Genomic DNA, 56,505 nt, shown 5'->3' on the forward strand with positions numbered 1-56,505 from the left:
GCGGTGGTTCCAGCTCGGGCGGTGGCTCGGGTGACGGCGGCGGCACCGGCGGTGGTTCCAGCTCGGGCGGTGGCTCGGGTGACGGCGGCGGTACTGGCGACGGCGGTGGCTCGGGTGGTGGTTCCGGTGACGGCGGCGGCACTGGCGACGGCGGTGGCTCAGGTGGCGGCACTGGTGACGTTGGCGCCACCGGCACAACAAACGACCCTGCCCCGAACAACAACGTTTGATACAGATTCGAAAAACACCAGCTGCGTTAGTCGCGGCTGGTGTTCTCTATTTCACAAAAAAAATCAAAAGCGTTTAGCTGCTTCCGAATACGCCCACCCAACGACGGGGTTGTTTGGGATCCTGCATGCGAAGGAATAGATACCGTGTCGATGCCCAGGGCTTGATGCTGTTTGTCAGGTTATCCAAAACCAGGTCGCCGCTGTCAGAACGATAAACCAGCACCGCATGTGCGTTGCGGCGTGTATCCAACACCGTTGCGATCAGCAGCTTTCTGGGGTCAATGCCTGCAGCAATCAGATCGCGCTTTTTCAACAGAGCAAAATCTTCGCAATCACCGCCACGAGACGTGGGAAGCGCCCAGCGTTCACGGGTTTTGTATTGCGATTGATCCGTCACCTCGCGAATGGTCGCGTTTACATGACGGTTTACACGCTGAACGATCTGCATTTCCTGCTGGCTAGTCAACCTACCAGACCGCTTGGTGGCACAAGCCCAGTCATACTGACGGCACAGCTGTCGCGCCCCGGAAGGCGGAGGAGAGGCTGAAACGATTGTGATAAACGCACCCTCGGACGCCTGAGCCGCTGGCGCGGCCCCCAATGTGCCAAGCAAGAGAGCGGCAGCACATATGAGGTGTCCCGACCCTGGGGTAGCGCGCCCCAAGACAGGCATGAGTTTAGTGCCGATCAATTTCATTCCTGATCCCCAATCCGTGTTCAACCATGCGATTGCAGTCAAACCGGACACTGCCCTGTTTTTAGAAAATATCCGTAAACATGGCCCGCGATGCAATCTAGGACGAACTTGACTGGGAAAAAGGGCGGAAATTCGTCACTTACCATGACAAAGTTGGGCAAGAATTTGGGTCAGATTGCCACAATTATAACGGGAATTCTGAATCTCAACCTTAGGTAATTGAGATAACTCTATGTAATTAAATATATTTACTCAAAAAGTGATGATCGGCGCTGAGAGTCTCAGTTTCATCCTTCGCGCCTTGGCCGATTTTCGCTTACAAACCGCGAACTTGCGCAAAAAAGATCGCGCAAGATGATTCTCACTCTGTGATTTCGACGACAACCAGCTCGCGCTCACTTGCTCGGCGCGCATGATTCAAGGCTGTCTGGTAGTCGTCTGAGTTATAACACTCAACCGCAGCTTCGACCGAAGGAAAGCGCGCAACCACGTTTCGTGGGCGCTCTTTTCCTTCCAGTTGAACATACCGGGCTGCACGCGCGATGAACTCACCGCCATGCTTTGCAATCGCGGGCCCTGCCAGTTCTGCATATTTCCCATAGGCGTCCGCGTCAGTCACAGTCACATGTGCAATCCAAAGTGCAGCCATCTTACCCTCCCAATACCTGCTCGGCGGCCTTGATCGCAGCGTCTGAGCTCGTGGTATCCTTACCACCGCCTTGCGCCATGTCCGGGCGTCCGCCGCCGCCCTTGCCACCCAATTCGACAACGGCTGCTTTGACCAGGTCCACCGCAGAGACTTTACCGGTCAGATCAGCGGTAACACCGGCCGCCACAGCCGCCTTACCGCCGGTATCCGCTATCAGCAAAACCGCGCCCGAACCAAGACGCGCTTTGTGTTCGTCGATCAAAGCCGGCAGGTCCTTGCCCGATACGCCGCTGAGAACCTGCGCCAGAAAGCTTACCCCGTTCACATCACGGGCCTCGGCCCCACCTCCCTGCCCTGCGCCACCAGCCATAGCCAGATCGCGGCGCAGCTGCGCAACTTCATTTTGCAACGCCTTCCGCTCATCCAGCAAGGATCTCACACGCCCGACGACATCATCCGGCTGCGCCTTCAACTCCAGAGAAATTTGTGAAAGCCTTTGATCCTGCCCGGACAGATATCGGAACGCTTCATCTCCGGTCAGGGCTTCGATACGGCGGACACCCGCACTGCTGGCACTGTCCCCAAGTACCACAAAAGTTCCGATATCACCGGTCTGGCGCACATGGGTGCCACCGCAAAGTTCAATCGACCATGTCTCACCATCCTGGCCCTTGCCGGTGGGAGCCTTGCCCATCGAAACGACGCGCACTTCGTCGCCGTATTTCTCGCCAAACAGGGCCTGCGCACCTAGATCGCGCGCGTCATCCGGTGTCATGATCCGGGTTTCAACGGTTGAGTTCTGGCGGATGAAGTCGTTCACCTCGCGCTCAACCTTTTGAATTTCCTCAGACGTCAACGCCTTTGAGTGGCTGAAATCGAACCGCAAGCGATCCGCTGCATTCAAGGACCCACGCTGCGCGACGTGATCACCCAGCGTTTCGCGCAAGGCTTCATGCAACAGGTGCGTCGCCGAGTGATTGGCTCGGATTGAGGACCGGCGCGCGTGATCAACCTCAAGCTCGACCGCATCGCCCTTGGACAGCACGCCGCGTTCAACGGTCACCTTGTGAGCATAGACTTTGCCATCCGCGAACTTCTTAGTGTCTTCGACGCGCGAAACATCATCGCGCTCTTCCAAACGGCGAATCTCACCCACATCTCCGACCTGACCCCCGGCCTCACCGTAGAACGGTGTCTGGTTCACGACGACCCAGCCGCTGCCACCCTGCTCGATTGTGTCAACCAACGCACCATCGACTATCAGCGCCGCGATCTGCCCTTCGGTCTTTTCCGTGTCATAGCCCAGGAAATCGGTCGCGCCAGCGGTATCGAGCACATCGAACCACACCGCCTGATCCGCTGCCTCACCTGAACCGGCCCAGGCTGCGCGCGCTTTGGCCTTTTGTTCGGCCATGGCTGCATCAAAGCCACCGGTATCTACCGTCCGGCCCTTTTCACGCAGCGCGTCCTGCGTCAGGTCCAGTGGGAAACCATAGGTGTCATACAGTTTGAACGCAGCATCGCCGGGCAAGGCCGCGCCTTCGGGCAGGCCCGCCACTTCGTCATCCAGCAGTTTCAGACCACGATCCAGTGTTTGCTTGAAACGAGTTTCTTCCAGAAACAGGGTTTCTTCGATCAGCGGCTGTGCCTGTCCCAACTCGGAATATTGCGCGCCCATCAACTGTACCAGTGTTGGCACCAAACGGTGCATCACCGGATCTTTCGCACCCAGCAGGTGCGCGTGGCGCATGGCCCGGCGCATGATCCGGCGCAGCACATAACCGCGCCCGTCATTGGATGGCATTACCCCGTCGGCGATCAGGAATGAGGTCGAACGCAGGTGATCCGCGATCACCCTATGATGCACATTCTGGTCGCCATACGGATCAACACCAGTTGCATCTGCCGACGCTTCGATCAGGGTCTTGAACAGGTCAGTGTCATAGTTGTCATGGCTGCCTTGCAGCAGCGCACCGATCCGTTCCAAACCCATGCCCGTATCAATCGACTGCATGTCAAGTTCGACCATCGAGCCGTCTTCGAACTGCTCGTTCTGCATGAAAACGATGTTCCAGATCTCGATGAATCGGTCGCCATCTTCCTCGGCAGATCCCGGAGGGCCGCCCCAAATGTGATCGCCGTGATCATAGAAAATCTCGGTGCACGGGCCGCAAGGGCCGGTTGGGCCCATCTGCCAGAAATTGTCATTAGTTGCGATACGGATGATCCGGTCTTCGGGCACGCCGACCTTTTTCCAGATCTCAAATGCTTCGTCGTCGGTATGATAAACCGTTGTCAGCAAACGGCTCTTGTCGATGCCAAATTCCTTGGTAATCAACTCCCAGGCAAAAGGGATCGCCTCGGGTTTGAAATAGTTACCGAACGAGAAGTTCCCCAGCATCTCAAAGAACGTGTGATGCCGCGCGGTGTAACCCACATTATCCAGATCGTTATGCTTGCCCCCGGCGCGAACGCATTTCTGCGCCGTTGTGGCGCGTTGATAGTCACGGGTTTCAACGCCAGTGAACAGGTTCTTGAACTGGACCATGCCCGAATTCACGAACATCAAAGTCGGATCATTGCGCGGCACCAAAGGGCTGGACGCCACCACTTCGTGCCCTTGCTTGGCGAAGTAGTTCAGAAAGGTCGATCGAATATCGTTCAGCGTGGGCATTTGGGCTCTCTCAGCGCGCAATCAGAATGGTTTGCGCAGGTTTACCGCCGCACCTAAGGAGTGTCCACAGCATAGGCTGCCCGAAAACGAAACAAGGCGGCCCGGATGGACCGCCCTGTTCCGAATATTCTCAGCACCTTCGGGATGCAGGGAGATTTCTGCGCCCCCCCAAGCGACCATTAAGCCTCGAGGATGTCGTCATCCTCGGCCGCGCTTGGTGCCATGTCGAAATCCAACCCATGTGCTGCTCGAATCTTATCTTCGATCTGCAGCGCGATCTGGCCGTTATCTCGCAAATATTGCTTGGCGTTTTCACGCCCCTGCCCGATCCGCTCATCGCCATAGCTGAACCAGGATCCCGATTTCTCGACCACACCGGCCTTCACACCCAGATCGAGCAGTTCACCCATCTTGCTGATGCCTTCGCCATACATGATGTCGAATTCCACCTGTTTGAAAGGCGGTGCCACCTTATTCTTAACGACTTTGACGCGGGTCTGGTTGCCCACCACCTCGTCACGATCCTTGATTGCGCCAATACGGCGGATGTCCAGCCGCACCGAGCTGTAGAATTTCAGCGCATTACCACCAGTTGTGGTTTCCGGGCTGCCAAACATTACGCCGATCTTCATCCGGATCTGGTTGATAAAGATGACCATACAGTTCGAACGGCTGATCGAACCGGTCAATTTACGCATCGCCTGGCTCATCAATCGAGCCTGAACGCCCACATTGCTGTCGCCCATATCGCCTTCAAGCTCAGACTTCGGCGTCAGAGCCGCCACCGAGTCGACTATGACCATATTCACAGCCCCCGACCGCACCAGAGTATCGGTAATTTCAAGCGCTTGCTCTCCGGTATCGGGCTGCGAGATCAGTAGCTCATCCAGATCAACACCCAGCTTGCGCGCATATTGCGGGTCCAGCGCGTGTTCCGCATCGACAAAGGCACAAACGCCGCCGCGTTTTTGCTGTTCTGCAATACAATGCAGCGTCAGCGTAGTTTTGCCGGAGCTTTCTGGCCCATAAATCTCGACGATACGACCCATTGGCAGACCGCCAATTCCCAGCGCAATATCCAGACCCAGAGATCCGGTCGAGCTGGCCTCTATATCCTGTTTGCTGTCTTCGCCCAGCTTCATGATCGAGCCTTTGCCGAACTGACGTTCGATCTGGGCCAGCGCGCTGTCGAGCGCCTTTTGCTTATCTGCGTTTTTCTTGTCGCTCATCGTCAGAAGATCCGCCATTGTCCTGTCGCTTTCCCTTTTGTCACACCCTTTGCCGGGCGGCAATCGCTGCTTTGTTCGCCTCTTGTTCCTTATGGGACCAAAAAGAGAACATTTCAACTAAAACTTACAGAGCTTACTCTTCGGCAATTGTGTTAAAGAGTGGTTTACGACAATCTGCAATCGTAACGGCTCAAGTCTCGGGATTGATAAATGCTTGTTTTCTATAAAGAACGCCTTGCGTTTTTATCTGTACCCAAGACAGGTAGCACCGCCTATCACACGGCGCTCGGATCACGCGCGGATCTAGTGATCACAGGCCCGCCCGAATTGAAACACTCCCCGGTGCGCCGGTTTGATCGTTTTTTTCAAAACATGTACCGAAAAATGTATGACACTGAGATGGAGATCATGGCCGTTGTGCGCGAACCCATCGACTGGCTGGGCAGCTGGTATCGCTTTCGCAGCCGCGATGACCGTATCGGGCATCCGCATTCAACCCGTGATCTGAGCTTTGATGAGTTTGTCCACGCCTATATGGAAAACCCGCGCCCGGAATTTGCGGATGTGGGCAGCCAAAGCCAGTTCTTTCGCACCCGCAACAACGGCGTCGGCGCCAGCTATGTATTCAAATATGAACATCAGGACAAAATCCTGAACTTCCTGCAAGATCGGCTGCAAATGGACATCACTCTGCCGCTCGAAAACGTCTCTCCGGCCCGAAATATGACTCTGACTTCTGATACCGAGACCATGTTTCGCAAGAAACACGCCGAAGAATTTGCGACCCATGACGCCGCGCTTTAGTCGCGTCAGTTGAGCTTTTCGAACACGGCTTCGGTCAGTTGGTTCAATGAAAACGGCTTAGGCAGGAAGGTCGAGTTGGCGATCTGCGGGCCGGATTCGCCGAACGCGCCTTCGGTGTAGCCAGACACGAAAACAACGCGCGCATCGGGCCGGGTTTCCAGGGCCTTGCTAACCCAGGTAGGACCATCCATTCCCGGCATCACCACATCGGTTACAAAAACATCTACGACCAATTCAGGGTCGCCCAATATGTTCAATGCATCCTCGGCAGACTCGGCCTCCAACACGGTATAGCCTTTCAGGCGCAAAGCGCGGGTTGCAAAGGCGCGGACCGGAGCCTCGTCCTCGACCAACAGCACCACACCTTCGCCCTGACGGGCGGTCTGCGGGCTATGCGATACATCTTCGATCACCTCTGGTTCAGAGACGGTTTTGCAAACCGGAAGCAACAGCGTGAAGTTCGTCCCGTGCCCAACAACGCTGTCGACAAAGATAAAGCCGCCTGTCTGTTTAACGATACCGTAGACGGTTGACAGGCCCAGACCAGTCCCCTCGCCCGTGCGCTTGGTCGTGTAAAACGGCTCGAACACTTTTTGTAACTTGTCGGCTGGTATCCCGAAGCCGCCATCCTTGACCTTGACGGTGACATATTCGCCAGGCTCGACCGTGGCTCTGTCCCGCATCAATGGGCTCGTGAGGGTCATAACCTCAGTTTCAATCCGAATTTCACCGCCTTCGGGCATGGCATCGCGGGCGTTGACCACCAGATTCATCAGGACTTGTTCAAGCTGTCGCTTATCGGCGCGAACAGGCTTGAGCACGGGGTCATGGCTCAGCGTCAGATGTACCTTTTCCCCGACCAGACGGTTCAGCAGATGGATCAGATCCGAGATCGTATCCCGCATATCCAGCACCTCGGGGCGCAGTGTCTGTTTGCGGGAAAAGGCCAGAAGTTGGCTGACCAGAGCCGCCGCCCGGTTGGCGTTCTGGTTAATCTGAACCAGATCGGCATAGTCGGGATCATTCTGATCGTGCCGCAACAACAGCAGGTCGCAATGGCCAGAAATAGCGGTTAGCAGGTTGTTGAAATCATGCGCAACACCGCCTGCCAACTGCCCGACAGCCTGCATCTTTTGCCCCTGCACAAACTGCGCCTCAAGCGTTTTTAGCTCGGTCGCATCGTTCAGCACGGCGATCAGACACACCTGACCATCTTTGTGAACACGGCTGAGTGTAACTTGTATGAATACCTCTTTGTCATCGCGGCTAAGCCGCAGAAACTCGGACCGATGCGATTCTTCTTCCGCTGCCATACGTTCCAGCCAGTCTAACACCGGGTGGTTCAGGCCTTGCATGATGGTGCTGATGTTAGTGTCGGTAAGTTCGCCGCCACCCAACAGCTTCAACGCCAGCCGATTGGCTTGCAGGATTGTCCCGTCAGGGGATAGGCACAAAAGCGGCACAGGAAGATCATCGAAATGCGTCCCAATCTCCTGTTTAGGAGAGGCGGCCAGCGGAACCAGCGCCAGATTGCGCCCTGTGCTTGAGCTTGACAACTCAGTCACAACCGCGGTTTGATCCCCGCCTTTGGTGCAGAGCGTCATGATACCGATTTGCTCATTGCCACCTTCAGGCAGTACCTGGTCGATGGTTTCTGGCAGAAAACCCAATAGACGTTCTGCGGCGCGGTTCAGTCGCAATACATCACCGTTTCGCCCTTCGGTCAGAACCGGCAGAGACACTGTGTCCCAGGGCCCGTTCTCTTCAAATCGAAAACGCCAACACAACAGCCCGTCACATAGCCGGAAGACCGATACCGGGACTGTAGTCTCAAGCGTCACCACATCCTCGTGCGCCCGGCCCTGCGATTGTGCCCGCGATTGCAGGCGCAGCAAGATCGCCGCGGGATTGGCAAAGATGGGGCGCAGACAGTGGGTCAGTGCCTCACCTGGCATCGCGCGCAACCTTTGATAGGAAGCCGCATTGGCAATCAGGATTTCGCCCTCGGCATTGGCAATCAGACAGGGGTATGTATCCTGCTGCGCAAAGGCTGCCATCACGGCGGTCGATCTCTGTAAAGATCGGTTGCTCAGCGCCACCCTGAGAACCGCAATCAGCGCAATCACTGCCAGCGATCCACCTGAAACCCAAAGCCCCATGGCCCAATCCGGGGATACAAGTTTGGTGCTGGGCGCCAAGACGAGCGCGAGTGCCAGCAGGGACAGCGTAGCAATACGTTGTATAGAAGGACCCGTATCAGAACGCGGTTGATAGGGTAAATCGGCAATGTCGGACATCAATGGCTCGGTCAAAAGGGCGTTGGGGCATCTGGAACTTAAATTGGTTAAAACCCGCTTAACGAATCCAGTCGCACGAGCCTCTACCTGAAGTTGCTAGATCCCGCCCTGCTACCGCGTCAAGTGTGCCGTAAAGAAACCATCCACACCGTGTGTTACCCGCCACGATTGGCACAAAGACTGCTGCCAGTCGGGGTTGGTCTCTAAAAACGCCTCGACAATGTCGCTGTTCTCACAGTCAAGCATCGAGCATGTGGCATAGGCCAGAACACCATCGCGCTGCACAAACCCCTGAATGTCATTCAATATTTGGGCTTGAATATCCGTCAATTCGTGTAAACGCGTCCCGGTCAAGGCCCATTTCCCCGCCGGAGCACGCCGCCAGGACCCGCTGCCAGAACACGGGGCATCGGCAAGCACAATGTCAAACGGCCCATGGTCTGCAAGGTCACCGGAGTTGAGCAAGGTGATATCAGCCCCCGCCCGCTCAGCTCGATTGGGCAAATCCCGCATTCGGCCTGCATTCACGTCATGAGCAAACACGGTGACATCTCTGTGCGCAGCAAAAGCCAGCGACTTACCCCCGCCGCCTGCGCAATAGTCCAGAACACGCATACCCGGCTGCACGTCCAGCGCCGCCACAACGGCTTGGCTCGCAGCGTCCTGCAATTCAACAAGCCCGTTCGTATAGGCACGGCTTTGTCCGATCTTGCGCGCACCGTCCGTGACCTCGAGCGCCGTTTCACAAATTGGATGCGGGACTGCGGTGATACCGTCCGCCGCCAAGGCCTCGGTCGCCAATGCAAGATTGGCTTTCAGAAGGTTCACTCGCAGATGCACACGCGCACGGCTCTGCAAAGCTTCTGCAGCGGCTTCCGCATCCGCCCCCAACGAGGCAGAAAACTGCGGCCACAGCCATTCAGGGATGTCCAATCTTTCCGCATCGCTTTCAAAAGCACGCGCGGTTTCGGAGGCACTTACAGGCGGCGGAGCATGCCTGTCGCCCGTAAACACGGAGCTTACATCACCACCCTGCGCCCGCACGGCCCCGATCATTAGGCCGCGCCCGGTACTTGCACCGCCAAGCGCGGCAAAAGATCGTTTGCGGCGTAACGCGTCAAACACATGATCCCGCACCGCTGCACGATCCTTGGACCCGGCAAACCGGCTGCGGCGCGCCCAGCCGGTCAGGGCCTTTTCAACGGGTGCTCTGCCCAGTATCTCATCCAGAATCTCGATCGAAGCCTGGACGCGCGCCGCAGGTGTCATGTCTTAACCTGCAACCTTACATCACCCGATAGTTCGGGCTTTCGCGGGTGATCTGCACGTCATGCACATGGCTTTCTTTCAGACCTGCCCCGGTGATTTTCACAAAGTTGCAGTTTTTGCGCATCTCTTCAACGGTTGCACAGCCGGTATAGCCCATCGCTGCGCGCAGGCCGCCCACCAACTGGTGCACAACAGCCCCGGCTGACCCTTTGTAGGGCACCTGCCCCTCAATCCCTTCGGGCACCAGCTTGTCATTGGCGGCATCCTTCTGGAAATAGCGATCCGCCGAGCCACGCGCCATGGCTCCCAAGCTGCCCATGCCGCGATAGGATTTAAAAGAACGGCCCTGATACAGGATCACCTCACCTGGGCTTTCATCGGTACCTGCGATCATCGAACCGACCATGGCGCAGGAGGCCCCTGCCGCAATGGCCTTGGCAAAATCGCCCGAGAACTTGATGCCACCATCGGCGATCACCGGAACATCACCAGCCGCTGTCGCGCAATCCATGATCGCTGTCAGCTGGGGTACGCCAACCCCGGCCACCATGCGCGTGGTGCAGATCGAGCCCGGCCCGATGCCAACCTTGATCGCATCTGCGCCTGCGTCGATCAGCGCTTTGGTGGCCTCGGACGTGGCAACGTTCCCTGCGATGATCTGAACCTCGTTCGACAGGGTCTTGGCGCGTTTCACCGCATCCAGAACGCCTTGTGAATGGCCATGCGCTGTATCCACAACGATGATGTCGACACCTGAATCGACCAGAAGTTCCGAGCGTTCAAATCCTGCATCGCCAACCGAGGTTGCAGCCGCCACACGCAGACGGCCAAGGCTGTCTTTACAGGCAGTCGGGTTCAGCACGGCCTGTTCGGTGTCTTTGAGGGTCAACAAACCAGTCAGCTTGCCCTCACCATCAACCACCAGCAGTTTTTCAATCCGGCGAGCACGCATCAGGCTTTTGGCTTCTTCCAGATCGGCAGGCTCTTGCAGCATCGCCAGATTGTCCGAAGTCATCATCGCGTGGATCGGCGTGTCATCCGAGGTGGCAAAACGCATGTCCCGATTGGTCACGATGCCCACGACGCGCCCCTGATCATCAACCACAGGAAATCCGGTGAAGTTGTAGCGCTGCACCAGCGCCTGCGCATCGGCCAGTGTCTGATCGGCGCGCAGCGTGACCGGGTTGTAGACGATCCCAGATTCGAAGCGTTTGACCCGGCGCACCTCGCGGGCCTGTTCTTCGATTGAAAGGTTCTTGTGGATCACGCCGATGCCCCCCGCCTGGGCCATGGCAATGGCCATGCGCGCCTCGGTCACGGTGTCCATGGCCGAGCTGAGCAGCGGGATGTTCATGGTAATCTGACGTGTCACACGTGTCGTGGTATCTGCCGTGGCCGGCAGCACCGTTGATGCCCCTGGCACCAAAAGAACATCATCAAAGGTAAGCGCCTCACGAATCTGCATCTGATCACCCCATGCAAAAGCCCGTTTGGCGGTGACCCTATTGCATGGATCAACCCCAAGGAAAAGCCCCTGAACCCAAGTTGTTGCCAAAAGCATCAGAACACCGTGCCTTAAAACGACGCTTGTTGTTAAAAACCTGCCGCTGAATGGCCTTTCCCTTTCTCAGGAAATTCATATCTTGCGCGGGACACGCGCGAATACAAAGGCAAGCCATTCATGACCACCGACCCTCTTGTCGTCTTCACCCCATCCGGCAAACGCGGGCATTTCCCTGTTGGCACGCCAATTCTGACTGCCGCACGGCAGTTGGGTGTGGATCTGGATTCGGTCTGCGGCGGGCGCGGTATCTGTTCGAAATGCCAGATCACGCCCAGCTATGGTGAGTTCCCCAAACACGGCGTCACGGTCAGCGACGGCGCGCTGAGTGAATGGAACGCGGTCGAGCAGCGCTATGACGACAAACGCGGGTTGAAGCCGGGTCGCCGTTTGGGCTGTCAGGCCACGGTGCAGGGCGATGTGGTGATCGACGTACCGCCTGAAAGTCAGGTGCACCGTCAGGTCGTGCGAAAGGCCGCCACTGCACGCGCGATCACCATGGATCCGGCAACGCGTTTGTATTTCGTCGTGGTTGAAGAGCCTGACATGCATTCACCGACCGGTGATCTGGAACGGCTGGAACGCGCCCTGCGCGAGCAGTGGAAAATCGACGCTATTACCGCCGACCTGTCCCTGATGTCCAAGCTGCAACCCGTTCTGCGCAAAGGGAAATGGGAGGTCACGGTCGCCGTTCACAAAGGCCACAAAGACACTGTCGCGCGGGTTGTCGAAATCTGGCCCGGCCTGCACGAAGGCGGGCTCTATGGTCTGGCCATCGACCTTGGCTCTACCACCATCGCGGCCCATTTGACCGATCTGGATACGGGCGAGGTCAAAGCCTCTTCCGGCCTGATGAACCCGCAGATCCGCTTTGGCGAAGACCTTATGAGCCGCGTGTCCTATGCCATGATGAACCCCGGCGGCGATCAGGAAATGACCAAAGCGGTGCGCGAAGCGATCAACGATCTGACCTTCTCAATCGCTGAGGAAGCCGGGATTGACGCCGCGCTGATCGTGGAAACGGTCTTTGTCTGCAACCCGGTCATGCACCACCTACTGCTGGGTCTGGACCCGGTCGAGTTGGGGCAAGCTCCGTTTGCGTTGGCCACATCCGAGTCGATATCCCTGCCTGCGCATGAGATGGACCTGACCAACATGAACCCACGCGCGCAGGTCTATATCCTGCCCTGTATCGCAGGCCATGTGGGTGCGGACTGCGCCGCTGTGGCCTTGTCGGAAGAGCCCGGCAAATCCGAAGATCTCGTGCTGATCGTCGACGTGGGTACCAACGCAGAAATCCTGCTGGGCAATACCAGCCGCGTACTGGCCTGTTCCTCGCCCACCGGCCCCGCCTTTGAAGGTGCACAGATCAGTTCGGGCCAGCGTGCCGCCCCCGGCGCCATTGAACGGATCGAGATCGATCCGGTTACCAAAGAGCCCCGCTTCCGTGTCATCGGGTCCGAGAAATGGTCGGATGAGGATGGGTTTGACGTCGATATCGCCACCACAGGCATCACTGGCATTTGCGGGTCGGGCATTATCGAAGCGGTTGCCGAAATGCGTATCGCGGGCCTGCTGGATGAAAGTGGCCTGATCGGCTCGGCCCAACAAACCGGCACGCCGCGCAGCGTGCCCGAGGGGCGCACCCATTCCTACCTGATCCACGATGCCAGCGCTGAGGGCGGCCCACGGATCACCGTGACACAAGGTGACATCCGCGCCATCCAACTGGCCAAATCCGCGCTTTATGCAGGCGCGCGGTTGTTGATGGATGAGATGGAGGTTGATCGCGTGGATCGCGTTGTCCTCGCAGGTGCGTTCGGTGCACATATCTCAACCAAACACGCGATGGTCCTGGGCATGATCCCGGATGCCCCGCTGGACAAAGTGTCCAGCGCCGGGAACGCCGCAGGTACAGGTGCCCGGATAGCGCTGTGCAACATCGGTGCACGGGCCGAAATCGAGCGCGTAGTTCGCGAAATCACCAAGGTCGAAACCGCCATCGAGCCGAAGTTCCAGGATCATTTCGTTGCCGCCAACGCGATCCCGCACAAGACGGACCCGTTCCCCGAACTGGCCCAGGTCGTCACACTACCCGCGCCTTCGTTCAATACAGGCGGTGGTGATTCCGACGCTGGCGGAGGTCGCCGCCGCCGCCGTAGGGGATAACTGGATCAGCATAGGACCTAGTTTTCCGGAGCTGAACACGGAAATCTGGAGCGGGTAGCGGGAATCGAACCCGCGCGTTCAGCTTGGGAAGCTGACAGGCTACCATTACATCATACCCGCCGCGCAGATGTGGATAGCACCCCCTTTGACCGAGGTTCAAGGGGGATCATGTGGGGTTAGGATCTACTTGGTCAGGTCCTGCGCCAGCATCAGAGCGTTGTTGTCCGGGTCGAAAAAGGTTGCGGTGCTGACCATGCCTTCGATGGTTTCAGTCTCGCCATCAAAACGAACGCCTGCGGATTCCAACGCCTTGCGGGCCTCTGAAATATCGGCGACGCCGAAAACGGGTACGCAGTTGCCTGGATTGGGCTCTGCCTGCTCGCCCAGACCCAGAGTCACGCCCTTGGTGTTGGTCTGCACCTCGCTCCAGCCTGCTTCGTCCATATGGTAGATTAGAGAGAAACCCAGGTTTTCCTGATACCACGTCGCGCTTGCGTGGCGGTCTCGTACGGACAGGGCAAGTGTGATCGTGTCATCAAGAGAAACGTGTGCCATTTGCTTTACCTTTTTCCATAATACTAGTAACTATACTTTATGGACATAAAGACACTTGTCAACCTGACATCACGTGCTTGGTCACTCAGCATTCTGGCGCTGTTGGATAATGGTACGCCGGGACGTCAGGCCCCCTTGCTGGCGGCGACCAACGCAAGCCGGACGTCCTTTCGTGCCAGCCTTGATCACCTGATCGCGCTGCGTCTTCTGGAAAGAAATCCGGGCCACGGCCATCCTTTGCGGCCCGAGTTTCGGCTGACACCAAAGGGTGTTGAGGCCGCGCAGATGGCCAGCAAGATTATTAAGGCCGTACCTGATGAAAGTGAATTTGCCCTGCTACGCAAAAGCTGGTCGGTCCCGGTTTTAGCGTTGACCAACTCGCCTCAGCGATTTTCAACCATGAAAACGGCTCTGACGACGATCACTGACAGGGCGTTGTCCGAGTCGTTGCATAGGCTCGAAGATCATCAACTTATTCAAAGGGATATCAACATCTCTGAACGCACGCCCTACCCGACTTACTGCGCGATCAATTCCGGTTTGGCAGTGAACCAGGCCATCGGCCTGGGTATCTGAGGCGGCACGCTTGTCTGACCTTTCTGAAAATGACAACAAAAAAGGCCGGGCAACTGCCCGGCCTGTGATCAAGTTGCGTTCAGCTTAGGCGCGGCGGCGGCGACCGCCTCCGCGACGTCCTCGCCCTTCGCCCTCGGCTCCGGGTGCCTCGGGGGCTTTGTTGAACCTGATCCACTCACCACCATGGGGGTCGTTGTTGGTGAGCAAATTGGCGGCGCGGATGGCCTCCATTTCTTTACCGGCGCGCGGCAGGGTCGAGCCCAGACCAAACATCTGCACGAAGGTTTCATCATCCATACCGTCGGGCAAGATGATGCCAGCAGCGGCTACGGCCTCTTTCTTCTCGGCAATCTTCTTTTGCGTCACCGGCAGGGCCACCGGGTTCATGATAGCCGAGGTCATGCCAGCACCCATCGCCATTGGCAGGAAGGCATTGTTGATGCCGTGACGGTTCGGCAGGCCAAATGAAACATTAGACGCACCGCATGTCGTATTCACGCCAAGCTCCTCGCGCAGACGACGGACCAGAGCGAACACTTGCTGACCGGCAGTTGCCATCGCGCCGATGGGCATCACCAGCGGGTCGACAACAATATCATGTGCGGGAATGCCGTAGTCAGCAGCGCGCTCAACAATCGTCTTCGCAACAGCAAAACGCACATCCGGGTCTTCGGAAATACCGGTATCGTCGTTCGAGATGGCAACGACCGGCACGTTGTATTTCTTCACCAGCGGCAAAACCAGCTCCAGACGCTCTTCCTCGCCGGTGACCGAGTTCAGCAGCGGGCGGCCTTCAGCCGCTTCAAGACCCGCTTCCAACGCGCCAGGAACCGAGCTGTCGACGCAGAGAGGTACATCGACCAAGCCCTGTACCAGCTCAACGATCTTACGCATCAGCGGCGGTTCTGTTTCATTCGGGTTGGGGTTCGAGTTGTAGACAACACCCGCGTTGATATCCAGAACGGTCGCGCCTGCAGCAACCTGCGCCAGCGCGTCTTTCTCAACGGTCGAAAAATCGCCCGCTTCCAGTTCAGCCGCCAGTTTCTTGCGGCCCGTGGGGTTGATCCGCTCGCCGATCACGCAGAACGGTTCGTCAAAGCCCAGAACGGCAGTTTTTGTTTTTGATTCTACGACTGTACGGGTCATGTCCGTTCCTTAGGAATTTGCGGGCTTTGCCGAAGCGCCGCCGTTATTGATCGCCCAGTTGGCGTTTGTCTTGATGCCGCCCAGCGGGAAGAAGTGGACGTTAGTGATGTTGAACTCGGGGTTGGCCGCCTTGTGATTGGCCAGTTCGGTGATCACGTCGGTCGGCTCATAAGGCAGCAGCAGCTTGGACACATCCATGGCGCGCTTCTGCAGGACCTTCAATGACGGACCAACGCCACAAGCGATGGCGAACTTGATCAGTGTCTGCAGCTTGGCCGGTCCGGCGATGCCGATGTGGACGGGAATGTCGATCCCCGCTTCTTTCAGGCTGTCCGCCCAGGCGATGATCGGCTTGGCGTCAAACGCAAATTGCGTGGCCAGCGCCATCTCGGCGTCTGTGGTTTCGCTGAACTTCTGTTTCCAACGCAGCGCGCCATCGACGTTTTTGGTCGAACCGTCGGGGTCAATATCCTTGTTGCCTTCTGGGTGACCCGCCACATGCAAGCGTTTGAAGCCTGCCTTGTCGAACAGGCCACTTTCCAGCAACTGCATCGAGCTTTCGAAATCCCCATGCGGCTTAGCTACGCCACCGGCCAGCAAAAGCGCCTGCTCAACGCCCGCCTCGCCCTGATACATCGAGATCCAGTTTTCCAGCGTAGCCGCGTCCTTGATGATCCGCGCCGGGAAGTGTGGCATCACCGGATAGCCATCATCAGCGAGGCGCTTGGCGGTCTTGACCATATCTTCGATGGGTGTGCCCTCGATATGGGCGATGTAGACGCGGGTGCCCTCGGGCAGCAGCGCGCGGAAATCGTCGACCTTCTCGGCGGTGCGGGGCATCACCTCGATCGAATAGCCCTGCAGAAAGGCTTCGACGGTCGGATTCACCGGCCCGTTTTCGACCGCATCACGTTTCTTGAAGTTCAGCAAAGCCATTGCGGCCTCCCATAGCTGTCTCGGGCTCATGCCCAACCGTCATTGGCGATCAGCGCTTTGATGCGGTCCTGATCGTATTCCGTTTCCAGACGCACGGCCTGTGCCTCGGCAATCTCGGACGGGTCGCCCTCAACCGCAAAAGGCGCGGCTTTGCGCCATTCGGCCAGGTAGGCATCACTGTCCTTGGCGTTCACCTTCATGGCGGCGCGGTCGATGGCTTGTTCGAACCGTTCTTCCAACTGCCGCTTGGCGCCACGACGGCCTTTGCCGACGATGACCTGAGCGGGAATGTCGCGCCAGTATACAATGGTGACGTCAGGCATTGCTGTGATTCCTCCTAACCCGATGGGGCGGTTCTAAACATCTATATGGGCCCGGGTCGGTCGGTTTTCGACACAAGTGGTATTTCAAGCGACTTTTTGGCCTACGGTTGTGTACTGGCGCTTGTAGCTGAGTTCCTGGCCAATCCGCATATCAAAATTCTCATTGTCACTATGAAGCTACTGCATGAAACAGAAAAACCCCGGACGCATTCAAGCGTCCGGGGCGGGTCTTCAACGGTCAGCGATATTAGCCGACCAGGCCACCGTCGTCACGGGTCACCGCGATGATAGCAGAGCGTGGAACCGCGTCGCCGCCTTCGGGCCAGTGGCTGTTCCCATCTTCGCCCGGATGCTGGATGCCCACGAACATGGTGCGGCGATCAGGCGACCAGCTGAGGCCAGTGACCTCACACTCGTTCGGACCTACCAAGAAACGGCGGATTTCGCCGGTGACCGGGTCGCCTGCCAGCATCTGGTTGTTACCTTGCCCTTCGAAATCGCCTTCGTTGCCATAGTTGCCGTCGGTCTGGATCCACAGCAGACCGTTGCTGTCGAATTTCAACCCGTCGGGCGAGTTGAACATGTTCTCGGCATTGACGTTGTCCGAGCCACCATAGGCGTCCTGATGCACATTCGGGTTACCAGCCAACACATACAGGTCCCAGGCAAAGCCCGAGGCGGTGTGGTCGCCACCCTCCGGACGCCAACGTACGATCTGGCCGTAATTGTTCGCTTCGCGCGGGTTCGGACCGTTGACCGAGGTGTCGTCGCCACCGGCATTCGGCTTGACGCCCCGGTTCTTGTTGTTGGTCAGACAGCAATAGACCTCGGCCACGTTCGGATTGGCGGCAACCCATTCCGGGCGGTCCATCGTTGTTCCACCCACGGCAGATGCGCCCTGACGGGTGTGGATGCTGACCTCGGCCTGCGAAGCCAAACCAGTTGTCTCGGGCGTCAGGTCTAGCCACTCACCGGTGCCGTCATCGTTGAATTTGGCAACAGACAGGGTTCCGTTTTCCAGCAGAGCGTTGGTATCGACACCAGCGGCATAGAAACCGTCCGAAACGAAACGATACAGGAACTCGCCCCGCTCATCATCGCCCATATAAACGACAACGCGACCGTCATTGTTCACAACCGATTCCGCGTTTTCGTGCTTGAACCGGCCCAAGGCGGTCAGCTTGCGCGGGGTCGAATTTGGATCGGTCGGGTCAATCTCAACCACATAGCCAGCACGGTTCGGTTCGTTGGGGTCTTTTGCAACGTCAAACCGGTCGTCAATCCTGGCCCAACCATAGCCCCAGTCGCTGGCTGATACGCCATAGCGCTTGAGTTCAGGGCTGACCTCGTGGTTCTCGTCAGCTGCCGAGAAATACCCGTTGAAGTTCTCTTCACAGGCCAGGTACGTACCCCATGGGGTCTTACCGTTACCGCAGTTGTTCCACGTGCCCTTCGAGGTCGTACCGGTCGGGTCAGCAGACGTTTTCATCAGATCATGACCTGCGGCGGGCCCAGTGATTGTCATATCCGTCTGCGGGGTGATGCGGCGGTTATACGGGCTGTCTTTGATAATGCCCCATGTGCCATCGGTATTGGCGATCTCAACTACTGTCACGCCATGAGCCATCATGCCCTTGGCCACATCGTCGTCCGAAGCCGCCTTGGCATCCGGATTGTTGCCCCACAGGATATCGCGGTTGGTGTATTCGTTGTTCACAACCAGCAGAACATGACCGTCATGGAAGAACACGTCCTGTCCATCGGTATTGTCGCCAAAAGCGCGTTCCTGACTGGCAGCGGTGCCACGGGTCGCGTGATCAAACTCGGGTGCATCGGACCACAGCGGGTCGCCCCAACGCACCATGACCTCGGCCTTGTAGCCAGGAGGTACAATTACGTCGTCTGCAGTCGATACAGGAATCGCCTCGAACGAGAACCGGTCCGCCGCCGCACGTGCGCCCGAAGGAATCAGCGCACCGCCAACGGCCGTGAAGCTGCCCATTGCAAGAACGCCGCCCAGGAATCCGCGACGTGACAAGGCGCGTTCGACCACACGATCAAATTCGCATTCTTCAGGACGTGGGTTTACGACCTCATCATATTCATCGAATGAAAGGGTGCGTTCGTCTTTCATGGCAATCTCCGTATCTGGCTGAAAGCTGGTAGAGAATCCCGAACCGGGGATCCCGCGTGGGGATCGCATTCCAGTATGAACGCTGTGTGACACTCACGTTAAATTCAAAATTGAAATCACTTGCGCGTCGGCGATCCCCCGCCTAGGGTCAAACTAACTCGAAAATCGGAGGGCGTGACGAATGGCGCCCAAGCGTCCCAAAGGTGCGGGCGCGTTCCCGAAGGCGGTCGAAAGCCCCGCGCCGGCAAGACCCGATCCAGATGCGCTCTATGCGGCGCTGGATCTGGGGACAAATAGTTGCCGCATGTTGATCGCCCAGCCCAAGGGCAGCGGGTTCCATGTGGTCGATAGTTTCTCCAAATCCGTGCAATTGGGCGCGGGTCTGGAACGGACGGGGCGGCTGTCTCGGGCCTCTATGTCGCGTACGGTTCAGGCCCTGCGCATCTGTCAGCAAAAGCTGAAACGCAACAAGGTCAAACGGATGCGTCTGGTCGCAACCGAGGCGTGCCGCCGCGCCAAGAACGCGCGCGACTTCATCCGTCAGGTGAAGCGCGAAACCGGCCTGACGCTAGAGATCATCCAGCCCGAGGAAGAGGCACGTCTAGCCGTTATCTCCTGTGCGCCCCTGGTCTCCACCAAGACCGAACAGTTACTGGTCGTTGATATCGGCGGCGGTTCAACCGAACTGGTTTGGATCGACATATCTTCGATACCCCGCCGCGATCGCCCGGCCGCAATCATGCGGCTGCACAACGGCTTTCACACAGCAGACAGCCCCTTTCCAGCCGCAAAGGTTGTGGATTGGATCAGTGTGCCCCTTGGCGTCGCGACCCTGCGCGATCAATTCCACGATGTCGAAGACGATGCCGCCCGATTTGCCCTCATGAGCTGGTTTTTCGAAGAAAATCTGGCCGATTTCGCACCCTACAAGGACGAACAGACCCGCGAAGGGTTTCAGATCGTCGGCACCAGCGGCACGGTCACGACTGTTGCGGCTTCGCACTTAGGTCTCAAGCGCTATGACCGAACCAAAGTGGACGGTCTGCGCATGACCAGCGATCAGATTGACAAAGTCATCCGCGGGTATTTAGAACTCGGCCCTCACGGGCGCCGCCGCGACCCCCGGATTGGGGATGACCGGCAGGCCCTGATCATGTCCGGCTCGGCCATTTTGCAGGCCCTTTTGCGTTGCTGGCCCACCGATCGCCTTTCCGTGGCAGACCGGGGGCTGCGTGAAGGACTGCTTTATGCACAGATGAGTGCGGACGGCGTATTGGAAGACGGACCGTTCTGATGGCGAAGACACCGAGTGGAAAGAACACCTCAGGCCGTGGGCAACGCGACCTGAAGGTCAAGGTGAAGACGGCGCGTGGGCGTAAGCTAAGCTCAACGCGTTGGCTCGAGCGGCAGCTGAACGATCCCTATGTGAAACGCGCAAATGCCGAAGGGTATCGCGGGCGTGCGGCGTTCAAGATATTGGAACTGGACGAGAAATTCCGTTTCCTAGTACCCGGCGCGCGCGTTGTGGATCTGGGCTGCGCCCCTGGTGGCTGGCTGCAAGTCGCGGTGAAACGCGTCAATGCGCTGGGCGAGAAGAGCGGCAAGCGCACTGGCACTGTTCTGGGCATCGATTTGCAAGAGGTCGAACCAGTGGCGGGTGCTACCGCTCATGTGCTGGATTTCATGGAAGATGACGCCGACGCGAAGGTCAAAGACTGGCTAGGCGGCAAGGCGGATGTGGTGATGTCGGACATGGCTGCCGCGTCATCGGGCCACAAACAGACCGACCATTTGCGAATTATGGCTTTGTGTGAGACCGCCGCTTACTTCGCCTTTGACGTGTTGGAAGAAGGCGGCACGTTCGTCGCCAAGGTTCTGGCCGGAGGCGCCGAGGGTGATTTGCAAAAGCTGTTGAAACAGAAATTCGAAAAGGTCGCCAACGTCAAACCACCCGCATCCCGGTCGGGCAGTTCCGAGAAATTCGTTGTGGCGATAGGGTTTCGCGGCTGAAGTTAATCTCTTTCGCTAACTGCACTGCAAGCGGATGCTCCTAAAAGATAAGGTGGCACGTTCGTCGCGAAAGTTCTGGCAGGAGCAGCCGAGGGCGATTTACAGAAGCTGCTGAAACAGAAGTTCGAGAAGGTCGTCAACGTTAAAACACCCGCATCCCGGTCGGACAGTTCCGAGAAATTCATTGTAAAAAAAGAGGTTCGAGGCTGAAGTTAATCTTCTGTCGTCAACTGCACTGCAAGCGGATGCTCCTTAAAAGACGCGGCTGCAAGGTTCTGCATCTCAATAACCTCTGAATGGTTCAAATATACTGGCCTACGATCCCGCAATTGCGCGATACGCTGCTCCAATGACCCCTTCACTTCCCCTGCACAGGGCTGTTTTTGCATCGTTTCTGACATGTGCCACCTGCAAACAAACCTGAGGCTGATGCCCCTAAGGCTGTCTACATGTGAATTTTGCCGGGATCATGGCCCAATACTGGCAAGCACGTGCCGATCCACCTGCGCTTAGACCTGCGCGCCTGAATCGTCTTTCGATAGATCAATCAGCGCGCTGTTGTATTCGGCCCCCAAGATCACAATTGCAGCGCAAAGGTACAGAAAGATCAGCGCAGCCATGGCCCCGGCCAAACCCGCATAAGTGGCGCTGTAACTGGCGAATTGACCGATATAGATCGAAAAACCCCATCCCCCGCTCCCCAACAAGGCAAGTGTCAGAACCACGCCCGGCAGGATCTGTATCAGACTGTGACGCCGCGTGGGTAGAACAAGATGCGCCATCAGAATAGTCACAACAGGCACTGCCACCGCAAAGGTCCACCGCAGGCGGTCCGCGGACAACCAAGTTGCGATATCCACGTCTGTGCGCTCTGAAACCAGCGCCGTGTAGACGGGCAGACCCACCTCGACCGCTGCGACGATCAGGATGGCTGCACCACCCAGAATGACCAAAGCGATACACAGCAAACGCGTTTTCCAGAAGGGCCAGCTGTCATGGTCGTGGTAGGCGTGATTCATCGCTGTCCGCACCGCTGCAACCCCGTTTGAGGCAAAGTAGACAGCCAGCAAACCGCCAAGCGTAATTGCCCCAGACCCGGACCCATCCAGCACCGCCCGCAGCTCGGCCACGATCGGTCCGGCCACATCCTGTGGCCATGCGCCGAAGATCAGATCGACCAGTTCATCCGTCACATAGCCCTGCGACAGCGCCCCTGCCAGCGCGACGGTGAACAGCACAAAGGGAAACAGCGCCATCATCATCGACATGGCGACATGACTGCTCATGACAAAGCCGTTCTTGGCATTGAACCGCCGCAGCGCCAGAAACAGCGCCTTGGCCGGACGGGCAGAGAACAGAATCGAAGCACCAGACATGGTGCAACCCTAGCCCGCCGACGGCCAACGTAGAAGTCGCTCGATCACAAATCCGGAATTATAAACAGCTGACAGCATTGCATAAACCCATCGGGCTGTGCAGGATCGGGGCACGCATGCGCCCTGCCCCAAGTCAGGTTCTTTATGACATCCGATCCAAACACACCCACAACGCGTCGCCGCCTCAGCCTGTCTGCGGTGCGCGACAGCTGTATTGTCGCAGCTTTGGTGGTGCTGGGGCTTTATGCGGGTGCGACTTTTCTGATCCCATTGACGCTTGCCCTGCTTGTTAATGTTCTGATCATCGCCCTGAGCGACCGAGTCATCGCCCTGACCCGTTCGCCGGTTTGGCTGGCAAACTTGGCCGGAGTGACAGTTGTGTTGGCCGGTTTGTTTACCATAATGTACATATTGGGCAGCCAGGCGACCCAATTCGCACGCGGCATCACCACCTACGAGGCCCAATTCGACAACGCCATCAATCGCATCGCCGGACTGGTGGGCAGCGACGTGACAACGTTTATCCGGGACAACCTTGTCAGTATCGACATGTCCTATCTGGCGCGGCTGTTGCTGGGCAGCGCTACTTCGCTGCTGAATCAGTTCTTTCTGATCAGCCTCTATGTCTCGTTCCTAATGGTTGAACGCATGGCCTTTCGCAAAAAAATCCAGCTGGCCGCAGGAAGCCCAGAAACCGGGAAAGAGCTGTCGGCAATGCTGGATGCAATATCATTCAGCCTGCAGCGCTATGTCGGCGTCAAAACCCTAATCAGCCTGATCACGGCGGGTATCAGCTATAGTATCTTCCGCATGCTTGGCCTGGAATATGCCGAGACATGGGCAGTTCTGACCTTTGCCTTGAATTTCATCCCTTCGATTGGGTCGATCATTGCCGTGGTGTTTCCGGCCATGATCGCTTTGGTCCAGTTCGAAAGCATCGGCCCGTTTCTGATAGTGGTTCTGGGCTGCGGCACGATCCAGTTCCTGATCGGCAATTTCCTGGACCCTGCGATGCTGGGCCGATCGCTCAACATGTCCACATTCCTAGTCATACTGGCGCTGACTTTCTGGACGACGGTCTGGGGTTTGATCGGAGCCTTTCTGAGTGTGCCCCTTACGGTCTGCATCCTGATCGTTTTCAGCCATATCCCGGCGCTGCGCCCAGTCGCGATCTTGATGTCTTTGGATGGGCGACTAGGGGACGACCCTAAATGAAGAAGAAGAACGCAGTACCGTTCGCCTATCGCCCCTAAAGCAAAGCAAACAGACGGAGCCTCGAAAACAAATGTGGACAGTGTTAGTATCTGCAGCCGTTTTTGTGCTTTATGTCACAGCAGCTATCTTCTCACTCAGGGCAGCGCAGACAGCCAGAACACCGCAGGGTGCGGTTGGATGGGTTGTCTTTCTTATTGCGGCCCCGTTCTTTGCCGTACCGATGTATCTGTTTCTGGGTCACCACCGTTTTCACGGCTATCGTATCGCCCGCCAAGAAAGTGAGCGCGTGGTCGAAGGCATCAAAACCTTTGCCGATCACTCCAAACCTGATCCCGATAAGATGTCGATCAATCCACGACCGTTCGAATTTCTGGCCCATCTTCCCGTTTCGCGTGGCAACGGGGTAGAGTTGCTGATTGATGGCAACGCCACATTCGATGCGATTCTTGACGCCATCGATGCCGCAAAGAACTACATCCTGATCCAATTCTACATCGTACGCGCCGACGAACTGGGGTTGAAGCTGCAGGAACGACTCATTGCTGCCTCGGATCGGGGTGTGCACGTGCGGTTCATGACCGACGCGGTGGGCAGCTATGGCTTGTCGTCCGACTTTCTTGAAACGATGCAGAACGCAGGCATTGATGTCGCCGACCCGAAAGAACAGCGCGGCCCGAATTTTCGCTTTCAGTTGAACTACCGCAACCATCGGAAAACCGTGGTGATCGACGGGGAGACCGGCTTTATCGGCGGGCACAATGTTGGCATTGAATATCTAGGTCAGGGCGAAAAGTTCGGCCACTGGCGTGATACCCATGTAAAGATCACCGGCCATATCGTTCGCCAGCTACAGTTGATTTTCACCGAAGATTGGCACTGGGCTCGCGGTGAGGACCTTATCGATGATCTAGACTGGGCTGGCAGCGAATCTGATCAGGATATGAACGCGCTTCTGGTCGCAACTGGGCCTGGCGATGATACCGAAACCGGCGCCATGATGTTCTTTTCGGCCATCGCCGAGGCAAAGGAGCGTTTCTGGATCGCCTCACCTTACTTCGTGCCCGATATCGACGTCATGACCGCGCTACAACATGCGGCGATGCGTGGCGTGGATGTGCGTATCCTTGTGCCCGAGGTGATCGATCACCGCCTGCCCTGGCTGGCCGCCTTTGCCTATTTTGATGAGGTTCGAAACTGCGGCGCGCGGGTGTTTCGATACACCGATGGGTTCATGCATCAAAAGGTGTTTGTGGTCGATGATACTCTGGCCGCGGTCGGGACAACAAATCTGGACAACCGATCATTCCGGCTGAATTTTGAAGCAATGGCACTGTTTTTCAACGCCAAGGCGGCGCAGGCAGTTGAACGGATGCTTCTGGCCGATTTCGATAACAGCTATGAGCTGACGCGATCCTTGTTCCAGCAACCGGCCTATATTCGGTTTGGTGCACCCCTGGCCCGTTTGTTTGCGCCTATTCTTTAGGGGATTGGCCTAAGGAAAAGAGCCGTTCCTGAAACACTCGTGTCATCAGCGCAACCATATAGGCCGTTGAAAGTCCGAAGGCTAAAAGCCCGGTCACAGAGGCAAAAGACCCAAAAATCCGAAGTGCCTCACCCAGAACGATATCGCCATAACCCAGCGTGGTGAACGTCACCAACGAGAAATACAGCGCCGTATTCCAATCCGGCAGCACCTCAAGCAAGACCCAAACGATCGCCCATATCCAAACCTGAATTGTGTGTGTCAAAACGATAAACGCCAGCGCCACGGCAATCGGGGCTGCAGTGGCCAGAAACAGCCCGTATTTGGACCATTTCCTTTCCATCCTCATCACGAAGATCGTGCACCAGGTCAGAAAAAAGATCTCGACCACAAAGCAGAGCCCCAGAAAGGCACTGCCCCAAACAATCTGGTGCAGCAAGCTCATGTTTTTCCACCCTGTTCCGCGATGATCCTGTGATCTCTAGAATGACCTCTGCGGCCAGAAGGTACAAGACCAGCAGACCCTGGATGTACCTGCGGCGAAACGCATCGGAGGGCGTTCGGCACTGGACATGGGTGAATTACGTTGCACATCCTGCATGAAAAAGCGGGGCAGATCATGCTGTTGACGATCGACAAGGTGCAGAAATCCTATCCCGGCGGGCGGCCTGTCCTGCGTGATGTGTCGCTGACCCTGGATCAGGGGCAGACACTGGCCCTGACCGGTGAAAGTGGCAGCGGCAAATCCACTTTGCTGAACCTGGCCGCGGCGCTAGATAGCTTCGATGCGGGCGAGATCATACTGGATGGCACGGCGCTGTCAGCGTTGGATGATGCGGGTCGCGCCGCGTTGCGCCGTCACAAAGTCTCTTTGGTGTTTCAGCAGTTTAACCTGATCCCGTCCTTGACTGTTTCACAAAACCTGTCCTTTCACGCCCACCTAGCTGGCTTTCATGACCAGGCTTGGAGCACCCATCTGGCTGATCGACTGGGATTGTCCGATTTGCTGGATCGTTCCCCCGAAAACCTCTCTGGCGGGCAGCAACAGCGCGTCGCCATCGGCCGCGCCATGGCTGTGCGGCCCAAACTGCTGCTGGCGGATGAGCCGACGGGTAACCTAGACGAAACGGCCAGCGCCAATGTGCTGGATCTGATGCTGTCCCTGGTTGCCGATACCGGCGCCGCTTTGCTGCTGGTGACCCATTCGCAAGACATTGCCGCGCGGCTTGACCGGCGCGTTCATCTGGCAGGTGGTCGCATCGAATGACCAGGGCCGTCATACAGGCGCTGCTATCACATTGGCGCGCGCATTGGCTGCAGCTGGCGACGCTGCTGATCGGCATCGCCTTGGCAACCGGTCTGTGGTCTGCTGTGCAAGCCATCAACGCCGAAGCACGCGCAAGCTATGCGCGGGCCAATGCGCAACTGGCCTTGGGGCAGTTTGACGAACTGCGCGATCCCAGCGGCCCAATCCCTTTGTCCCGATATGCCGAGCTGCGCCGGGCGGGCTGGCAGGTCGCTGCCGTTCTGGAAGGTCCTTATCGTGCCCAGGGTCGTACACTACGGGTGATGGGCGTAGATATGGTGGCCTACCCTTCCCTGCCTGCTGTGACGGAAACCGAGCAGAGCGCTGATCCACCAGAACCGGCTGACATCTTGACGGCTCCGGGCCGCTTGCTTGTTCATCCGGACCTTGCGCCGCTAATCTCTTCGGTCGAAGGATTGCCGCCGATCATCCTCAGCACATCGTTGCCTGCCGATGTGATTTTGACCGATATCGGTGTGGCCGAAACCCTACTGGACCAACGCGGCAAGATTTCCCGGCTTGTGGTTTTGCCAAACCAGCCACGCGGACGCCCGCCCCTGTCGCAAGTCGCACCTGAGCTACAGCGGATCAGCCCGGCCTCGCAGGTTGATACGGCACAGCTGACGGACAGTTTTCACCTGAATCTGACCGCTTTCGGATTACTGTCCTTCGCCGTCGGGTTATTCATTGTGAACGGTACTGTCGGGTTGGCCTTCGCTCAACGGCGCGGCATGATCCGAACCTTGCGTGCCTTGGGCGTTTCAATGAGGAGGCTGGTGTGGACAGTGTTGGTCGAACTGACAGTACTGGCCTGTATCGGCGGGGGTTTGGGCCTGATCCTGGGTTTCTTTCTCGCAGGCGCGTTGCTGCCGGACGTGGCCGCAACCTTGCGCGGGCTCTATGGTGCCCCTGTCACCGGACAGCTGAGCCTGCAGCCAAGCTGGGCGCTGGCCGGTATGGCCATGGCGCTTCTTGGCACCTTAGGGGCCAGTGGTCATGCGCTGTGGCGCTTGTCTCGTATGCCACTGCTCGAAGGTCCCGGCATTCAGGCCTGGAGCGGTAGCGGGCGATCACACAGCCTGATCGGGATAGTTGGAGTGGGCCTGATCGCCTTTGGATGCGCTCTCTATTTCGGCGTAGGTGGTCTGCTTGGGGGCTTTGCACTGCTCGCTGGGCTGTTGACCGGTGCGGCACTGGTTTTGCCCTGGTTCCTGTCGCTTGTCCTGACGATCTTTGCCGGGAAAGCACGCAGGCCGGTGTCTCAATGGATTTGGGCAGATATGCGGGCGCAACTGCCTGGGCTTTCCTTGGCACTGATGGCCCTGTTGCTGGCGCTGGCGGCCAATATCGGTGTCGGCACGATGGTATCGAGTTTTCGGCTGACCTTTGTCGGCTGGCTGGATCAACGCCTGACTTCGGAACTGTATGTGACCGCCGAAGATGATCAGCAAGCGCTCGAAGTTACAGATTGGCTGGCCCCTCAGGTCGATGCGATTCTGCCCATCCGCAGTGTCGAATTGGCCCATGAAACGGGACCGCTGTTCTTGTATGGCGTGGTCGATGACCCGGTCTACAGGGATCATTGGCCGTTGATCGCGCGATCAGATGGCGATTGGGATCGGGTGATGTTAGGACAGGCAATCCTCATTAACGAGCAACTGGCCCGGCGCGCGGACCTTTGGCCCGGAGACACTCTGGTGCTTTCGGCGACGGCCTCTCTGCCCATTGCAGGCGTCTATTCCGACTATGGCAATCCAACCGGTCAGGCCATCGTATCGATGTCTCGCCTAGATCAAATCGCGCCGGGGGCCGAAGCAAGACGGTTCGGCATTCGTATGGACCCAGATCAAGCTACCGAGATGGCGCAATCCCTGCGTACGCAGTTCGATATGCCTTCGCGCAGCGTGGTTCAGCAGGCGGCGATGAAGGCGCAATCCCGGGCGATATTCGAGAAAACCTTTGTCGTGACCTCTGCTCTGAATATCCTGACCCTTGGGGTTGCCGGATTTGCCATTCTGACCAGCCTGCTCACCCTTTGGACGCAGCGCCTGCCCCATATCGCGCCGGTCTGGGCCTTGGGTCTGAACCGTGCGCAACTGGCCAGGTTCGAGCTGTTGCGCAGTGTCCTGCTGGCCGCATTGACCGCCTGCCTGGCTTTGCCCTTGGGGCTGGTTCTGGCCTGGGTCTTGCTAGCCGTCATCAATGTGCAGGCCTTTGGATGGCGCCTGCCAATGTTCCTGTTCCCTTGGGATTGGTTGTATCTGTTCCTTCTGACACTACTGGCCGCTTTCGTTGCCGCAGCCCTGCCTGCCCTGCGATTGCTGCGCCTGCCCCCGGCCAGCCTGCTGAGAGTGTTTGCCAATGAACGTTAGAGCGTTTCTTCTGTTCCTGCTGGTCTGGCTGCCGACATCCTCATTAACGCAGGGCTATGCCGGTCTGGGAGGGTCGGCAGACGGGTTTGACGTGCCACAGCGCGGGGTTCTGTTCGAGTTCCCGAGAGATCACGGGCCGCATCCCAGCTACCGGATCGAATGGTGGTATCTGACCGCCAATCTCAAAGGGGATGACGGGCGCGACTATGGCATCCAGTGGACCTTGTTTCGCTCGGCCCTCAAACCCTTTGACCTCGACGGTTGGCAAAGCCCTCAGATATGGATGGGCCATGCCGCTGTCACCACGCCTGAACGTCACTACTTTGCCGAACGTCTGTCACGCGGCGGCATAGGTCAGGCAGGCGTCACGGCCGAACCCTTCGCCGCCTGGATCGACGAATGGCGCATGAGCGGTCCGGATTTTGATTCGCTGTCCCTGACCGCAAACGGAGAGGATTTTGGGTACACCCTGTCCCTAAATGCCCAAGGCCCATTGGTGTTTCACGGCGAGGATGGCTATTCGGTCAAATCCGCCGATGGGCAAGCCAGCTACTACTATTCTCAACCCTTCTATGCGGTCGAAGGCACATTGCACCTGCCTGACGGCGATATCACCGTTACCGGTACTGCGTGGCTGGACCGCGAATGGTCCTCGCAACCCTTGGCAGAAGATCAAAGCGGATGGGATTGGTTCTCGCTCAGCTTCGACGATGGTGACAAGCTGATGGCGTTTCGCTTGCGCGGGGATCGCGGCGACTTCACCGCCGCCACATGGATCAATGCGGATGGAAGCGCCGAGGCACTACCGAACGGCTCTGCCACATTCACTCCACTAGAGATCGCACCTGTAGCCGGACGAGATGTGCCGGTTCGCTGGCAGGTCAGCCTGCCGGATCGGGGGCTGGACGTCGATGTCGCTGCCCTAATCCCGGACGCCTGGATGGCGACACGTTTTGAGTATTGGGAAGGCCCAGTCACTGTAACAGGCAGCCACGCGGGGCGCGGCTATCTGGAAATGACCGGGTATTGATCAGCGCACCACGTAGACCGAGGCCGTGGCGTGGCGCACCACACGTGCAGCATTGGGGCCCAATAGGTAGTCTTTGAAATCAGGCTTATGGGCACCGATTACGATCAGGTCGGAGCCGGCACCCTCTGCTGTTTTTAGGATTTCCTGATAGGCTGTGCCAGTAGCCACCACGTGGCGCATAGCGGCGTTGCGTTCCGCTCCAAGTACAGAGACGCAAAGGTTTGCCAGCTTGTCATGCGCCTCGGCCAGCGCCTTATCGTGGAAGTCAGGCTCGAAAAAGCCCGACACCCAGCTTTCGCCGAAATCCGGAAGCACGGTCACAACATCCAGCTGCGCCCCGTCCAGATCCGCCAGCCTGGCGGCCTGTTTCAAAACCGGACTATCCAGATCGCCATTGCTGATATCGACAGCGCAAAGAACTGATTTGGTCATGCTGTCACCTCTTCTTGTCTGGCGGCCCGGCCGCGTTGCAGGAAGGCGATCAGAGCCAGCAGGATCATCGCCGGTATATAGACCAACTGTTTCGGAGGCTGGCTGGACGGCAAGCTGACCGAGGTCAGACGCACCGGCTCGTCCCCATAATAGTCGAAGATACCCAGATCATCGGCCACAGGCGTGCCAAACAGCGGCTCCTCAAGCTTGATCAGCCCGTCTTCGGGGATCAGGATCAGCCCCATCGCCTCGACCCGCGCCGCGCCACCCTCTTCGTCGCCAACGGTGACAACAACGGTGGTGTCGGCCATTTCAAGTGTGTCGAAATCCGGACCGGATATGACCAGTCGCACCTCAGAACCTGGCGGTGCTTGACCTATCGTTTCTTCAAACGCAGCTGGTTCAACCGACTGGAACGGAGGCGAGATGCGGTCCATGAAGTAATCTGGCCGGAACAGCGCAAAGGCAACGAAGATCAGCGCGATGCTTTCGTAGATGCGGCTATGGGTCAGGAAATAGCCCATCGTGCCAGCCGTAAAGACCAGTATAGCGATGGTTGCAAATATAGCGACGATTATACCTTCGACCCACGTCACATCGATCAACAGAAGATCCGTGTTGAAGATGAAAACGAAAGGCAGTGCTACGGTCCGCAAGCTGTAGAAGAACGCGGTAAAACCGGTCTTGATCGCATCACCGCCCGATACCGCGGCGGCCGCGAAGCTTGCCAAACCAACAGGCGGCGTCACGTCTGCCATGATCCCAAAGTAGAATACGAACAGGTGCACTGCGATTAGCGGCACGATCAGCCCGTTTTGCGCACCCAGCTCTACGACCACACCAGCCATCAGTGAGCTGACGACGATATAGTTCGCCGTGGTCGGCAGACCCATCCCCAGGATCAGGCTGAGGATACCGACCATGATCAACATCAGGATCAGATTGCCGCCCGACAGGAACTCGACCAGATCGGCCATCACCTGACCCACACCAGTCAGGGTCACGGTGCCCACGATTACACCTGCGGTGGCCGTGGCCAAGGCGATCCCGATCATGTTGCGCGCGCCGTCGATCAGGCCTTGCCACAAATCAGCAACTCCGTCGATGAAGCGGTTGTAGACCTCGCTCTCGCCCCGGAAGATCGCCTTGAGCGGCTTCTGCGTCAGCAGGATCACGAACAACAGCGCCGTTGCCCAGAAGGCAGACAGACCGGGTGATTTCTGCTCGATCATCAGGAAGTAGACCAGCACGATGATCGGCAGCAAATAATGCAGACCAGCCTTGTAGATGTCGGCGATAACCGGCAGCTCGACCTCTTTGGCATTTGGATCGTCCGGCTCAAGGTCAGGGACCTGCGCGGCCAGATACAGCAGAGCGACGTATACTGCACAGACGATAAGGCTCAGCACGATGCCAGCAGCGGTCGGAACCATGCTGGTGACTGCTTCGACCGGGTATTGCGAGCCGTAGCACAGTCCAGCAAAGACGATGAAAAAGGACAGCATTCCGACCACGGTCCGCGCAAGGTGAACCTCACGGTTGCCCAGCGTCGGCATGTTCCGCTTCACAGCTTCCAGATGCACGATATAGACCAGCGCGATATAGGAAATCGCCGCGGGCAGGAAGGCATGGGTGATGACCTCAACGTAGGAAATACCCACATACTCCACCATCAGGAAGGCCGCAGCCCCCATCACGGGTGGCATTATCTGGCCGTTCACGGATGAAGCAACCTCGACCGAGCCCGCCTGTTCACTACTAAAGCCCACGCGCTTCATCAGTGGAATGGTGAAAGTACCGGTGGTGACAACGTTGGCAATCGATGAGCCCGAGATCAGGCCGGTCGCCGCCGAACCCACAACAGCCGCCTTGGCCGGGCCACCCCGCAGGTGGCCGAGGGCCCCAAAGGCCATCTTGATGAAGTAGTTCCCTGCCCCGGCCTTGTCGAGCAACGCCCCGAACAGAACGAACAGGAAAACGAATTTCGTCGAAACACCAAGCGCGATGCCAAACACGCCCTCGGACGTGATCCACATGTGGCTCATCGCTTTTTTCAGGCTGGCCCCTTTCCAGCGGATAACTTCGGGCACCCATTCGGAAGAACCAAAGAATACGTAGGCGAGGAAAATCGTTGCAATGATTGCCATTGCCGGGCCAAGCGCGCGGCGCGCGGCCTCGAACAGCAACAGCAAGCCGCCCAGTGCAACCCATTTGTCGGTATCATCTGCAAGACCACCTGCATTGACGATCTTGTCATAGAAAAAATAGCCATACAGCGCGACAAACGCTCCCAACAGGCCCATGATCCAATCCTGTATGGGGATATAGTCACGCGGGCTGGATTTCAGCGCCGGATAGGCCGCAAAGGCCAGAAACATCGCAAAGGCCAGATGAAACTGCCGCGAGTTGTTCACGATACTGCCTGGCAGCACATAGTTCGCTATGGGCGAGGCCAAAACGACCTGAAAGATCGACCAGATCGCCGCAACAATGGCCAGGAAAATCCCGACATTGCCGACCGGATTACGCCCGCCCGCATCAGATGAGGCTACAAGATCCTGAAGCTCTTCTTCGGATAGCGGACGATTGGATTGTGTGTCGGAACTCATGCAAATGTCTCCCCGTCGCGACCATTTTTGGCCTTCTAAATTACCCGCTTTGTGCGGGTTTGGGTTGCAGGGCGCCCGTAAGCGCCCTGCTTTAGGTCTGGCTTACTGAATCCAGCCTTTTTCTTTGTAGTACTTCTCGGCGCCCGGATGCAGCGGAGCCGACAGGCCGTCCGCGATCATCTCTTCGGGCTTGAGGTTCGCAAAGGCCGGGTGAAGCTTTTTGAAGTCATCGAAGTTTTCGAAAACCGAGCTGACAACCGCATAAACCGCGTCATCCGACACATCCGCCGAGGTCACGAAAGTCGCACCCACGCCGAAGGTTGCTGTGTCGCCGTCCGATCCACGATACATGCCACCAGGAATGGTCGCAGTCCGGTAGAACGAGTTGTCATCGACCAGCTTGTTTACCGCGTCACCGCTGACGTTCACCAGAACGGAGTCGCAAGCTGTGGTTGCTTCCTGAATCGAACCCGAGGGGTGACCCACGGTATAAACCATCGCGTCGATCTGGTTGTCGCACAGGGCCGCCGACTGTTCAGCCGCCTTCAACTCGGTCGCCAGTTCGAAATCGTCGGTGGTCCAGCCCATTTCGCCCAGCAGAACCTCCATGGTGCCGCGCTGACCGGAACCGGGGTTGCCGATGTTGACGCGTTTGCCCTTCAGGTCTTCAAAGTTGGCGATGCCGGCATCGGCACGCGCCACAACGGTGAATGGCTCAGGGTGAACCGAGAAGACGGCGCGCAGGTTCTCGAAAGGACCAGCTTCTTCGAACTTCGAGCTGCCATTATAGGCGTGGTACTGCCAGTCAGACTGCGCCACACCAAACTCCAGTTCACCTTCGCGGATGGTGTTGATGTTGTAAACGGAACCGCCGGTCGATTCGACCGAGCAGCGCACGCCATGTTCCTTGCGGCCTTTGTTCACCAAACGGCAGATCGCGCCACCGGTCGGATAGTAAACGCCAGTCACGCCGCCGGTGCCGATTGTGATGAACTCTTCGGCATAAGCCGCAGGTGCCATCATCGCAGCGGTCACAAACGCGCCGAGGCTAAGCTTGCTGCTGTTTTTCATGTAAAAACTCCCATTTTTTTGGTGTGGGCGGTAAAAGCCAAAAACCCTGCAATAGCGAGGGAGAGCGCTGGTATCTTAGAACCGGCTGCCCTGCAACTGCTGCTACTTTTGAATTTTTCCAATGTCTCCCAACATCTTCGAGGTTTCATTCAGATACAATGAATGTCAAGGCCAGCCCCTCGCAGATCGCGCCAAAGCAGCATATCTGAGGCTGTTTTTTGAACTTTCCCCGTTAAGCCATCAAAGACGAAGCAGGCTGCCCGCTTACACGGACAGCCCTTTGAAACTGTTGGTCAGCATTCTCCTAAGATCGGAAACGTCAGTTGGAATCGGTGCTTTGTTCCCGGGTTGGAATCTCAATAATCCCGAACAAGAATGCAGCAAAGGCGGTTTGTACCGAAACAGCCATCAGGCTGAACCCGGCTACAGTCAGGCGTGTTGGCAAAGGGTTTTCGATATTCCCAAACCCCAGGCGCGCCCATTGGCCGAAAGCCACACCGAACAGGATGACACCGAACAGGAACAACCAAAACGCAAACAGGGCGATATTGTCAGTTGTGGCCCAGCTTCGAAGAATCCGGCTGGGCTCACCCACTGGTAGCAATCCGCTCCGAGTCGCCATCATCCGCGCCAAGGCGCCAAAGGTCAGCAACTGGGTTCCAAGGATGGTGATCACACAGGCGGCGATAAAGGTGTTAGTACCCAACTCAACCGAGCCCGCAACCTGAACAGGACCAAACATCAGGATCAGAGCGGCTAGCCCGCCCAAAACACTAAAAAATAGCCCCGGATAGACAAACAGCCAGCGCGGATTGTGCATAAGCAAAAACTTGAGGTGGCGCCATCCATCCCGCCAAGTGCGCAGATGCGGCGGGCGGCTTCGACCATCGGGCCGCAGCGTCGTCGGCACCTCGGCAATTTTCAGACGCGACATCGCGGATCGCGTCACCATCTCCGAGGCGAACTCCATACCCGAGGTGTGCAGTTGAAGATCCCGGATCGAGTCACGCCGAAATCCGCGCAGACCGCAGTGAAAATCGCCAATACTGATGTTGAACAAAAGCCGGCCAATGAAGCTGAGCACCGGGTTGCCCAGATATCTGTGCAGAAACGGCATCGCACCATCCGAGATACCGCCTTTGAATCGGTTGCCCATGACCAGATCGTTTCCGGCCCGCAGCGCCTCAACAAAAGGATCGAGGCTCGAGAAATCATAGCTGTCATCCGCATCGCCCATGATCACATAGGTGCCCAAGGCTGCATCGATCCCGCCCGAGAGCGCCGCCCCATATCCTTTTTGCGGGACATTCACGACTCGCGCACCCAGAGCCTGAGCCATTTCAATCGAACCATCGGTGCTGCCATTATCGGCAATCAGCACCTCGCCCTTGATCTGCGCGCGTTCAATAAAATCCTGCGCTTTCTTGATACAAATCTCGATTGTTTCCGCCTCGTTCAGACAAGGCATCAAAATCGTAAGTTCAAGCGCGTCGGTCTGGCCGACGGGCTTGGCGGTTTCTGAATTACCCACCAATGGAACGCACCTTTCAAATCAATACACTAATCAATATTCCACGCGCAGATCAGATTTGTAAGTGAACCATATCCTACATCTGCCGGTGTTTGCGTGAATGTTGGCAACAAAGCCTCCACAAAGCCGGCATTAATTCCTGAAGTCAAAAAAACACACACAATCCAGTCAGCGCGCCAAACCTAGGTGGTTTTTTGATTCAGGTACAGCCTTGTGAAGCACCAGAATACGTCATCCGCTTAGATTTCAAGGTTCACTAACCAAAGGGCGCGCTGCTTTTGCGCCTCGATACAGTCTAAAATGCACAAAGGTGTGGTGCCCAAGGAGAGACTCGAACTCTCACGCCCGTGAAGGCGGGGGATTTTGAATCCCCTGCGTCTACCATTCCGCCACTTGGGCCACGGACACTGGATTAGCGCCCCCGTGCGGGAAGGTCCAGAGGCAAAAATCAACCAGCTTTCGGTTTGTTTGGCCGCCAGCAGTTGACGGGTCCGTGGGTGCATGATTTGGCTTGCACGGGCAAAGACCGGGATTTGAGTAGACTATGTTACGATCGCTTTACGACTGGACCATTCGACTGGCCGAGCACCCCCATGCGCTTTGGGCGCTGGCGATTGTAGCATTCATCGAAAGCTCGTTTTTCCCGATCCCGCCGGATGTGCTGATGATCCCGATGATTCTGGCGCGCCCTTCGCGCGCTTGGCTTATCGCCGGTGTTGCGCTGGTTGCATCGGTCCTGGGCGGTCTGTTGGGTTATGCGATCGGGGCATTTGCCTATGAAAGCATTGGCCAACCCATTCTGGAATCGATGGGCAAGGCCCACGCGATGGAAGAGTTCAACACCCGTTTCAACGATTTCGGGTTCTGGGCTGTACTGGCCGCAGGCGTCACGCCCTTCCCCTACAAGGTTATCACCATCATGTCGGGCTGGACGGGCATGCCGCTTGGCACCTTCATAGCCACGTCGATTCTGGCGCGTGCTCTTAGGTTCTTTCTTGTGGCAGGCCTTCTTTGGAAATTTGGCGAACCGATCCGCGATTTCATTGAAAAGCGTCTGGGCCTGATGTTCACATTGTTCATCATTCTGCTGTTCGGCGGCTTTCTAGCGGTGCGATACCTATGACACAGCGCAGTATTCTGATTGGTCTCGCCGCCGGCGGCTCGGCGGCCTTGTTGCTAGGGGCCTGGGGTTTCCAATATCTCGGCGGACTTGCGCCTTGCCAAATGTGTGTCTGGCAGCGTTATCCACATGGCGCTGCATTTGTCATCGGGCTGATTGCGCTGATGCTGCCCTCTCTTCGCCTGTTGCCTTTAGCAGGCGCAATTTCAGCGCTGACAAGTGCAGGCATTGGCCTGTTTCACGCCGGTGTCGAACAAGGCTGGTGGGAAGGCCCGACCAGTTGCACATCCGGCAGCATTGGCGGGATGTCCGCAGAAGAACTAATGAACCAGATCATGTCCGCCCCGCTGGTACGATGTGACGATATCCCGTGGCAAATGCTGGGCTTGTCTCTGGCTGGCTGGAACGCCGTTGTGTCTTTGGGCTTAGCGTTGATCTGGATCGCGGCCTGGCGGTCCAAGACCTAGAACTCATCCAGTTCTGCATCCCAGTACAGGAAGTCGATCCAGCTGTCGTGCAAGTGGTTTGGCGGAAACTTGCGGCCAATGTTACGCAAAGCCTCAGCATCGGGCTGGCGCGGTGGTTTGCGCAGGCTCATACCTGCCTGACGCAGGGATTTAGACCCTTTGCGCAGATTGCACGGGCTGCACGCCGCCACCACGTTCTGCCAGCTTGTCACCCCGCCTGCCGCGCGCGGGACCACGTGGTCAAAGGTTAGGTTATCCCGGCTGCCGCAGTACTGACAGCGGAACTCATCCCTCAGAAATAAATTAAAGCGCGTGAAGGCCACGCGCTTTCTGGGTTTTACATAGTCTTTCAAAACAACGACCGAGGGTATTCGAATCTCGGTACTCGGGCTTCGAACGACTTCGTCATATTCAGCCACGATGTCGACCCTGTCCAGCCAGGCGGCTTTGATCGCCTCTTGCCAGGGCCACAGCGAGAGCGGGTAGTAAGACAAGGGGCGGTAATCGGCATTCAAAACCAAGGCCGGGTGATGCTTGAGCGTCCCCGGCTCTCTTACAAATTCGGTCCTGAAGTCTCCGTCCATCACAGAATCGCTCCTCGCTCTCAGCTGCCCGTTTGTGACACCAGAGCGGAGAGCACCCGCCCCGGTCTTAAGATAACTATATATCGTGGTAAATCTCTGACAAGCCCTGAGTTTCCACAATATGTCGCTGATTGGGTAAGCCGAATCCGTAACAGGCGCATGACAGTTATCCACAGGTTGCGCACAGCGTGTTTTGCAGGCTATGGCGGGGCATGTCCTGGTTCATTCGATTCAATAAACCCTTTAATGTTTTGCCGCAGTTCACAGACCGCGCGAATGCAGACTCGCCGCGCAGCACCCTGTCGGACTTTATCGACCTGCCCGGCGTCTACCCTGCAGGTCGGCTGGATCGGGACAGCGAAGGGCTGATGCTTTTGACCGACAATGGGAGACTGCAGGCACAGATATCGGATCCCAAACACAAGATGGCAAAAACCTATTGGGTTCAGGTTGAAGGTGAACCTGACGCGGTCTCAATGAAAGCGCTGAGGGACGGACTTGAGCTGAAGGATGGCCTGACTCGCCCCGCCAAAGTACGTCAGATGGATGAGCCAGAGGGCCTGTGGCCCCGCACCCCGCCAATCCGAGAGCGTAAGACCGTGCCCGACAGCTGGATCGAACTGACGATCCGCGAAGGCAAGAACCGGCAGGTGCGCCGGATGACGGCTGCCGTCGGCCTGCCAACTTTACGCCTGATCCGCTACCGCATCGGCGACTGGACTTTGGACGATCTTGAGCCTGGCCAATGGGACAGCCTACCCCCGCCCACTCTGAATGCGGCCCCGCAACGCAAACGAGACAGACGCGCACGGCGGTGACACGGCCCGCTTCTTTCTGCTAAAATACGGCCATGAAACTTACGCCAGACATCCCTGCCCCGTCAGGTATTCTGGAGGCTGCGCTGTATGTCGATGACCTGGATGCAGCCGAACAGTTTTATGGTGAGGTATTGGGGCTGGAGCGCATTCAGCGTATCAAAGACCGGCACGCGTTTTATCGTGTTGGCGGGTCCGTTCTATTGCTGTTCAACCCGGATCAAACCGAACAACCACCCTTAAACCCCAACCTGCCCGTGCCGCCTCATGGCGCGCGTGGTGCAGGGCATGTATGCCTTGTGCTGACCCGCGATGAAATCTCAGCCATGCGCAAACACCTTCTGGATTGGAATGTCCCGATCGATGCCGAGTTCGACTGGCCCAGCGGCGCGCGGTCACTCTACATCCGCGACCCCGCAGGCAATTCGGTCGAGTTTGCCGAGGGCCATTTGTGGGGCTGATCCAGATCAGCCGAGCGGCTGCTTCTCACCGCCGACAATTTTGTAGATCTCGCTGGAAATCAGACCAACCTCGGCCAAAGTTGCGCGAAACACGGCCATATGGGGCGTTGCAAAATGCGCCTCAAGCGCAGCTTGATCCTGCCATTCTTCGTAAACGCGAATCCGCGTGTTGTGCCCCAGCACCTGACTGAATTCATAGACCAGACAACCGGTCTCTTTCACGGTTTCCGCAACCATCTGCTGCGCGGCCTCGCGGGCCCGTTCGACCCCGGCCTCATTCACTTCCACAACGCCTGTGACAACCAGCATCATCTATCCTCCGTCAGACTATAGCGTTTCGATATGCGATTGACCGGAGTGCCGTCCCGAAGCGGTACGCCGTATGCAACCGAGTAGTCGCGGAAACCCATTTTTTCATAATAGCTTAAGCCAAGAAGGTTATCCGCTCGGATCGTGGCATTGATCGCGGCAAATCCCAATGCACCTGCCGTTTTGACTGTCTCGGCAGACAGGGCCCGGCCTGCGCCCCGCAGCACCGGGTTTCGGCGGGTGAACGTGGCGACATCGGCGCAATTCTCGGGCAAGGCCTCATGCGTGCCAAGCCATTGAAACCCCGCGACATCGCCTTGATCATCTAGCGCAACGTGGCAACATATCTTGTCTGCCCCATCCAGATAGCTTTGCGCAAAAAGGGCATCCGAGAACGGGATTTCAAAAGCAGTCGTGCCACCCGCCGCGATGATATCATTGAGGATGCGGCAAGCTTCGGCTACATCCTCTGGCATCATCGGGCGGACGGCAATCATCGCTAAAAGCTCAGCTTGTCACGCATGAAGGCCAGTGCAACGCTTAGCCCATCAGGTGCGATACCGTGGCCGGTTCCCTTCATCACATGCGCATAGACCTCTTTGAAATCAGCAGCTTGAAGAGCTTCTGCTGCCTCGGGCAGCGATTGCGGCGGAACCACATCATCCGCGTCGCCATGAACCAGCAGGATCGGCATCCGGCTGACGGTTTCATCGGGCAGCAGATCGGGTTCCAGCAACCGGCCAGAGAACGCAACGATCCCGGCTACCGGGTCTTCACGCCGCGGGGCAACATGCAGGCTCATCATTGTGCCCTGAGAGAAACCGAACAGAACGACCTGCTCAGGCAGGACATCTTCATCCACCATCAGCGCATCCAGAAAGGCGTTGAAATCATCCGCTGCCATTTCCATTCCGCGCCTTGCTTCTTCCTCGGACGAGCCGTCAATCCACGGGATCGGGAACCATTGAAAGCCGTTTGGCATTCCGGGAATCTGCTCGGGTGCATCGGGGGACACGAACAGCGTATCGGGCAAATGTTCACCCAGTGGATCAGCAAGACCCAGAAGATCGGCGCCATTGGCCCCATAGCCGTGTACGAACACCACGACCGAGCGTGTGTCGCCTGAAACCGGCTCTTTCCGGAGCGCGTTCAAAACCCGTGTCATCTGATCCCTTCTCTTTTCTTGGCCACCCGGTAATAGGCCCACAAAACGCGTGCCGCAACTGATCGCCAAGGCGACCAGGCTTCGGCCATCTGGCGCAGTTCCTTGTCGGTTGGACGTTGGGGTAGATTATAAAGCACCCGAGCGGCCTCTTGCAGGGCCAGATCACCCGGCGCGATCACATCGGCCCGGCCCAGTGAGAACATGGCATAAATCTCGGCGGTCCAAACGCCAATGCCGGGAACCTGTGTCAGAGTTTTGACGACATCCGCATCAGCTACACCGCGTAACGCATTGTAATCAATGCGCGCCTCAGCCAGTGCGCGTGCATATCGAACCTTCTGACGGCTAAGGCCAACAGCGCGCAAATCCTCATCCGTGGCCCACATGATCTTGCGCGGTCCGGTCAGCTTTGCATGCTGCATCCGCGTCCAGATCGCGTTGGCCGAGGCCACGCTGACCTGCTGGCTGACAATCGCACTGAGCAGTTGGGCAAAGCCGTCTGGCTTGCGCCGCAGAGGCAAAGGGCCGGTCTGCTCCATCGCATAAGCCATGCGCGGGCAGGTGTTGGCCAGCCACTCGGCCCCTTCCGTCACGCAATCGGGCGTTTCAATGATGCGACCTACGGACATGCGCTCTCTGTCTTGTGATACGGGTTGCACGTTAGGGGGATTAGCCTCAGATGCAAGCCGCTTGTGCCCCGGCGCGTTCACCGATACGCATTGGCCCATGACACTGACGACAGCCACCCCGGACGACTCGCAAGCCAAACGCAACGTAGCGGTTTTGGTCGCTGCGCAATCCATCCTGGGCGCGCAAATGCCGATGATCTTCATCGTTGGTGGATTGGCCGGTCAGTCCCTGGCCAGCAACCCCTGCCTTGCGACGCTGCCAATCTCGCTGATCGTTCTGGGATCGATGCTGGCGGCCACGCCTGTCTCGGCCATCATGCAACGCTGGGGGCGCCGAACCGGCTTCCTTGTCGGGGCAACAGCCGGGGCCTTGGGCGGCCTGATCGGAGCCTATGGCCTTTATCTGGGGTCCTTCCCGATCTTCCTGCTGGGCAGCCTTTTGACCGGTATCTACATGAGCGCGCACGGGTTTTATCGCTTTGCCGCAGCAGACACCGCATCCGATGAGTTCCGACCCAAGGCAATTTCCTACGTGATGGCAGGCGGTTTGGCCGCAGCGATCATCGGGCCGCAGATTGTCAAACTGACATCAGAGTCTTATGTGATCCCGTTCCTCGGCACATACGTGGCAGTGATCGCCCTGAACGTGATCGGATCGGCGCTGTTCTTCTTTCTCGACATTCCGACCCCGCCGAAACCGACCGAAGATGCGCCCAAGGGCCGCTCGCGGTTAGAGCTGCTGAAAACCCCGCGCATCGCTGTTGCGATCATCTGTGCGATGGTGTCCTACGCGTTGATGAACCTTGTGATGACCTCGACCCCTCTGGCGGTTGTGGGCTGCGGCTTCTCGGCCAATGACGCGGCTGATGTGGTCACCTATCACGTGCTGGCAATGTATGTTCCCAGCTTTTTCACGGGTCACCTGATCGCGCGCTTTGGCGTGGAAAAGATTGTGGCCCTTGGCCTTGCGATCCTGGCCGGAGCCGGAGTTGTCGCCTTGCAGGGCGTCGAGTTGGAGAACTTCTTCATCGCCCTGATACTGCTGGGCATTGGCTGGAACTTTGGCTTTATCGGCGCAACCAGCATGCTGGCCGCGTCGCACGAAGTGCATGAGCGTGGTCGGATGCAGGGCCTGAACGACCTGTTGGTATTCGGCGGTGTGACCGTTGCTTCGCTGGCTTCGGGCGGATTGATGAACTGTTCCGGGGGATCACCGGTTGAAGGTTGGACTGCCGTCAATCTCGCCATGATCCCGCTGCTGACCCTGGCTGGTGGCGCATTGCTATGGCTGGTCCTCAGACCCGCCGATGCAAAAACAGCCTGATCACCAGCGGCCGGTCGCGGCGGTCCACATTAACGACAACCGCCGCCGCACCTCGCTCTGCGCCAACGCGCCTGCCGCGACCCGGTCGGGCTGTGCGGTCACCCGTTTCAAAATCCATTCTGCCTGCCACCCGAGGTAAAGCGCCGGACGCGCTGCATCCGACACCCCAGACCGGTTTGATCTCGCCCGAGCCAGTCGCGCCAACGCCGTTTCTGCCAGTACCCTCACGCCTTCGGGTCTGCCATCCAACAATGGTATACGCCCACGCGCCTCAAGCTCTGGGATCGCGCGAAACCAATTCGCCACGCCCACGCCATAGCCGAAATCGCGCAACACATCCTCATCCGCTGCCCCAAGGGACTGAGCCGCAGCCACCAGCAACGCGCCAGAACTGTGATTGATATAGGCGTCAAAATGTTCCTGATCCTCAAACGGATCGCGATAGATATCCCAACGTCGCACCGCCACATATTCATCCAGCATTCCGGCCAGATGGGGCGACAGAACCCGAGACAAAGGCGTGACAACCTCGTGCCGCCGCACGGTCGGCCCTTGCGCTATCTCCTGCAGGGCATCGCGCCACCATTGCAGGCGCATTTCGGCAATCATCGTCTCTTGCGTCACCCAAGGGGCGCGCGCGACCTCGACATTCAGTGCATAGATCGGAAACAAAACCGCCCGCGCCGCAACCGGAGCGGCCATTGCCGCCAGAAACCGATCGGGATCTGCCTTGTGCACCAAGGCGGCACAGGCTTTGACATCTTCGTCAAATGCAGCCGTCACTCTGCCGCCGCCTGCTGAGGGTCACAATCGCGCACCAGTTTCCATTGGATCGCATCCAACAACGCCTCGAAGGACGCATCGACTATGTTCGCGCTGACCCCAACGGTAGACCAACGCCGCCCCTGCCCGTCTTCGCTGTCGATGATGACGCGTGTCACCGCCTCGGTCCCGCCTTGAGTGATCCGCACCTTGAAGTCAACTAGCCGCATATCCTCCAGCACCTGCGAATACTGCCCCAGGTCCTTGGCCAGCGCCTTAGCCAGAGCGTTCACTGGTCCCCGGTCACTGCCTTGTTCGTCGTGGGATTCACTGACCGATAGTTTCTTTTCACCGTCGACCTTCACCACAACCACAGCCTCGGACAGGCTGACCATCTTGTTGTACTTGTTTTTGCGCCGCTCAACCGTGACCTTATAGCGCTTAACCTCGAAGAATTCGGGCAGTTGGCCAAGCTCATCCCGCGCCAAAAGTTCGAAACTGGCCTGCGCGGTGTCATACGAATACCCCTCAGCCTCACGCTGTTTGATCCGCTCAAGGATGCGCCCCAAAGCTGGGTCTCCGTTTTCCACGGACAGCCCGGCCTCGGTCAGGCGCTTGCGTAGATTCGACTGCCCAGCCTGGTTTGACATCGGAATGATCCGCGCATTGCCCACCGTTGCCGGATCGACATGTTCGTAGGTCGATGGATCCTTGAGAATCGCGCTGGCGTGCAGCCCTGCCTTATGCGCAAAGGCAGAGGCCCCCACATAGGCCGACTGCTTACTGGGCACCCGGTTCAGGATATCGTCTAGCATCCGACTGATCCGCGTCAGACCGGCCAGCGCCACAGGGCTGACACCGATCTCGAACTGCGAGGCATAGGGTTCCTTCAGCAACAAGGTCGGGATCAGAGCCGTCAGGTTTGCATTGCCACACCGCTCTCCTAGCCCATTCAAGGTCCCTTGAATTTGCCGTGCACCTGCATCGACAGCGGCCAAAGAACAGGCCACCGCATTCTCGGTATCGTTGTGGGTGTGAATACCCAATCGATCCCCTGGCAGACCAGCTGCGATCAGCTCTGATACGATGCGCCCAACCTCGCCAGGCAATGCGCCGCCATTGGTATCGCACAGCACAACCCAGCGCGCGCCAGCCTCCAGCGCAGCGCGGCAAACCTCAGTCGCATAGGCCGGATTGTCTTTGTACCCGTCAAAGAAATGCTCGGCATCGAACAGAGCTTCACGCCCCTGCGCCACCAGATGTGCAACCGAGGCGCGGACGTTCTCGACATTCTCCTCCAGCGAAATGCCAAGCGCGTGGGTCACGTGATAATCATGCGACTTGCCGACCAGACAGACCGCCTGCGTGCCCGCATTCATCACCGCTGCCAGAACGTCGTCATTTTCTGCCGACCGGCCTGAACGCTTGGTCATCCCAAACGCCGTCAAACGGGCAGCCGTCTTCGGAGCGACGTCAAAAAACGCGCTGTCAGTCGGGTTCGCCCCGGGCCAACCGCCTTCGATGTAATCGACCCCCAACTCATCCAGCGCCTGCGCAATCTGAACCTTCTCAGCGGTCGAGAATTGCACCCCTTGCGTCTGCTGCCCGTCGCGCAGGGTTGTGTCATACAGATAGAGGCGGGTTTTGGTCATTGGTCTGGCTCTTTGGCTTGTTCGGGCATCGCCCCGCCCGGACAGTTCCGGGCGAAGCATTTGATTATACGCTTTCCAGCTTCGACGCGTCGAAACCCGATCCGGCGATGATCTCAACAGCGTCCTTGCTCATGCGCACTTCCAGACCTGCGGCAAGATAGGCGGATTTCAATCGATCCACTTCCGAGAAATCCCTGCTCACCATGGCTTCTGCACGCGCGGTTGCCAGCTTTTCTTCGTATTCCGAGAAATCCGCCGCTGCAATGGCAGCCCAGCCACCCATCTCATCCGTCAGCAGGCCCAGAACTTGCGCACTTGCAAGCAACGCCGCAGCGTCACCGTCCGAAGCCAGACGGTGAAGCTCGGCGATAGCACCCGCTGTATTTAGGTCATCCGCAAGCGCTGAAACCACCGAGGGTGCCGCGCTGGCGGCGGGCTCGATGCCCGCTGTCAGCGCCCGCCACTTGCGCAGCGTTGCCTTGGCTTCGCGAGCCTTCTTCTCGGTCCAATCCATCGGTTTGCGATAATGGGTCTGCAGGAAAACAAAGCGGATCACCTCACCCGGCACGCCCTGTTCCAACAGGTCATGCACGGTGAAGAAATTACCCAGCGACTTGGACATTTTCTTGCCTTCGACCTGCAACATCTCATTATGCATCCAGACCCGAGCGAACTCACCCTCGGGGTGCGCGCAGCAGCTTTGGGCGATCTCGTTCTCATGGTGCGGGAACATAAGGTCATTGCCGCCACCGTGGATGTCGAAACTGTCGCCCAGCAACTCATAGGACATGGCCGAGCATTCGATATGCCAGCCCGGACGGCCCCGGCCCCAAGGCGACTCCCATCCGGGCAGTTCATCAGTCGAAGGCTTCCACAGCACGAAATCCATCGGGTTCTTCTTGTAAGGCGCAACTTCAACCCGCGCCCCAGCGATCATGTCATCGACCGACCGGCCCGAGAGCTTGCCGTATTCGTCCTTCCACGAGTCCACCGCAAACAACACGTGACCTTCGGCTTCATAGGCATGGCTCTTGGAGATCAGGTCTTCGATCATCTCAATCATCTGCGGGATAAACTCAGTTGCGCGTGGCATCTGGTTCGGTTCCAGCGTCCCAAGCGCGCCCATATCATGCAGATACCACCCGATGGTCTCATCCGAGCGTTCGTGGACCAACTGCTCCAAAGACCCTTCGGCACCGGCTTGTTTGCGCTTCAGCGCGGTCGCGTTGATCTTGTCGTCCACGTCGGTGAAATTGCGCACATAGGTGACGTGATCCGCACCATAGACATGGCGCAGCAACCGATACAGCATGTCGAACACAACCACAGGTCGCGCATTGCCCAGATGGGCACGGTCATAGACAGTCGGCCCACAGACATACATCCGCACGTTGTCAGGATCGATCGGAACGAAGTCTTCCTTCGTCCGTGTCCGTGTGTTGTGCAGTTTGAGTGTCGTCATCACTTGGGCTCCTAAAGCGTGCGCGTTGGCGCGGGCTTAGCAACTTGTCTCAGAGATGAAAACGAAAGATACCGGCCCGCTTGATAAATCAGCAGGTAATGCAGCAGATAATGATGCAGGTCATCCGGTTCATAGCGCTGGCATACCACGCGCAACACGCCAAGCCAAGGCTTGAGTTTGCCTCACCTCCCCTGCATGGTGCCGCACATGAGCCGGGATTTCGTCAACTCTGTGTGCCGCGCCCTACCAGGTGCTGAATGGTCCGACCCTTGGGGCGGCGGCCATGATGCGTGGAAGGTGGGCGACAAGATGTTTGCCTGCATCGGGATTGCCAATGATGGCGTCTCGGTCAAAACAGCCGATATCGAAACCGCACAAATGCTGATCGATGCAGGTGTCGGCGTCAAAGCCTCGTATTTCCACCGCAGTTGGATCCGCCTGCCCTTTGACGCGGACGAGGAAGAACTGAGGCACCGCCTGACAGCGTCTTATGATCTGGTCCGTGCCTCATTGACGAAAAAGGTTCGGGCGACCCTTCCCGCGCGCAGCTGATTGACCATCGCGAGCCGTTCGAAACTTCGCCAACAGGTGTTCAGATGAAAGTGTCAAATCGCATCTCTCAGATCACAGCGGGCGGCCATGACGGCTGGGATGTGTTCTACCGCGCGCGCCGGATGGCCAGCGCAGGACACGCGGTGACCGAGCTGACAATTGGCGAACACGACACCCGAACCGATATATCGATTTTGCGCGCCATGGACCACTCGGCGCGAAACGGACACACCGGTTACGCAATGGTCCCGGGAACCGATCGACTACGCGACATGGTTGCCGCAAGAACTGAGGCGCAGACCGGGGTTCCCACCACGCGTGACAATGTTCTGATCACGCCCGGCGGGCAATCCGCCCTGTTCGCTGCACATATGGCCCTGTGTGATCACGGGGATGTGGGGCTGTATATTGATCCATATTACGCCACCTATCCCGGTACGATCCGCGGGGTTGGCGCACACGCCCGCCCCGTCCAAGCACAGGCGAAGGGGGCATTTCAACCGCGCGCCGAAGACATCGAAGCTGCGGCGGACGGAGCCGTGTCCCTGCTGATCAACTCACCCAACAATCCAACCGGCGTGGTCTATTCCCACGAAACGCTTGAAGCCATCGCAGGGGCCTGTAAACGGCGCGATCTTTGGCTGATCTCGGACGAGGTCTATGACACGCAGGTCTGGGAAGGTGAGCATATCTCTCCCCGTGCTTTGTCGGATATGGCCGAGCGCACGCTTGTTGTTGGGTCCATGTCCAAATCCCATGCCATGACGGGCTCTCGCTGCGGATGGGTTATTGGTCCAGAAGAAGTGATTGCGCATCTGATCAATCTGGCCACGCACACGACCTATGGCGTGCCCGGTTTCATTCAGGATGCCGCCTGTTTTGCACTGAATGCCGGCCCGGAGTTAGAGGCTGGTATCGCCGCCCCCTTCCGTCGCCGTCGCGCGCTTGCCATGGAGATTCTGAGCAAGCAAAACACCATCACCCTCGTGCCCGCACAAGGTGCGATGTATCTGATGCTGGATATCCGCGCGACCGGCCTATCCGGTGAAGACTTTGCAAACGCCTTGCTGGACAATCACGCCATCGCTGTCATGCCTGGCGAAAGCTTTGGCCGGGCCGCAGCAGGCCATATTCGCGTGGCAATGACGGTCGAGGACGCGCGTTTTTCGCAGGCTCTGCAGACCTTGTGCGATTTTGCGGCAAGTCAGGCAAAACATAGCGCGGCTGAGTGAAAGGCTCAAAACCGGAATGTTGTCCTTAGGTTGAAAACATTTGTGCCCAATCCCCCCTCAGATCGGGTGGCATCGTCGAAGTTCTGGCGCAATGCCTCACCACTGATCACAAGGTTTTCGCCAATCGGATAAGCGACGCCGATACCATAAACCGCCGCTGTATCGCTGTCGGTCGAAGTTTCCGCGTGGGCCGCACCGACGACCACGTATCCGAGCGCGTTGCCAAAATCATACCCGCCGCGCAGTTTCACAAGTGACATACTGTCCAGGCTTCCCTGGTTTTCGCTGAGGTTCAGGGACAGGCGGTTGTATTCCAACTCACCTCCCAAAACGAAATTGCCAAAATCCTGATCAAACCCGATATGGGCGCCAAATGTGCCTGTATCCCCGCTGGAGCTGTCAGGGCCGCTTGCCTCGGCATAGCCGAAACTGAAACCCGCATAGGCACCTGTCCAATCCTCTGCCATAGCAGGGATGGCGCATGTGATCGTCATTGCGACGATCAAGGCCCAACGTGGTTTCCAATCCATCATCAACAGTGTTCATCCGTGTCTGGAGCAGCAACAGTCACACTTTCAAACTGGTATGCAGTTACCAGATTTCAATTCTGATCACAGGATATTCAGCAGTAAGTTAATAAAGTATAACAGATTTCGCCCAAAGCGGGAGAAAATGTGCCCAGAACACGCGTTCGACGGAGGCAGCGCCACAATCTGTCGGTTTTTGACACCAAAGTCGCAAACGGAACAGAACAGGGTGTGGTCGTCTGACAGCCTATCGAGCAACTGAGAGGTCTCATGGCAAACGAGATTTGGAAAATTCGCCTGATCAGTCGTACCATTGGTGCGGATCGTGGGCGCGCGGCTAGGGGTCGGCCTGGCTTGTCTTGATCGCTTACGCTCAAGATACTTCTTCAACGACCGGACTTATTCAATGAACACGCAATCCCGTAGTGCCTCTCGTAGCGGTGGACGTTCTGCACGTCGCGCAGCCCGCGCATCCGCCCTTCCAGAACATCTGCGCCCGATCCGCCCCGGCATGGAAGGCGGCACATACAAACCTCTGACCCCAACTCAGGTGGAAAAAATCCACAATGCCGCCCTGCAAGCCCTTGAAACCATTGGTCTTGCAGACGCTCCCCAAAGCGGCATCGACTATCTGGTCGGTGCTGGCTGTACTCTGGGCGACGACGGGCGCATTCGGTTCCCGCGCGCATTGGTCGAAGATACGATCGCCAAGGCCAACCGATCCATCACGCTCTACAGCCGCGACGGCCAGACCGACCTCGACCTGACCGGCACCAAGGTTCACTATGGCACAGCCGGGGCCGCCGTGAGTATGGTTGATGTGCATGGCCGCCAATACCGCGATTCAACCGTACAGGATCTGCACGACGCCGCGCGAATTTGCCAACAACTGGACAATATCCACTTCGTCCAACGCCCCATGGTCTGCCGCGACATCCTCGACAATCTCGAGATGGACTACAACACAGTTTATGCCGCTTGCTCAGGGACTTACAAACACATCGGGACATCCTTTACCGAGCCATCGCATGTGGCACCCGCCATCGAAATGCTGCACATGATTGCCGGTGGTGAGGACAAATGGCGCGAGCGGCCTTTTGTGTCCAACTCGAACTGCTTTGTCGTTCCGCCGATGAAATTTGCCACCGAAAGCTGCGAAGTGATGGAGGAATGCATCAAGGCCGGTATGCCGGTTCTGCTTTTGTCTGCTGGAATGGCCGGAGCAACTGCCCCATCAACCATCGCCGGAGCGATCACGCAAGCCACGGCCGAATGCCTGGCCGGTTTGGTTTATGTCAACGCCGTAAAGCCAGGCGCTCCCGCGATTTTTGGCACCTGGCCCTTTGGTCTCGACCTGCGCACCGGGGCCATGTCTATCGGATCTGGCGAACAGGCCCTGCTGAGCGCGGGCTGCGCGCAAATGCACCAGTTCTACGATCTGCCCGGCGGTGCCGCGGCTGGCGCGTCAGATTCGAAACTGCCCGATATGCAAGCCGGTTGGGAGCAGATGTGTTCGAACGTCATGGCCGGGTTGTCCGGGCTTAATATGGTCTATGAAGCGGCGGGCATGCATGCCTCGCTTCTGGGCTTTTGCCTTGAAAGCCTGATCCTTAGCGATGATCTGATCGGGCAGGCACAGCGCTGCGTACGTGGCATCGAAGTCAATGATGAAACACTGGCGCTGGATCAGATTGCCGAAGTCTGCATGGGCGGGCCGGGCCACTACTTGGGCACCGACGCAACGCTCAGCCGGATGCAGGCCGACTATGTCTACCCGATTTTCGGCGATCGGACGTCACCAAAAGAATGGGCCGAGATGGGTAAACCCGATCTGCTTGATAAGGCCACGGCCCGTAAAGAAGAAATTCTGAGCGCACCGTCGTCCGCTCAGTTTGATCCGTTGCTAGATGCCGAAATTCGCGCCAAGTTCAACATTCACTTACCCGCGTAACCGCTTGTAAAGGCGGCCCGAAGCCCTCGGGCCGCCCTTATTCAATGCAAATCAGCCGTTGCTGGGGGGCAGCAAACCGGCTTCTTGCGCAACTGCGATCTCATCCTGATCCAGCGCGCCGTCACCATTTGCATCCATGGCCGAGAACGTATCGGTATCCACTTCTGGTACCACAGCCTGCACTTCTTCAATGGTCAGAACGCCGTCGCCATTAGCATCAGCGCTCGATTGCGCCAAAGCCAACGAGGGCAAGCCAAGTGCGAATGCCGAGATAACGGCCAGATGTTGCGGTTTCATGATAGTGCCTCCTGAGTGAGTTTTACGTTGTTACGTCCGGACAAGCACCACAGACACCATCTTGCCCTTCGCCGTCACCCGCATCCCTTTCATCCCCGAATTTCGCGCCATTCTTTGCGGATTTCCCCGAGTCGGCCCTGCGATCTCCCGCCGGGCGAAATCCGCCGATCTGCTTTCGGCGGTTCTGACCCGATGGCGGAGGGGCAATCCGGCAAAGCTCTGCTGACGACCGCGGTATGGGGTTGAAAAAAGAAAGGGGGCCGAAGCCCCCTGTCAGTTTCGCCTTCCAGGCTCATTTCGTTGACCGCCCGGTGTTTTTTTGCCTGCGGCCTGGACTGCGCATGGGGCGAGCGCACCCGCCCCGTGAGAGAGTGGGAGGGAGCAAATATTCCGCCCCACCCTGTTCCCGGCCAACACGGGCATGTCGGCCGAGTGGACCAAGGCATCGATGGTAAGTCTCAGCGCCTTGATCCGTATTCGTCGGGGTCGGTACCTGTGGCAGCTATCCGACCCCTGCGCCCCGGGGTGCCGGGGCGCTGAACTCAGCTACACCCGCTTGTCGCGCCGCAGGTGTTGCACTTCATGCAGGTGCCGTTGCGCACCAGCGTGTAGTTGCCGCATTCGCCACACGGGTCGCCCTCGTAGCCTTGCATCTTGGCTTTGGTGCGCGCGTCCATGGTGGTTGCGACGGCGGTTTCCGCGGCCGGAGCTGCAAAGGCAGCCGCAGTTTCCGCCACACCATTCAAATCGGTCTGACCTGCGTTGAACACCGCCAGATCTTGCGGCAAGCGCTTGCGCAGATAGCCGGTCGAGCTGATCTGTTTCAGCACTTCCAGTGACTTGGAGGCCGCACTGTCGCTGAGCTCCGAGACGTTCGAGACGCCTTCTTCCTCGCCCCGGCCCAAGTCGTCGAAGCTTGCGCCTTCAGGTTTCACATGGGCCAGATCGGTGCGGTCCAGATAGGACACGGCCAGTTCACGGAAGATGTAATCCAAGATCGACGTCGCGTTTTTGATCGAGTCGTTACCCTGCACCATCCCCGCCGGTTCGAACTTGGTGAAGGTAAAGGCATCGACGAATTCATCAAGCGGCACGCCATATTGCAGGCCGACCGACACGGCGATGGCAAAGTTGTTCATCATCGCCCGGAAGCCGGCGCCTTCCTTGTGCATGTCGATGAAGATTTCGCCCAGCTTGCCGTCTTCGAACTCACCGGTGCGCAGGTAAACCTTGTGGCCGCCCACGATCGCCTTTTGGGTATAACCCTTGCGGCGATGGGGCAGTTTCTCGCGATGGCTGCGGATCATTTCCTTGACCACAACCTTCTCGATCACCTTCTCGGCCAGAACGACGGCTTTTTCCTGCGTCGAGCCGCTTTCCAGCACTTCCGCCGCCTCATCGTCATCTTCGACCAGCGCTGCGGCCAGAGGCTGAGACAGTTTCGAGCCGTCACGATAGAGAGCGTTCGCCTTCACACCCAGCGACCAGCTGAGTTCATAGGCCTTCTGGCAATCCTCGATGGTCGCGTCATTGGGCATATTGATCGTCTTCGAGATCGCACCCGAGATGAAGCTTTGCGCTGCCGCCATCATGGTGATGTGGCTATCAACCCCCAGGAAACGCTTACCTTTCTTACCGCACGGGTTGGCGCAGTCGAAGATCGAATAGTGCTCTTCTTTCAGATGCGGCGCACCTTCCAGCGTCATGGTTCCGCAGACATGATCATTCGCCGCGTCGATATCCGCCTTGGTAAAGCCCAGATGGCGCAGCAGATCGAAGGTCGGGTCATTCAGCTTGGTTGCCGGGATGCCCAGAACGCCGGTGCAGAAATCCTCGCCCAGCGTCCACTGGTTGAAGACAAACCGGATATCGAAGGCGCTTTCCAGCGCGGCGTCCACCTTGGCCAGTTCGTTCGGACCAAAGCCGTGACCTGTCAGCGAGGTGTGGTTGATCCCCGGCGCGTTGCCGATGGTGCCGTGACCGACGGCGTAGGATACAATCTCTTCGATCTGAGACGAGGAATATCCCAGCTTCTCCAGTGCTGAAGGCACCGAGCGGTTGATGATCTTGAAGTAGCCGCCACCAGCCAGTTTCTTGAACTTGACCAGCGCAAAGTCAGGCTCGATCCCAGTCGTGTCGCAATCCATCACCAGACCGATGGTGCCGGTGGGCGCGATCACGGTGGCCTGCGCGTTGCGATAGCCGTGTTTCTCACCCAGGCTCAGCGCTTCATCCCAGGCCGACATGGCCAGATCGATCAGACGTTTGTCTGGGCAGTTGCCGTGATCCAGAGGCACAGGCTTGACGGCCAGTTTCTCGTACCCGTCGGTCACACCCTGCGATGCGCGGCGGTGGTTACGGATGACGCGCAGCATGTGGTCCGCGTTGCGCTCATACCCTTTGAAAGCGCCCAGCTCTCCGGCGATCTCGGCGGAGGTCGCATAGGCCACACCAGTCATGATTGCGGTCAGTGCGCCACAGATCGAACGCCCCTCATCCGAGTCATAGCTGTAGCCCATGTTCATCAGCAGACCGCCGATATTGGCATAGCCCAGACCCAAGGTGCGGAAGTCATAAGACAGCTGCGCGATTTCCTTCGACGGGAACTGCGCCATCGTCACCGAGATTTCCAGCGTCAGTGTCCAAAGACGTGACGCATGCATGTAATCCGCCGCCTGGAACTCGTCATCCTTCAGGAAGGTCAGCAGGTTCATCGACGCCAGGTTACAGGCCGTGTCATCGAGGAACATGTATTCCGAGCAAGGGTTCGAGCCGCGAATCTCACCATCCTCGGGGCATGTGTGCCACTCGTTCACTGTGTCATGGAACTGAATGCCCGGATCGGCACAGGCCCAAGCGGCGTGGCCGACCTTCTCCCACAGGTCGCGCGCTTTGACCGTGCGGGCAACCTTGCCATCGGTGCGGTTGATCAGCTCCCAATCCGCGTCTTTCTCAACGGCGGTCAGGAACGCATTAGTCACGCGGATCGAGTTGTTCGAGTTCTGGCCCGAGACAGAGCTGTAGGCCTCCGAATCCCAGTCCGTATCGTAAGTCGGGAATTCGATGCTGTCGTGGCCCTGACGGGCGTAGTCGAGCACGCGTTTTATGTAAGTTTCTGGGATCGCGACCTTTTTCGCCTCACGCACGGCCGTCTTCAGGCCGTCGTTCTTGTTGGGATCATATGCATCGTCCTGCGCGCCGTCCCAAGACCGGATGGCCTCGAAAATGCCGTTCAGCATCTTCTCGTGCATCTTCGATCCGGCAACGATCGAGGCCACCTTTTGCTCTTCGATCACCTTCCATTCGATGAATTGCTCGATGTCGGGGTGATCCGCATCGACGATCACCATCTTTGCTGCCCGACGGGTTGTCCCGCCCGATTTGATCGCGCCAGCGGCGCGGTCGCCGATCTTGAGAAAGCCCATGAGCCCCGAGGACTTGCCGCCACCTGACAGCGCTTCGCCTTCGGCACGCAGATGGCTGAAGTTGGTCCCGGTGCCCGAGCCGTATTTGAACAGGCGCGCCTCACGCACCCACAGATCCATGATGCCGCCTTCGTTCACCAGATCATCGTCGACCGACTGGATGAAACACGCGTGCGGCTGAGGGTGCTCGTAAGCGGATTTCGATTTGGTCAGCTTGCCGGTCTTGTAATCGACATAGTGATGCCCCTGCGCCGGGCCGTCGATGCCATAGGCCCAGTGCAAACCGGTGTTAAACCATTGCGGGCTATTCGGAGCGGCGCGTTGGGTCGCCAGCATATAGCGCATCTCATCAAAGTAGGCGCGCGCGTCTTCCTCGGTTGAGAAGTAGCCGCCCTTCCAGCCCCAATACGCCCATGCGCCGGCCAGACGATCAAAGACCTGCTTGGATGATATTTCGCCATCGAATTCGGCACCATCGGCCGGAACCGAACGCCACAGGAATTCGGGAACGTCTTTCTCTTTGACCTTTTTCAGCTTGCTGGGAACACCTGCTTTGCGGAAATACTTCTGCGCGATCACGTCGCTTGCGACTTGGCTCCAGCTTGATGGAACTTCGATATCGTCCAACCGAAAGACAATTGTACCGTCGGGGTTTCGAATCTCGGACGTGGCCAAAATGAAATCCAAGTCTGCGTATGCATCCTGCCCCGGTTTCGTGAATTTTCTTTCAATTTTCATGTCCGCTGCCTTCGAATTAATGACCGTCTACCCAGCTTCGGGCCTGAGAAATGCCAAGCCCCCCACCTTGCCGAACTCGACAGACGCAAAGGTCCGGACGCTGCCGCGCACAGCGCAAAACCGCATCAGCGGTTGCACAATCGGTTGGTGTGCGTCCCGTCCCTGCCTGCGCCTTCTCTGATTTCCTACCAGATGTAGTGGCGTCATATTCGGCTCATACAATCTGGCGTATCCACCCATAGAAGGTCAACGGCCTTTTTGAGTCATTTTTGAAATCTTTTGTGTTGACCCGATCATCGCGTCGGGTCTTGCGTGGAGCGTTTCCGATTCCTCCACAGAATGATCCACGGCAAATTCCCGCCGATCCCAAATTCGATTGAATGAAATTCCTGTTTTTACCAGCATGGTTATAAGCGTTTGATGAACCGGACCACTGCTGGTTAGGCTGAAGCAGAATCATCACGAACCTGCCAAGGGACGAGTTGGTTAACGCGCAAATCATTGAGGGCTTACAATCAGATGCGGCTGTTTCACTTTCTATCGCCAGTGGCCCTAATCGTGGCGTGCACACCACAAGATGTGTCCGAACCATCACGCAGTGCTCAGTTCAACGACTACCCCACGCGTCTGTTCGAAACCTTCGAAATGAGTTGCACCGGCCCGGGCGACAGTTTTCGCAAGCTGCCCGACAGCAGCTTTGAATGCAGCGAATACCTGCCCCCCGAAGCAGCCGCCTTTCTGATACTGACCTATGATGGTTCCCCTCAGAACCTGCCCAAAAGCGTCATGCGGTTGAACCCGAGCAAAACTGCATCCGGCTACCGTGTGGATGCCTCGCTGGTGTTCAGGGTCCCACAGAAAGCCGGATCAGTTGTTGAGGTTCCCGTCGAAAGCGAAGCGTTGGACCAAGCCCTTGACAGGCTTTATCGCGCATTGGGCGGATTGCCAGGCTGATTGCGACAGCTCGGCTGGCTTCATCACGGTTTGCTCACAGGGATGAGGCCTCCCTAAAAGCACGCAAATAGAGTCACACAACCTATGACGAGTTCATCGCATAAGCACTTCGATATAAGCTATGGAAGTGGTCGGGGCGGCAGGATTCGAACCTACGACCCCCTGTACCCAAAACAGGTGCGCTACCAGACTGCGCCACGCCCCGGACCGTGCGCCTTCCTAAACGCGCCGATCTGATTTGAAAAGCCCTAACAGGGCCAAATTGCCGGGCCTTGCGAAAAAATTTCGTGGCGCATCTGGGTTCCGGCTTTGATTCCGTAGCGCGCGGCCAATCCGGCGTTGATTTCAAGCACCGCAAAAACGGAATCGCCGCCTTCAATTGGAGTCAAATCACC

The 56,505-nt window shown here is 57.7% G+C and carries 50 protein-coding genes, 3 tRNA genes and 1 pseudogene (1 of these 54 only partly in view); 21 read left to right on the forward strand and 33 right to left on the reverse strand.

Annotation, left to right across the window (positions count from 1 at the left end):
- Positions 1–230: hypothetical protein (locus ACR0EL_RS04040; RefSeq protein ID WP_480498439.1), on the forward strand; the 230-nt coding region annotated here is incomplete at its 5' end.
- 73 nt (positions 231–303) lie between these two features.
- On the opposite strand, the gene ACR0EL_RS04045 is transcribed toward ACR0EL_RS04040, so the two are convergent.
- From ACR0EL_RS04045 to recA, 4 genes are all read right to left on the reverse strand, one after another.
- Positions 304–927, reverse strand: coding sequence for a transglutaminase-like cysteine peptidase (locus ACR0EL_RS04045; RefSeq protein ID WP_480498440.1), 624 nt, complete (start codon positions 925–927; stop codon positions 304–306).
- A gap of 361 nt (positions 928–1,288) precedes the next feature.
- Entirely contained in the window at positions 1,289–1,576 is a 288-nt protein-coding gene (locus ACR0EL_RS04050) for a DUF1330 domain-containing protein (protein WP_480498442.1), read from the reverse strand.
- 1 nt (position 1,577) lies between these two features.
- On the reverse strand, positions 1,578–4,250 hold the full coding sequence (gene alaS, locus ACR0EL_RS04055; protein ID WP_480498444.1) for an alanine--tRNA ligase: 2,673 nt from the start codon (positions 4,248–4,250) through the stop codon (positions 1,578–1,580).
- Between the two features lie 179 nt (positions 4,251–4,429).
- Entirely contained in the window at positions 4,430–5,497 is a 1,068-nt protein-coding gene (recA, locus tag ACR0EL_RS04060; RefSeq protein WP_480498446.1) for a recombinase RecA, read from the reverse strand.
- A 192-nt stretch (positions 5,498–5,689) separates the two neighbouring features.
- Here recA and ACR0EL_RS04065 point away from each other — a divergent pair, with 192 nt between their 5' ends.
- The gene (locus ACR0EL_RS04065; RefSeq protein ID WP_480498448.1) at positions 5,690–6,283 is read left to right on the forward strand and encodes a sulfotransferase family 2 domain-containing protein; all 594 of its coding nucleotides are present in this window, start codon (positions 5,690–5,692) and stop codon (positions 6,281–6,283) included.
- Between the two features lie 5 nt (positions 6,284–6,288).
- On the opposite strand, the gene ACR0EL_RS04070 is transcribed toward ACR0EL_RS04065, so the two are convergent.
- From ACR0EL_RS04070 to guaB, 3 genes are all read right to left on the reverse strand, one after another.
- Positions 6,289–8,580, reverse strand: a complete 2,292-nt coding sequence (locus ACR0EL_RS04070; protein WP_480498450.1) for an ATP-binding response regulator — start codon at positions 8,578–8,580, stop codon at positions 6,289–6,291.
- Positions 8,581–8,691: 111 nt separating this feature from the next.
- A complete protein-coding gene (locus ACR0EL_RS04075; RefSeq protein WP_480498452.1) occupies positions 8,692–9,849 on the reverse strand; it encodes an RsmB/NOP family class I SAM-dependent RNA methyltransferase in 1,158 nt (385 codons plus the stop codon).
- A 16-nt stretch (positions 9,850–9,865) separates the two neighbouring features.
- Positions 9,866–11,314 carry an IMP dehydrogenase gene (guaB, locus tag ACR0EL_RS04080; RefSeq protein WP_480498454.1) on the reverse strand — a complete coding sequence of 483 codons (1,449 nt, stop codon included), beginning with the start codon at positions 11,312–11,314 and terminating at the stop codon, positions 9,866–9,868.
- A 216-nt stretch (positions 11,315–11,530) separates the two neighbouring features.
- On the opposite strand from guaB, the gene ACR0EL_RS04085 reads away from it, so the two are divergent.
- Positions 11,531–13,579 carry an ASKHA domain-containing protein gene (locus tag ACR0EL_RS04085; RefSeq protein ID WP_480498456.1) on the forward strand — a complete coding sequence of 683 codons (2,049 nt, stop codon included), beginning with the start codon at positions 11,531–11,533 and terminating at the stop codon, positions 13,577–13,579.
- A 46-nt stretch (positions 13,580–13,625) separates the two neighbouring features.
- Here the strand turns inward: ACR0EL_RS04085 and ACR0EL_RS04090 are convergent.
- Together ACR0EL_RS04090 and ACR0EL_RS04095 are read right to left on the reverse strand one after the other, a co-directional pair.
- Positions 13,626–13,699 (reverse strand) — tRNA-Gly (locus tag ACR0EL_RS04090).
- A 63-nt stretch (positions 13,700–13,762) separates the two neighbouring features.
- On the reverse strand, positions 13,763–14,134 hold the full coding sequence (locus tag ACR0EL_RS04095; RefSeq protein ID WP_480498458.1) for a VOC family protein: 372 nt from the start codon (positions 14,132–14,134) through the stop codon (positions 13,763–13,765).
- Positions 14,135–14,173: 39 nt separating this feature from the next.
- Between ACR0EL_RS04095 and ACR0EL_RS04100 the strand changes: the two genes are divergently transcribed.
- A complete protein-coding gene (locus ACR0EL_RS04100) occupies positions 14,174–14,710 on the forward strand; it encodes a winged helix-turn-helix transcriptional regulator (RefSeq protein ID WP_480498460.1) in 537 nt (178 codons plus the stop codon).
- 84 nt (positions 14,711–14,794) lie between these two features.
- Here ACR0EL_RS04100 and ACR0EL_RS04105 read toward each other — a convergent pair whose 3' ends face one another.
- The 4 genes from ACR0EL_RS04105 to ACR0EL_RS04120 all read right to left on the reverse strand — a co-directional run bounded on the left by ACR0EL_RS04105 (position 14,795) and on the right by ACR0EL_RS04120 (position 19,249).
- Positions 14,795–15,856 (reverse strand): methyltetrahydrofolate cobalamin methyltransferase, encoded by a 1,062-nt coding sequence (locus tag ACR0EL_RS04105; RefSeq protein WP_480498462.1) that lies wholly within the window; start codon positions 15,854–15,856, stop codon positions 14,795–14,797.
- 9 nt (positions 15,857–15,865) lie between these two features.
- Complete coding sequence (locus tag ACR0EL_RS04110) at positions 15,866–16,792, reverse strand: methylenetetrahydrofolate reductase (RefSeq protein WP_480498464.1); 927 nt, start codon at positions 16,790–16,792, stop codon at positions 15,866–15,868.
- Positions 16,793–16,818: 26 nt separating this feature from the next.
- Entirely contained in the window at positions 16,819–17,115 is a 297-nt protein-coding gene (locus tag ACR0EL_RS04115) for a virulence factor (protein ID WP_170533008.1), read from the reverse strand.
- A gap of 247 nt (positions 17,116–17,362) precedes the next feature.
- Positions 17,363–19,249, reverse strand: a complete 1,887-nt coding sequence (locus ACR0EL_RS04120; RefSeq protein ID WP_480498467.1) for a PhoX family protein — start codon at positions 19,247–19,249, stop codon at positions 17,363–17,365.
- Between the two features lie 181 nt (positions 19,250–19,430).
- On the opposite strand from ACR0EL_RS04120, the gene ACR0EL_RS04125 reads away from it, so the two are divergent.
- From ACR0EL_RS04125 to ACR0EL_RS04135, 3 genes and pseudogenes are all read left to right on the forward strand, one after another.
- Entirely contained in the window at positions 19,431–20,543 is a 1,113-nt protein-coding gene (locus ACR0EL_RS04125; RefSeq protein ID WP_353007697.1) for a Ppx/GppA phosphatase family protein, read from the forward strand.
- The gene (locus ACR0EL_RS04130; RefSeq protein ID WP_480498469.1) at positions 20,543–21,259 is read left to right on the forward strand and encodes an RlmE family RNA methyltransferase; all 717 of its coding nucleotides are present in this window, start codon (positions 20,543–20,545) and stop codon (positions 21,257–21,259) included. The genes ACR0EL_RS04125 and ACR0EL_RS04130 overlap by 1 nt, the downstream gene beginning before the upstream one ends.
- 51 nt (positions 21,260–21,310) lie before the next feature.
- Positions 21,311–21,469 (forward strand): annotated as a pseudogene (locus tag ACR0EL_RS04135) (SAM-dependent methyltransferase); the annotation flags it as partial.
- A gap of 299 nt (positions 21,470–21,768) precedes the next feature.
- Here ACR0EL_RS04135 and ACR0EL_RS04140 read toward each other — a convergent pair.
- The gene (locus ACR0EL_RS04140; protein WP_480498471.1) at positions 21,769–22,635 is read right to left on the reverse strand and encodes a YihY/virulence factor BrkB family protein; all 867 of its coding nucleotides are present in this window, start codon (positions 22,633–22,635) and stop codon (positions 21,769–21,771) included.
- Positions 22,636–22,779: 144 nt separating this feature from the next.
- On the opposite strand from ACR0EL_RS04140, the gene ACR0EL_RS04145 reads away from it, so the two are divergent.
- Together ACR0EL_RS04145 and cls are read left to right on the forward strand one after the other, a co-directional pair.
- Positions 22,780–23,850 carry an AI-2E family transporter gene (locus tag ACR0EL_RS04145; protein WP_480498473.1) on the forward strand — a complete coding sequence of 357 codons (1,071 nt, stop codon included), beginning with the start codon at positions 22,780–22,782 and terminating at the stop codon, positions 23,848–23,850.
- 70 nt (positions 23,851–23,920) lie between these two features.
- Entirely contained in the window at positions 23,921–25,333 is a 1,413-nt protein-coding gene (gene cls / locus ACR0EL_RS04150; protein ID WP_480498475.1) for a cardiolipin synthase, read from the forward strand.
- Here the strand turns inward: cls and ACR0EL_RS04155 are convergent.
- Positions 25,323–25,778 (reverse strand): ion channel, encoded by a 456-nt coding sequence (locus ACR0EL_RS04155; RefSeq protein WP_480498477.1) that lies wholly within the window; start codon positions 25,776–25,778, stop codon positions 25,323–25,325. The genes cls and ACR0EL_RS04155 overlap by 11 nt on opposite strands.
- Before the next feature lie 174 nt (positions 25,779–25,952).
- Here ACR0EL_RS04155 and ACR0EL_RS04160 point away from each other — a divergent pair, with 174 nt between their 5' ends.
- Genes ACR0EL_RS04160 through ACR0EL_RS04170 form a run of 3 tightly spaced genes read left to right on the forward strand, consistent with a single transcriptional unit; the run spans position 25,953 to position 30,041 of the window.
- Positions 25,953–26,600 carry an ABC transporter ATP-binding protein gene (locus tag ACR0EL_RS04160; RefSeq protein ID WP_480498479.1) on the forward strand — a complete coding sequence of 216 codons (648 nt, stop codon included), beginning with the start codon at positions 25,953–25,955 and terminating at the stop codon, positions 26,598–26,600.
- Positions 26,597–29,011, forward strand: coding sequence for an FtsX-like permease family protein (locus tag ACR0EL_RS04165; protein WP_480498481.1), 2,415 nt, complete (start codon positions 26,597–26,599; stop codon positions 29,009–29,011). Before ACR0EL_RS04160 ends, ACR0EL_RS04165 begins: the two co-directional genes overlap by 4 nt.
- Positions 29,001–30,041 (forward strand): lipocalin-like domain-containing protein, encoded by a 1,041-nt coding sequence (locus ACR0EL_RS04170; RefSeq protein ID WP_480498483.1) that lies wholly within the window; start codon positions 29,001–29,003, stop codon positions 30,039–30,041. Before ACR0EL_RS04165 ends, ACR0EL_RS04170 begins: the two co-directional genes overlap by 11 nt.
- On the opposite strand, the gene ACR0EL_RS04175 is transcribed toward ACR0EL_RS04170, so the two are convergent.
- The 5 genes from ACR0EL_RS04175 to ACR0EL_RS04195 all read right to left on the reverse strand — a co-directional run bounded on the left by ACR0EL_RS04175 (position 30,042) and on the right by ACR0EL_RS04195 (position 36,083).
- Entirely contained in the window at positions 30,042–30,473 is a 432-nt protein-coding gene (locus tag ACR0EL_RS04175) for a universal stress protein (protein WP_170532978.1), read from the reverse strand. It lies immediately after the preceding gene.
- Positions 30,470–33,082, reverse strand: coding sequence for a TRAP transporter permease (locus ACR0EL_RS04180; RefSeq protein ID WP_480498486.1), 2,613 nt, complete (start codon positions 33,080–33,082; stop codon positions 30,470–30,472). The genes ACR0EL_RS04175 and ACR0EL_RS04180 overlap by 4 nt, the downstream gene beginning before the upstream one ends.
- A 102-nt stretch (positions 33,083–33,184) precedes the next feature.
- A complete protein-coding gene (locus ACR0EL_RS04185; protein WP_480498488.1) occupies positions 33,185–34,153 on the reverse strand; it encodes a TAXI family TRAP transporter solute-binding subunit in 969 nt (322 codons plus the stop codon).
- 319 nt (positions 34,154–34,472) lie between these two features.
- On the reverse strand, positions 34,473–35,684 hold the full coding sequence (locus ACR0EL_RS04190) for a glycosyltransferase family 2 protein (RefSeq protein ID WP_480498998.1): 1,212 nt from the start codon (positions 35,682–35,684) through the stop codon (positions 34,473–34,475).
- 313 nt (positions 35,685–35,997) lie between these two features.
- A tRNA-Leu gene (locus tag ACR0EL_RS04195) sits at positions 35,998–36,083 on the reverse strand.
- A 145-nt stretch (positions 36,084–36,228) separates the two neighbouring features.
- On the opposite strand from ACR0EL_RS04195, the gene ACR0EL_RS04200 reads away from it, so the two are divergent.
- Positions 36,229–36,807, forward strand: coding sequence for a YqaA family protein (locus tag ACR0EL_RS04200; protein ID WP_170532969.1), 579 nt, complete (start codon positions 36,229–36,231; stop codon positions 36,805–36,807).
- Positions 36,804–37,271 (forward strand): disulfide bond formation protein B, encoded by a 468-nt coding sequence (locus ACR0EL_RS04205; protein WP_480498490.1) that lies wholly within the window; start codon positions 36,804–36,806, stop codon positions 37,269–37,271. Before ACR0EL_RS04200 ends, ACR0EL_RS04205 begins: the two co-directional genes overlap by 4 nt.
- Here the strand turns inward: ACR0EL_RS04205 and ACR0EL_RS04210 are convergent.
- Positions 37,268–37,855: an HNH endonuclease gene (locus ACR0EL_RS04210; RefSeq protein WP_353007716.1), complete on the reverse strand. Its 588-nt coding sequence runs from the start codon at positions 37,853–37,855 to the stop codon at positions 37,268–37,270. The two genes, ACR0EL_RS04205 and ACR0EL_RS04210, sit on opposite strands and share 4 nt — an antisense overlap.
- 212 nt (positions 37,856–38,067) lie before the next feature.
- On the opposite strand from ACR0EL_RS04210, the gene ACR0EL_RS04215 reads away from it, so the two are divergent.
- Positions 38,068–38,673, forward strand: a complete 606-nt coding sequence (locus ACR0EL_RS04215) for an rRNA large subunit pseudouridine synthase E (protein ID WP_480498492.1) — start codon at positions 38,068–38,070, stop codon at positions 38,671–38,673.
- A 32-nt stretch (positions 38,674–38,705) separates the two neighbouring features.
- Entirely contained in the window at positions 38,706–39,131 is a 426-nt protein-coding gene (locus ACR0EL_RS04220; protein WP_480498494.1) for a VOC family protein, read from the forward strand.
- 6 nt (positions 39,132–39,137) lie between these two features.
- Here the strand turns inward: ACR0EL_RS04220 and ACR0EL_RS04225 are convergent, their stop codons facing one another.
- From ACR0EL_RS04225 to ACR0EL_RS04240, 4 genes are read right to left on the reverse strand one after another with little or no spacing between them, the layout of a single operon-like run.
- On the reverse strand, positions 39,138–39,443 hold the full coding sequence (locus ACR0EL_RS04225; RefSeq protein WP_480498495.1) for a putative quinol monooxygenase: 306 nt from the start codon (positions 39,441–39,443) through the stop codon (positions 39,138–39,140).
- Positions 39,440–39,937, reverse strand: coding sequence for an N-acetyltransferase family protein (locus ACR0EL_RS04230; RefSeq protein WP_480498497.1), 498 nt, complete (start codon positions 39,935–39,937; stop codon positions 39,440–39,442). Before ACR0EL_RS04230 ends, ACR0EL_RS04225 begins: the two co-directional genes overlap by 4 nt.
- 2 nt (positions 39,938–39,939) lie before the next feature.
- The gene (locus tag ACR0EL_RS04235; RefSeq protein WP_480498499.1) at positions 39,940–40,605 is read right to left on the reverse strand and encodes an alpha/beta hydrolase; all 666 of its coding nucleotides are present in this window, start codon (positions 40,603–40,605) and stop codon (positions 39,940–39,942) included.
- Positions 40,602–41,234 (reverse strand): DNA-3-methyladenine glycosylase family protein, encoded by a 633-nt coding sequence (locus tag ACR0EL_RS04240; RefSeq protein ID WP_480498501.1) that lies wholly within the window; start codon positions 41,232–41,234, stop codon positions 40,602–40,604. Before ACR0EL_RS04240 ends, ACR0EL_RS04235 begins: the two co-directional genes overlap by 4 nt.
- A gap of 97 nt (positions 41,235–41,331) precedes the next feature.
- On the opposite strand from ACR0EL_RS04240, the gene ACR0EL_RS04245 reads away from it, so the two are divergent.
- Positions 41,332–42,558, forward strand: coding sequence for an MFS transporter (locus tag ACR0EL_RS04245; protein WP_480498503.1), 1,227 nt, complete (start codon positions 41,332–41,334; stop codon positions 42,556–42,558).
- On the opposite strand, the gene ACR0EL_RS04250 is transcribed toward ACR0EL_RS04245, so the two are convergent.
- The 3 genes from ACR0EL_RS04250 to cysS all read right to left on the reverse strand — a co-directional run bounded on the left by ACR0EL_RS04250 (position 42,559) and on the right by cysS (position 46,434).
- On the reverse strand, positions 42,559–43,341 hold the full coding sequence (locus ACR0EL_RS04250; RefSeq protein ID WP_480498505.1) for a squalene/phytoene synthase family protein: 783 nt from the start codon (positions 43,339–43,341) through the stop codon (positions 42,559–42,561).
- Complete coding sequence (gene cimA / locus ACR0EL_RS04255) at positions 43,338–44,972, reverse strand: citramalate synthase (protein WP_480498507.1); 1,635 nt, start codon at positions 44,970–44,972, stop codon at positions 43,338–43,340. Before cimA ends, ACR0EL_RS04250 begins: the two co-directional genes overlap by 4 nt.
- Before the next feature lie 64 nt (positions 44,973–45,036).
- Positions 45,037–46,434 carry a cysteine--tRNA ligase gene (cysS, locus tag ACR0EL_RS04260; protein ID WP_480498509.1) on the reverse strand — a complete coding sequence of 466 codons (1,398 nt, stop codon included), beginning with the start codon at positions 46,432–46,434 and terminating at the stop codon, positions 45,037–45,039.
- A gap of 207 nt (positions 46,435–46,641) precedes the next feature.
- On the opposite strand from cysS, the gene ACR0EL_RS04265 reads away from it, so the two are divergent.
- The gene (locus ACR0EL_RS04265; protein ID WP_480498510.1) at positions 46,642–46,986 is read left to right on the forward strand and encodes an MmcQ/YjbR family DNA-binding protein; all 345 of its coding nucleotides are present in this window, start codon (positions 46,642–46,644) and stop codon (positions 46,984–46,986) included.
- Positions 46,987–47,030: 44 nt separating this feature from the next.
- Positions 47,031–48,218: a pyridoxal phosphate-dependent aminotransferase gene (locus ACR0EL_RS04270; RefSeq protein WP_480498512.1), complete on the forward strand. Its 1,188-nt coding sequence runs from the start codon at positions 47,031–47,033 to the stop codon at positions 48,216–48,218.
- Between the two features lie 5 nt (positions 48,219–48,223).
- On the opposite strand, the gene ACR0EL_RS04275 is transcribed toward ACR0EL_RS04270, so the two are convergent.
- The gene (locus ACR0EL_RS04275) at positions 48,224–48,751 is read right to left on the reverse strand and encodes an outer membrane protein (protein ID WP_480498514.1); all 528 of its coding nucleotides are present in this window, start codon (positions 48,749–48,751) and stop codon (positions 48,224–48,226) included.
- 400 nt (positions 48,752–49,151) lie between these two features.
- Between ACR0EL_RS04275 and ACR0EL_RS04280 the strand changes: the two genes are divergently transcribed.
- Positions 49,152–50,696 (forward strand): trimethylamine methyltransferase family protein, encoded by a 1,545-nt coding sequence (locus ACR0EL_RS04280; RefSeq protein WP_480498516.1) that lies wholly within the window; start codon positions 49,152–49,154, stop codon positions 50,694–50,696.
- Positions 50,697–50,747: 51 nt separating this feature from the next.
- On the opposite strand, the gene ACR0EL_RS04285 is transcribed toward ACR0EL_RS04280, so the two are convergent.
- The gene (locus ACR0EL_RS04285) at positions 50,748–50,993 is read right to left on the reverse strand and encodes an EF-hand domain-containing protein (protein WP_353007741.1); all 246 of its coding nucleotides are present in this window, start codon (positions 50,991–50,993) and stop codon (positions 50,748–50,750) included.
- A gap of 542 nt (positions 50,994–51,535) precedes the next feature.
- A complete protein-coding gene (locus ACR0EL_RS04290) occupies positions 51,536–55,156 on the reverse strand; it encodes a vitamin B12-dependent ribonucleotide reductase (RefSeq protein WP_480498519.1) in 3,621 nt (1,206 codons plus the stop codon).
- 519 nt (positions 55,157–55,675) lie between these two features.
- Between ACR0EL_RS04290 and ACR0EL_RS04295 the strand changes: the two genes are divergently transcribed.
- Entirely contained in the window at positions 55,676–56,110 is a 435-nt protein-coding gene (locus tag ACR0EL_RS04295) for a hypothetical protein (protein WP_480498520.1), read from the forward strand.
- Positions 56,111–56,238: 128 nt separating this feature from the next.
- On the opposite strand, the gene ACR0EL_RS04300 is transcribed toward ACR0EL_RS04295, so the two are convergent.
- Positions 56,239–56,315, reverse strand: a tRNA-Pro gene (locus ACR0EL_RS04300).
- A 43-nt stretch (positions 56,316–56,358) separates the two neighbouring features.
- Positions 56,359–56,505, reverse strand: partial view of a DUF192 domain-containing protein gene (locus ACR0EL_RS04305; RefSeq protein ID WP_480498999.1) — the 3' end only. Its footprint extends 321 nt past the window's final position; the window shows 147 of its 468 coding nt (coding positions 322–468); the start codon falls outside the window, past its right edge; its stop codon occupies positions 56,359–56,361.

Source organism: Ruegeria sp. AH12, assembly GCF_056541465.1.

Excerpts from the sequence above, each read along its gene's own strand:
- ACR0EL_RS04095 (WP_480498458.1), bottom strand. The coding sequence starts at position 14,134 with ATGGCACACGTTTCTCTTGATGACACGATCACACTTGCCCTGTCCGTA.
- cimA (WP_480498507.1), bottom strand. The coding sequence starts at position 44,972 with ATGACCAAAACCCGCCTCTATCTGTATGACACAACCCTGCGCGACGGG.
- ACR0EL_RS04155 (WP_480498477.1), bottom strand. The coding sequence starts at position 25,778 with ATGAGCTTGCTGCACCAGATTGTTTGGGGCAGTGCCTTTCTGGGGCTC.
- ACR0EL_RS04045 (WP_480498440.1), bottom strand. The coding sequence starts at position 927 with ATGAAATTGATCGGCACTAAACTCATGCCTGTCTTGGGGCGCGCTACC.
- ACR0EL_RS04110 (WP_480498464.1), bottom strand. The coding sequence starts at position 16,792 with ATGGCTTTGCTGAACTTCAAGAAACGTGATGCGGTCGAAAACGGGCCG.
- recA (WP_480498446.1), bottom strand. The coding sequence starts at position 5,497 with ATGGCGGATCTTCTGACGATGAGCGACAAGAAAAACGCAGATAAGCAA.
- ACR0EL_RS04275 (WP_480498514.1), bottom strand. The coding sequence starts at position 48,751 with ATGATGGATTGGAAACCACGTTGGGCCTTGATCGTCGCAATGACGATC.
- ACR0EL_RS04240 (WP_480498501.1), bottom strand. The coding sequence starts at position 41,234 with ATGTCCGTAGGTCGCATCATTGAAACGCCCGATTGCGTGACGGAAGGG.
- ACR0EL_RS04140 (WP_480498471.1), bottom strand. The coding sequence starts at position 22,635 with ATGTCTGGTGCTTCGATTCTGTTCTCTGCCCGTCCGGCCAAGGCGCTG.
- alaS (WP_480498444.1), bottom strand. The coding sequence starts at position 4,250 with ATGCCCACGCTGAACGATATTCGATCGACCTTTCTGAACTACTTCGCC.
- ACR0EL_RS04230 (WP_480498497.1), bottom strand. The coding sequence starts at position 39,937 with ATGATTGCCGTCCGCCCGATGATGCCAGAGGATGTAGCCGAAGCTTGC.
- ACR0EL_RS04145 (WP_480498473.1), top strand. The coding sequence starts at position 22,780 with ATGACATCCGATCCAAACACACCCACAACGCGTCGCCGCCTCAGCCTG.
- ACR0EL_RS04205 (WP_480498490.1), top strand. The coding sequence starts at position 36,804 with ATGACACAGCGCAGTATTCTGATTGGTCTCGCCGCCGGCGGCTCGGCG.
- ACR0EL_RS04175 (WP_170532978.1), bottom strand. The coding sequence starts at position 30,473 with ATGACCAAATCAGTTCTTTGCGCTGTCGATATCAGCAATGGCGATCTG.
- ACR0EL_RS04180 (WP_480498486.1), bottom strand. The coding sequence starts at position 33,082 with ATGAGTTCCGACACACAATCCAATCGTCCGCTATCCGAAGAAGAGCTT.
- ACR0EL_RS04085 (WP_480498456.1), top strand. The coding sequence starts at position 11,531 with ATGACCACCGACCCTCTTGTCGTCTTCACCCCATCCGGCAAACGCGGG.
- ACR0EL_RS04290 (WP_480498519.1), bottom strand. The coding sequence starts at position 55,156 with ATGAAAATTGAAAGAAAATTCACGAAACCGGGGCAGGATGCATACGCA.
- ACR0EL_RS04270 (WP_480498512.1), top strand. The coding sequence starts at position 47,031 with ATGAAAGTGTCAAATCGCATCTCTCAGATCACAGCGGGCGGCCATGAC.
- ACR0EL_RS04170 (WP_480498483.1), top strand. The coding sequence starts at position 29,001 with ATGAACGTTAGAGCGTTTCTTCTGTTCCTGCTGGTCTGGCTGCCGACA.
- ACR0EL_RS04295 (WP_480498520.1), top strand. The coding sequence starts at position 55,676 with ATGCGGCTGTTTCACTTTCTATCGCCAGTGGCCCTAATCGTGGCGTGC.
- ACR0EL_RS04215 (WP_480498492.1), top strand. The coding sequence starts at position 38,068 with ATGTCCTGGTTCATTCGATTCAATAAACCCTTTAATGTTTTGCCGCAG.
- ACR0EL_RS04115 (WP_170533008.1), bottom strand. The coding sequence starts at position 17,115 with ATGCCTGACGTCACCATTGTATACTGGCGCGACATTCCCGCTCAGGTC.
- ACR0EL_RS04130 (WP_480498469.1), top strand. The coding sequence starts at position 20,543 with ATGGCGAAGACACCGAGTGGAAAGAACACCTCAGGCCGTGGGCAACGC.
- ACR0EL_RS04225 (WP_480498495.1), bottom strand. The coding sequence starts at position 39,443 with ATGATGCTGGTTGTCACAGGCGTTGTGGAAGTGAATGAGGCCGGGGTC.
- cysS (WP_480498509.1), bottom strand. The coding sequence starts at position 46,434 with ATGACGACACTCAAACTGCACAACACACGGACACGGACGAAGGAAGAC.
- ACR0EL_RS04235 (WP_480498499.1), bottom strand. The coding sequence starts at position 40,605 with ATGACACGGGTTTTGAACGCGCTCCGGAAAGAGCCGGTTTCAGGCGAC.
- ACR0EL_RS04245 (WP_480498503.1), top strand. The coding sequence starts at position 41,332 with ATGACACTGACGACAGCCACCCCGGACGACTCGCAAGCCAAACGCAAC.
- ACR0EL_RS04165 (WP_480498481.1), top strand. The coding sequence starts at position 26,597 with ATGACCAGGGCCGTCATACAGGCGCTGCTATCACATTGGCGCGCGCAT.
- guaB (WP_480498454.1), bottom strand. The coding sequence starts at position 11,314 with ATGCAGATTCGTGAGGCGCTTACCTTTGATGATGTTCTTTTGGTGCCA.
- ACR0EL_RS04220 (WP_480498494.1), top strand. The coding sequence starts at position 38,706 with ATGAAACTTACGCCAGACATCCCTGCCCCGTCAGGTATTCTGGAGGCT.
- ACR0EL_RS04160 (WP_480498479.1), top strand. The coding sequence starts at position 25,953 with ATGCTGTTGACGATCGACAAGGTGCAGAAATCCTATCCCGGCGGGCGG.
- ACR0EL_RS04070 (WP_480498450.1), bottom strand. The coding sequence starts at position 8,580 with ATGTCCGACATTGCCGATTTACCCTATCAACCGCGTTCTGATACGGGT.
- cls (WP_480498475.1), top strand. The coding sequence starts at position 23,921 with ATGTGGACAGTGTTAGTATCTGCAGCCGTTTTTGTGCTTTATGTCACA.
- ACR0EL_RS04200 (WP_170532969.1), top strand. The coding sequence starts at position 36,229 with ATGTTACGATCGCTTTACGACTGGACCATTCGACTGGCCGAGCACCCC.
- ACR0EL_RS04050 (WP_480498442.1), bottom strand. The coding sequence starts at position 1,576 with ATGGCTGCACTTTGGATTGCACATGTGACTGTGACTGACGCGGACGCC.
- ACR0EL_RS04075 (WP_480498452.1), bottom strand. The coding sequence starts at position 9,849 with ATGACACCTGCGGCGCGCGTCCAGGCTTCGATCGAGATTCTGGATGAG.
- ACR0EL_RS04185 (WP_480498488.1), bottom strand. The coding sequence starts at position 34,153 with ATGAAAAACAGCAGCAAGCTTAGCCTCGGCGCGTTTGTGACCGCTGCG.
- ACR0EL_RS04125 (WP_353007697.1), top strand. The coding sequence starts at position 19,431 with ATGGCGCCCAAGCGTCCCAAAGGTGCGGGCGCGTTCCCGAAGGCGGTC.
- ACR0EL_RS04120 (WP_480498467.1), bottom strand. The coding sequence starts at position 19,249 with ATGAAAGACGAACGCACCCTTTCATTCGATGAATATGATGAGGTCGTA.
- ACR0EL_RS04285 (WP_353007741.1), bottom strand. The coding sequence starts at position 50,993 with ATGAAACCGCAACATCTGGCCGTTATCTCGGCATTCGCACTTGGCTTG.
- ACR0EL_RS04210 (WP_353007716.1), bottom strand. The coding sequence starts at position 37,855 with ATGGACGGAGACTTCAGGACCGAATTTGTAAGAGAGCCGGGGACGCTC.
- ACR0EL_RS04105 (WP_480498462.1), bottom strand. The coding sequence starts at position 15,856 with ATGACCCGTACAGTCGTAGAATCAAAAACAAAAACTGCCGTTCTGGGC.
- ACR0EL_RS04280 (WP_480498516.1), top strand. The coding sequence starts at position 49,152 with ATGAACACGCAATCCCGTAGTGCCTCTCGTAGCGGTGGACGTTCTGCA.
- ACR0EL_RS04100 (WP_480498460.1), top strand. The coding sequence starts at position 14,174 with ATGGACATAAAGACACTTGTCAACCTGACATCACGTGCTTGGTCACTC.
- ACR0EL_RS04065 (WP_480498448.1), top strand. The coding sequence starts at position 5,690 with ATGCTTGTTTTCTATAAAGAACGCCTTGCGTTTTTATCTGTACCCAAG.
- ACR0EL_RS04265 (WP_480498510.1), top strand. The coding sequence starts at position 46,642 with ATGAGCCGGGATTTCGTCAACTCTGTGTGCCGCGCCCTACCAGGTGCT.